Here is a 46,722-nt window from a genome sequence, read left to right as displayed (position 1 = left end):
GCTTTTATTGCGCAAACCCCCGCAGGTATCCCCTGCGGGGTTTTGTCTTTAGTGAGAGACCAGGCCGTTGCGCTGGAGGTTGATTGCGCGATTGGCGCAAACCTTTCCGCGGCTGTAATCGCCAGGTCCCATTGCAGTGCCCCGTAGTGCCCATCAGTGCCAAAGCGGCACTTAAGTAAGACCCAAGATTCGAACGATTGACCCTGGTGTCAATTGCTCAAGCAGCTACGCTTGACGACCATAGCAAGGTGGTACCACTCCTTCCCATCCCGAACAGGACAGTGAAACGCCTTTACGCCGATGATAGTGGACGGACGTCTGTGAAAGTAGGTCATCGTCAAGCTCTTATTCTCAAAGCCCCACCGGTACCCGGTGGGGCTTTGTCTTTGGTGCGCCACGGGCCTGCAAGCCGCGCCAATGCTGAATGTGCCCAAATAACAACGCGCGTGGGCGGGGTGGCTTTGTGCGGTAAGATTGTTCGAGTCAATTCGTTGGAGCGTTATCGTGAGTGATCCCCAGACCCCCGTGCCCGGTACGACATTGGACCTTCGCACGTTGACCCACGTGGCTTATGGCTTGTATGCCTTGGGCTTTCTGACGAGTGGATTTCTGGGCATTGCCACGATCGCGGCTGTTGTGCTCATGTACCTCAAGCGGTCTGACGCGGCCGGCACCGTCTACGCCGGCCATTTCGACTGGCTGCTGCGTACGTTCTGGTGGGCGTTGCTGTGGCTTGCCATCAGTGGGATCGCGACGCTCATCTTCATCGGCTGGATCGGCGTGGCGGCAACCATTGTGTGGGTGCTGTATCGCCTGATACGCGGTTGGCTGTCGCTGCTGGAAGGCACTGCGCCCACGTCTTACGCCTGAGTCCAGGCTGTACCCTCGGAAAGGCCGGCATTGATGCCGGCCTTTTTGCATGCGCCTCGTGTGACGCGCGAGAACATGCGCGCGGTGGTTCTTGGCTCGCATGTGCACTCAATGGAATCGGAAAGGACGCGGGCGGGCGCCTTGTTTAGGAGCGGGGCGCTGAGCTTCGATTTAGTTGAGTGCGACGCGCAGGACGCATTCAGAGGCGGCGCGTGCGCCTATCGACGTCGCGTGTGCCGGAGGGGCCATTGAAGTGCGTGAGCATGCAGCTTGTCGGCTTGCAAAGGCGCACCAGTGCTGACGATCAGGCGATAGCGTCGCTATTGAAGTCGGGCGGGGATGTCCACGGACGTGGCAATGGGGAACTGCGAGGAGGGGGCTTGCTTGGTGGCGTCGAGCTCGCCCGGCCGTAAGCCAGGGCGTCGCGACAATCCAAAGGCAGGGACGTACGCCGTACGCCCTTTGCCTGCTTACTTCAGATGTGCGTTGACCAGTTTGGTCAGTTCGAACATCGTGACCTGATCCTTGCCGAAGATCGGGCGCAGCTTGGCATCGGCGTTGATGTTGCGCTTGTTGCTGGCATCTTGCAGGTTGTGCTTCTTGATGTATTCCCAGATCTTCTTGGTGACCTCGGTACGCGGCACGGCTTCCGAGCCGATGACAGCGGCCAATTCGGCGCTGGGGGTCAGCGGCTTCATGAATGCAGCGTTCGGCTTGCGCGCGGTCGCGGGTTTGGAGGTTGTGGCCATAATGCGGCGCTCCTTCTCTGGCTGTTGGAAAAATTGTCCTGCGGCCGGAGCATAACGTGTCTCTACAGTAAAGACAAAGGCATTTATCCTCTGTAGCAACTAAAATGCATCGACTGTCCCCTCTCTCACGTCATTCTGTAACGTCCTATGTACGCACGTTCTCCGTTGGAATCGATTCGGCTTTTTCATGACGAATTGACGGCGCTCCGGCGCGATTTGCATGCCCATCCAGAACTCGGTTTTGAAGAGGTCAGAACGTCCGGCATCGTCGCGGGTGCGCTGGAAGCGTTGGGCATCGAAGTGCACCGCGGTATCGGTAAAACGGGCGTGGTGGGCGTGATCCGCGGCAAGCGCTGCGACAGCGGCCGCATGATTGGATTGCGGGCCGACATGGACGCGCTGCCCATGACGGAAGACAACACGTTCGGCCACAAGTCGACCAAGCCGGGCCTGATGCACGGATGCGGGCACGATGGTCATACCGCAGTGCTGATCGGCGCGGCGAAGTACCTGGCGCAGACCCGCAACTTTGATGGCACGGCAGTGTTGATTTTCCAGCCGGCCGAAGAAGGACGCGGCGGTGCGCGCGCCATGCTGGAAGACGGTTTGTTCGACACGTTCCCTTGCGATGCGATCTATGCCTTGCACAACTGGCCGGGCCTCAAACCTGGCACGATCGGCATCAACCCCGGACCGATGATGGCGGCGGCCGATCGCTTCGAGATCCTGATCACGGGGCGGGGCGGTCACGGTGCGCATCCCTATCAGACGATCGACCCGGTGACGATCGCGGGTCAGATCATCACCGCGTTGCAGACCATCGTGTCGCGCAATGTGAATCCGCTGGATTCGGCGGTGCTGTCGATCGGGTCGGTGCAGGCCGGGCATCCGGGCGCGATGAGCGTGATTCCGCGCGAGGCGCGCATGGTGGGCACGGTGCGCACGTTTCGCAAGTCCGTGCAGGAGATGGTCGAGACGCGCATGCGCGAGCTGGTGAGTGCCATTGCCGGCGCTTTTGGCGGCACCGCCGAAGTGGTGTACGAGCGCATCTACCCTGCGACGCTGAATACGCCGCAGCACGCCAACCTGGTGGCCGACATCGCGACCGAGATGATCGGCAAGGAAAACGTGGTGCGCGACCTGGTACCCTCGATGGGTTCTGAAGACTTTTCATTCATGTTGCAGGCCAAGCCGGGCGCCTACTTCCGTCTTGGGCAAGGCGGCGCCGATTCCGGTTGCCTGCTGCACAACCCGCATTTCGATTTCAACGATGCCGTCATTCCCCTGGGCAGTGCGATGTTCTGCGCGCTTGCTGAACGGGGCATGCCGCTGGCAGATTAAGAAGCCTTCCATGTCTACTCAAAGCACGACTCAACTCACCATCACCCGCCCCGACGACTGGCATCTGCATTTGCGCGATGGCGCGGCGCTTGAAGCCGTGGTCGGCGATACGGCGCGCCAGTTCGCGCGCGCAATCATCATGCCGAACCTGAAGCCGCCGGTCACGACGACGGAACAGGCGTTGGCCTATCGAGGCCGCATCCTGGAAGCGCTTGGCAAGTCGGGCGTCAATCCGGCTTCGTTCACGCCCCTGATGACGCTGTACCTGACCGACAACACGCCCGCTGAAGAGATCCTGCGCGCGCATGAGTCGGGCCATGTCTACGCCGTCAAGCTGTATCCCGCCGGCGCCACGACCAACTCGGACGCGGGCGTGACCGATCTGCTGGGCAAATGCACGAAGGCGCTTGAAGCCCTGCAGAAATGCGGTATGCCGCTGTTGGTGCATGGCGAAGTGACGGATCCGTCGATTGACGTGTTCGATCGCGAAGCCATTTTCGTGGAGCGTGTGATGAAGCCGTTGCGGCGCGCCTTCCCCGCCCTGAAGGTCGTGTTCGAACACATCACGACCAAGGAAGGCGCGGAGTACGTTCGCGATGCGGAAGGTCCGATTGCCGCGACGATCACGCCGCAGCACATGCTCTACAACCGCAATGCCATCTTCCAGGGCGGCGTGCGGCCCCACTGGTATTGCCTGCCGATTTTGAAGCGCGAGACGCACCGTCTTGCGCTGGTCGAGGCGGCGACCAGCGGCAGCCCGCGTTTTTTCCTGGGCACGGATAGCGCGCCGCACGCGCGCGGTCTGAAGGAACACGCCTGCGGCTGTGCTGGCTGCTACACCGCATTGCATGCCATGGAGCTTTATGCGACCGCGTTCGAGGCCGCCGGCAAGCTCGACAAGCTGGAAGGGTTTGCCAGCTTCCATGGCCCCGACTTCTACGGTCTGCCTCGCAATACCGGCACGTTGACGCTGTCGCGCGAGACCTATCAGGTGCCGGAAGAGTTGGCGTTCGGCAACACGACGCTGGTCCCACTGGCTGCCGGCGAGGCGCTAGAGTGGCGCGCTCACGTCTGAGGACGATCGCGGCTGGCGCCGAATGCAAATGAAAAAGGGGTGAGCGGCTGTGCCGTTCACCCCTTTTTCCGCCGAGCGGACTATCTATATATAGCAGTCACGTCAAAGCGCGCCATCGCGCCGCGCTTCCAGCAGTTCCCAGCGCGCAAACTTCTCTTCGAGTTCAGTTTCGAGCTTGGCCAGTTCGCCGTTGATGCGGTCGACCTCGGCCGGCGCATCGCGGTAGAGGCTGCCGTCAGCAAGTTGGCCGGCCAATTCAGCTTGCTTCGCTTCGAGCGCGGCAATCGCATCGGGCAGGCCTTCGAGTTCGCGCAGGTCCCAGGCGTTGATCTTGCCAGCCTTCGCAGGCTTGGGCCGCGCCGCCTTTGCTCGTGCCGCGCCGTCGTCGGCGGGTTTCGCGACCTTGTCGGCCTCGGCCTGCGGAGCGACAGGCGCCGGGCGCTGTGCGACCCATTCGTCGTAGCCGCCCACGTAATCGCGCCAGTGGCCGTCGCCTTCGTAGGCGATCGTCTGCGTGACCACGTTGTTGAGAAACGCGCGATCGTGGCTGACGAGCAGCACGGTGCCTGCGTATTCCTGCAGCAGTTCTTCCAGCAACTCCAGCGTTTCGATGTCCAGATCGTTGGTGGGCTCGTCCAGCACCAGCACGTTGGCCGGCCGGGCAAAGAGCCGCGCCAGCAGCAGGCGCGCGCGTTCGCCGCCGGACAGGCTGCGCACCGGTGATCCGGCGCGCGCCGGCGAGAAGAGAAAATCGCCCAGGTAGGTCATCACATGCTTGCGCACGCCGCCGATCTCGACCCATTCGCTCCCCGGACTGATGATGTCGACGAGCGAAGCGTTTTCGTCGAGCTGCGCGCGCATCTGGTCGAAGTAGGCGACGGCGACGTTGGTGCCCAGGCGCGTCGCGCCGCTATCGGGCTGCAGTTCACCCAGGATGAGCTTGAGCAGTGTGGTCTTGCCTGCGCCGTTGGGGCCGATGATGCCGATGCGGTCGCCGCGCAGAAGGGTTGTGGAATAGTCGTCGACCACGATCTTGTCGCCGAAGCGCTTGCTGACGTGTTCGAGTTCGGCCACGAGTTTGCCGGAGCGTTGGCCCTCGGCCAGCGCCAGCGACACGTTGCCCACGCGCTCGCGGCGTTCGGCGCGCTGCACGCGCAGGCTTTCCAGGCGACGCACGCGGCCTTCATTGCGTGTGCGGCGGGCTTCCACGCCCTTGCGGATCCAGACTTCTTCCTGTGCCAGCAGTTTGTCGAAACGCGCCTGCTCGAGCCTTTCGGACTCGAGCCATTGGGCCTTGCGTTCCTGCCACTGCGAGAAGTTGCCCGGGAAGCTCAGGAGGCGTCCGCGATCGAGTTCGACGATGCGAGTGGTGACGGCGTCCAGGAACCGGCGATCGTGGGTAATGATGACTGCGGCGCCTTTCCAGGCGCGCAGCATGTCTTCCAGCCAGGCGATGCCTTCGAAGTCCAGATGGTTGGTGGGCTCGTCGAGCAGCAACAGATCCGGCTCGTCGATCAGGGCGCGGGCAAGCGCGACGCGCTTGCGCGTGCCGCCGGACAGGCCGGCGATCTGCACGTCGGCGGGCAGGCCCAGCTTTTCGATGACGGCGCGCGCGCGCGAGGGGCGCTGCCAGTCTTCGTGGTCGCCATCCGCATTGCATACGACGTCAAAGACAGTGGCATTGTCGTCGAGCTCGGGTTCCTGTTCGACGGTGGCCACTCGCAGACTCGAGCTGCGCGCGATTGCGCCGTCGTCGGGCTGCGTGCGGCCGTCGAGCAGTCTGAGGAGCGAGGACTTCCCTGCGCCGTTGCGGCCGATGAGGCCGATGCGCTCGCCGGACTGGATGGCGAAGTCGGCATGGTCCAGCAGTGGATGGTGCCCATATGCGAGCTGGACGTCGGTCAGGGTGATGAGAGTTTCGAGGGCCATGTAGTGTTGGGTGTCTGCGGCATCTAAGCGGATCAGCGCGTATTGTCGCAGGAACCCGCCCCGAGGTTCTTGCGGGCGCCCTGGGGACAGAGCACACGGCTGTAATAGAATACGCACTGCAAGATGGGTCGGACGATCGCGGTGGGTGCAAGCCCATCGAGGAAGGTCCGGACTCCACAGGGCAGGGTAACGGCTAACGGCCGTCCGGTCGTGTCTTCGGGCATGGCTGAGGAATAGGACCACAGAGACGAGACTGCGGCGCGGGCGCGCTATGCGCGCACTGATACGGCCATCTCCGTATTGCGCCGTCCGGCAACGGGCGGCGGCATCGCAGGGTGAAACGCGGCAACCTCTATCCGGAGCAACATCAAATAGGCATGCGTGCGGCCTCACGGCCGTGAAGGGCGGCTCCGTCCGAGCATGCGGGTAGATGGCTAGAGCGGCTCAGCAATGATCCGCGCAGAGGAATGATCGTCCGCCAGGGCAACCTGGTGTACAGAATCCGGCCTATAGACCCGTCTTGCACTGATTTTTCCCGGCGCGCGCGGATCTGGACGAGGCCGCGCGGCCGTCTGGCGACCACCGCGCCAGTTCATTGCCTCATCCAGTGTCGCCCATCTGGCGGGAAGCCTCGCCAACCGGAAGGATCGACCCAGCCCCAGGCGGTAAACCGCAATCGTTAGGCGCTACTTCTTAAGTAGGACTTTTAGAGTATGTCGCAACCTCCTGATTTATTGGGAGGTTTTTCTTTTTGCGAATTTACAAGTTGATCTAAGTCCTTGTTGTGATTGAAAAAATTGCAACCGCTCGCTTGACCGCCCCTTTCCCATACCGTAGAGTGGGAAATAGTAGGAAATTGTGCAATTAAGTGGGGTAAATGTGGTGTTTCAGGGAAGCAGCGCGCTCACGCTGGATGCCAAGGGACGGATCTCCATTCCGACCCGGCATCGTGACGCGCTCATGTCGCAGGCCGAAGGCCGGCTGACCCTGACCCGCCATCCCGACGGCTGCCTGCTGGTGTATCCGCGACCGGAGTGGGAAAAGAAGCGCGAGCAGATCGCCGCTTTTCCGATGACGGCCCGCGCGCTGCAGCGGCTGTTGCTGGGCAACGCTCAGGACGTGGAACTGGACGGCTCCGGCCGGGTCCTGATCGCTCCTGAACTGCGCAACGCTTCCGGTATGACGCGCGATGTGATGCTGCTCGGTCTGGGCTCTCACTTCGAGCTGTGGGACGCCGCTACCCTGGCCAGCCGAGAGGCTGAAGACTTGGCCAAGGGTATGCCGGACGTGTTGAACCAGTTTTCGTTCTGAAAGAGTTATGGAATTCGAACATCGGCCCGTCCTCCTGGCGCCGACGGTGGACGCGCTTTTGCTGCCCGGTTTCGGCGGCAAGGGCGCGGCACGGTCGCAGCCGCAGGATGGGCAGGATGTGGCTACGCGAATCGAAAGCGGCGTCTTCGTAGACGGCACTTTCGGCCGGGGCGGCCACAGCCGCGAGTTGCTTGGCCGGTTGGGCAAGCACGCCCGGCTGGTCGTGTTTGACAAGGACCCGCAAGCCATTGCGGTCGCCAACGCGCTGGCGGCCGAGGATGCGCGGGTCACTGTGGTGCATGGGGGCTTTGCCACCATGGCCGAAGAATTGGAGCAGCGCGGCATCGGCAAGGTCGATGGCGTGATGTTGGATCTGGGCGTTTCGTCGCCTCAGATCGACGATGCCGAGCGCGGTTTCTCGTTCATGCGAGACGGCCCGCTCGATATGCGGATGGACACCACTCGTGGTCCCACGGTGGCGGATTGGCTGGCGCAAGCCAGTGTGGATGAGATGCGGGAGGTCATAGCGGATTATGGCGAAGAACGGTTTGCTTTTCAGGTTGCAAAGGCGATTGCTGCTCGCCGCGCAACAAGGCCGCTGCGCACCACGCTCGAGCTTGCCGAGTGCGTCGCCAGCGCCGTCCGCACGCGCGAAAAGGGGCAACATCCGGCCACACGCACCTTTCAAGCTTTACGGATTTACATCAATCGGGAACTCGAAGAGCTCGCGCGCACCCTCGCGTCAGCTTTAGACCTGCTTGCCCCGGGGGGGAGGTTGGCGGTGATCAGCTTTCATTCACTTGAAGACCGCATGGTCAAGCAGTGCATCGCGGCGGCGGCCAGGCCGGCTGCTGCGCATGCACGCCTGCCCCTGCGCGAAAGCGAAATGCCCCAACCCGTTGTGCGATCCCTTGGCAAAGTCGTGGCCGAGGACGACGAAGTCTCGACCAACGCCCGTGCCCGTTCCGCCATCCTGCGCGCGGCTGAACGTACGGAAACGCCGCTGCCTGCCGAGGGCGGCTTCGCATTTGTGAAGATCGGTTCGCTGCCCGGCAGCGACCTCGCCCCGCCGCCCCGGCGTGGCGGCAAGGGAGGGCGCCGCTGATGGGTCGCGTCAACCTGATCGTTGCGGCTTTGCTGATGCTGTCGGCCATTTCCCTGGTCACCAGCCGGTATCAGTCGCGCCAGCTCTTCGTGGAGCTGGGCCGCGATCAGGCGCATGCGCGCGACCTCGAAACCAACTGGCGGCGCCTGCAGCTTGAGCGCGCCGAGCTGGCCCGCAATGCGCGGGTCGACGCCATTGCGCGCGACGGTCTGAAGATGATTCCCATCGTCCCCGACCGTACGCTCTATATGAATCAGGCGCCCGTGCCCGCGGCCGCCGGAGGCACGCAATGAAGCGCGTGCCCTTCTTCGACAATCCCGTGCTGCGCGGAAGCTTGCCTACGTGGCGCGCCCGCCTGGTGCTGATCCTGCTGTTTGGCGGGTTTACCGTGCTGGCCGGCCGCGCGCTGTTCCTGCAAGGATTGTCGACGGAATTCCTGCAGCAGCAGGGCGAGCGCCGCTACGAGCGCACGCTGACGCTGGCCGCCACGCGCGGCAAGATCATGGACCGTAATGGTGCGGTGCTGGCATCGAGTGTGCCGGCGCGCGCCATCTGGGCGATCCCCGAAGACGTGAAGCAGGCCACGCCCGCGCAGCTGGATTCGCTGGCCAAGCTGCTGGACACGCCGGCGGGCGATCTGCGCCGCCGCCTCGTCGACGAGGACAAGAACTTCGTGTACCTGAAGCGCCAGGTCTCGATGGACGTGGCCGACAAGATCAAGCAGCTGGGCTTGCCGGGCGTGCACCAGCAGCCCGAAACCCGCCGCTACTACCCGGACGGCGACGTGATGGCCCACGTGGTCGGCTTCAATAGTGTCGAGGACCAGGGGCAGGAAGGCGTCGAGCTGACGTTCAACCAGCAGCTGTCGGGCCGACCGGGAAGCCGCCGTGTCATCAAGGATCGGCTGGGCCGCGTCATCGAAGACGTGCAGGCCGTCACGTTGCCGGTTGATGGCCGGGACTTGCGCCTGTCCATTGACACGCGCCTGCAGTACCTGGTTTTCAAGGAACTGAAGGACGCCATGGACAAGCACCGCGCCAAGGGTGCGACGGCCGTGGTGGTGGATGTGCACACGGGCGAGATCCTGGCGCTGGCCAACGTGCCGACCTTCGATCCGAACAACCGCGAAACCTTCCATGGCGCCAACCTGCGCAACCAGGCGATCACGGATACGTTCGAGCCGGGCTCGATCATGAAGCCCTTTACCGCAGCGCTGGCGCTGGACCTGGGCCGCATCAGCACGTCGACGCAGTTCGAGACGGGCAACGGCCGGTTCACGTATCAGGGCAGCACGATCAGCGACGTGAGCCGCAACGGCACGCTGGATGTGGCGGGCGTGCTGCGCAAGTCCAGCAACATTGGCATGACGATGATCTCCGAGAAGCTGGAATCCCGTGAAATGTGGGACCGCTTCACCGAATTGGGTCTCGGCCAGGCGCCGCAAGTGGGATTCCCCGGCGCCGCGCCCGGCCGTCTGCGTCCGTGGGAACGTTGGCGCCTGATTGAAAAGGCCACGATGGCCTACGGCTACGGCCTGTCCGTGTCGCTGCTGCAAGTGGCGCGCGCCTATACCGTCTTTGCACGTAACGGCGACATGGTGTCGCTGACGCTGGTCAAGCGCGATAGCGATCCGACCAGCGTCAAGATCTACACGCCCAAGACGACCGCGCTGGTGCGCGCCATGCTGGAGGCCGCCACCGGCCCCGATGGCACGAAGGCCGCGCAGGTGCAGGGCTACCGCGTGGCGGGCAAGAGCGGCACCGCGCGCAAGATCGTGGACGGCAAGTACAGCACGCAACGTTACCGCAGCTCGTATGTGGGTTTTGCCCCGGTGTCGGATCCGAAGATCGTGGTGGCCGTGTCCATCGACGAACCGACGATCGGCGGCTATTACGGCGGCGCCATTGCCGCGCCCGTGTTCTCCCATATCGTGGGGGGGAGCCTGAGGCTGATGGGGGTGCGGCCCGACGCACCGTTTGAATCCACGATTGTTGCTGGTATCAAGGAGCCAGGCAGATGAGCGCCAACGGCTTCCACTCTTCCCCTGCCGCCACGGTTGTCGAGACCGTGGCGTGGTTGCATGAGCGCGTGTCGTTGACCGCGCATCTCAAGCTGGACTCGCGCGACATCGAGCCGGGCGACGTGTTCGTTGCTTGCCCGGGACTGTCGAGCGACGGCCGTCTCTATATAGATAAGGCGTTGGCGCTGGGCGCCAGCGCCGTGCTGTTCGAAGCGCCTGCCACCGATGCCGTACAAGCCGCGTCGGCCGGCACGCCCATGCTTGCGGTGACCGGCCTGCGCTCGCTGCTAGGCGAACTGGGCGACACCTGGTATGGCCGTCCGTCGGCGGCGCTGGCCGTGGTTGCGGTGACCGGCACTAACGGCAAGACGTCGTCGGTGCAATGGATTGCCCACGCGCTGAGCCGGAACGACAAGGCTTGCGGCACCATCGGCACGCTGGGCGCCGTGCTGCCCGATGGCCAGACGCTGGGCGGCAGCCTGACGACGCCGGATGTGCTGACTGTGCACCGCACGCTGGCCGCGATGCGCGACGCCGGCGCGAAGGCCGTGGCCATGGAGGCCTCGTCGATCGGCATCGAGCAGGGCCGCATGGACGGCGTGCGCGTGGCGCTGGCCGCCTTCACAAATCTGACGCGCGACCATCTGGACTATCACGTCACGATGGAGCGCTACGAAGCGGCCAAGGCGCGCCTCTTCCGCTGGCCCGGCCTGACCGCCGCGGTGATCAACGCCGACGATGAAGCCGGGCGGCGGATGCTGGCCAGCCTGCCGGACGGCGTGACGCCGATGGGTTACAGCCTGAGCGACGATCCTGAAATTCCGGCCGCCATGCGTGCGCGGGACTTGCAGGCAACGTCGCAAGGCCAGATCTTTACGCTGGTGTCGCCGCATGGCGAAGCCCAGATCGTGACGCGCCTCTTGGGCGCGCACAACGTTTCGAACCTGCTGCTGGTGGCGGGCGTGCTGTACAAGCTGGGCCTGCCGTTTGCGCAGATTGCGCGTGAACTGGCGGCGACGGATCCCGTCGATGGCCGTTTGCAGACCGTGGAACCGGCAGTGAACTTGCCAGCCCATACGGCACGCGGTCCGCTGGTGGTGGTGGACTACGCCCACACGCCGGACGCGTTGTCCCGTGCGCTGCTGGCGCTGCGTGCCGTGGCCACGGCACGTTCCGGCCGCCTGATCTGCCTGTTCGGCTGCGGCGGTGAGCGCGATCCGGGCAAGCGTCCGGTGATGGGCGCCATTGCCGCGGAGCTGGCTGACCACGTGGTGGTGTCCAGCGACAACCCGCGCACCGAATCGCCCGAGGCGATCGTCCAGCAGATCCTGGCCGGCGTGCCCGAAGCGGCGCATGCCGACGTGCAGGTCGATCGCGCGCGCGCCATCCTGCAGACCATCTGGGCGGCGTCGCCGGAAGACGTGGTGCTGCTGGCCGGCAAGGGTCACGAAACCTATCAGGACATCGGTGGCGAGAAGCTGCCTTTCGACGATCGCGAATGGGCGCGCGTGGCGCTGCTGTTGCAGCAGACGCCCGGCGTGTCCACCGATACGCGCCGCATTGGCGAAGGCGAACTCTTCGTCGCGCTGGTGGGCGAAAATTTCGACGCGCACGACTACCTGGATCAGGCAGCTTCGCGCGGCGCTTGCGCGGCGCTCGTCGCGCACCATGTTGCCGATGCCGGACTGCCGCAGCTTGTCGTGGGCGATACGCGCGTGGCGCTGACGCGCATCGGCGCCGCCTGGCGTGCCCGGTTCGTGCTGCCCGTGGTGGCGGTGACCGGCAGCAACGGCAAGACGACCACCAAGGAAATGATCTCCGCGATGCTCGCCGAATGGCAGGGCGACGCGGGGCGCCTGGCCACGGCCGGCAACCTGAACAACGACATCGGCGTGCCGCTGACCTTGCTGCGCCTGCGCGCGGGTCATCGCGCCGCCGTGTTCGAGCTGGGCATGAACCACCCCGGTGAAATCGCGCAGCTTGCCGCCATTGCCGCGCCTACCGTGGCGCTGGTCACGAACGCGCAGCGCGAGCACCAGGAATTCATGCACACCGTTGAAGCGGTCGCGCATGAGAACGGCGCCGCGATTGCCGCATTGCCGGCCGATGGCGTCGCCGTGTATCCCGGAGACGAGCCCTACGCAGCCATCTGGGATGCGCTGGCCGCGCCGCGCCGCGTGCTGCGGTTCGGTCTGCAGCCCGGCCTGGACGTCTATGCGGAACAGATCATCGCGGAAGTCGACGCCACGCGCTGCCGTGTCGTGACGCCGGTCGGCGTTGCCGATCTGACGCTGCCGGTGGCGGGATTGCACAACCTGCGCAACGCGCTGGCCGCCATCGCCAGCGCCATTGCAGCGGGCGCGCCGCTCGAGATCGCGGTGCGTGCGCTGGCGGGATTCAGCCCGGTGGCCGGCCGCATGCAGCACAAGCGAATGGGTGACGGAACGTTGCTCATCGATGACACCTACAATGCCAACCCCGATTCGGTCCGCGCAGCCATCGACGTGCTTGCGCGCATCGGCGGCACGCGCGTCCTGGTCTTGGGCGACATGGGCGAAGTCGGGGACAACGGCCCCGCCATGCACGTCGAGGTGGGCAATTACGCGCGCGAGCATGGGCTCGACGCATTCATCACGCTAGGCGAAGCCAGCCGGGCGGCAGCTGCCGCATTCGGCGCTGGCGCGCACGCCTGCGCATCGGTAGACGAAGTCGTTGCCGCCTTGCGCGGCTTGCGCCCGTCCTGCGTATTGGTAAAAGGATCGCGCTTTATGCGCATGGAGCGGGTAGTGACGGCTTTTTCTTTGAATGACGGTACGGCAGCCGCAGGGCAGGGAGAGCAGCATGCTGCTTGAGATCGCCCGCCTGCTTTCCGACGATGTGCGCGCGCTGGGCGTGTTCGAATACATCACCCTGCGCGCCGTCTTGGCGTGCGCGACGGCGCTGGTGATCGGCCTGGTGGCCGGTCCGCGCGTCATCCGCAAGCTGACCGAAATGAAGATCGGCCAGGCTGTGCGCACGTACGGTCCCGAATCGCATCTGGTCAAGACCGGCACGCCGACCATGGGCGGCGTGTTGATCCTGATCTCCATCGCCATCAGCACCTTGCTGTGGGCGGATTGGACTAATCGCTTCGTGTGGGTTGTGCTGCTGGTGACCTTCGGATTTGGCTGGATCGGCTGGCGTGACGACTACCGCAAGGTGGTCTATCGCGATCCCGAAGGCATGCCGGCGCGTCAAAAATTCTTCTGGCAAGCCACCATCGGCATGGTGGCTGCGGTGTATCTGGCGTTCGCGGTGTCCGCGCCCGCCAACACCGAACTCTGGCCCCTGTTCAAGGCCTGGGTGGGCAGCGGCTTCACGATGGCGCTGCCGACGCGTGCCGACCTGATCGTCCCGTTTTTCAAGACCGTGAGCTATCCGCTGGGCGTGCTGGGTTTCGTGGCGCTGACCTGGGCTGTGATCGTCGGCACCAGCAACGCCGTGAATCTGACCGATGGCCTGGATGGCCTGGCCATCATGCCCACCGTGATGGTCGGCAGCGCGCTGGGCATCTTCGCCTACGTGGTCGGTCGCGTGGACTATTCGAAGTACCTGCTGTTTCCGTACATCCCCGGCGCATCGGAATTGATGGTGCTGTGCGCGGCGATCGGGGGCGCGGGGCTCGCATTTTTATGGTTCAACGCGTATCCGGCGCAAGTGTTCATGGGCGACGTCGGCGCGCTTGCGTTGGGCGGTGCGTTGGGCACGATTGCGGTCATCGTGCGCCAGGAAATCGTGCTGTTCATCATGGGTGGCGTGTTCGTCGTCGAGACGCTTTCGGTGATGATCCAGGTGACCTGGTTCAAGTACACGAAGCGACGTTATGGAACAGGTCGACGCATTTTCCGAATGGCCCCGTTGCATCATCACTTTGAAGTGGGCGGCTGGAAGGAAACCCAGGTGGTCGTGCGTTTCTGGATCATCAGCATGATGCTGGTGCTGATTGGCCTCTCTACGCTGAAGTTGCGATGAACATGATGGAATCCTCCCGCGCTGACGCGCCGCTCGTGCTGATCCTCGGATTGGGCGAGACGGGCGTCGCCGCCGCACGCTGGTGCGCCCGCCTGGGCGCCCGCTTGCGCGTGGCCGACACGCGCTCGGAACCGGGAGGCCTGGCCGCGCTGCGCGAAGCGTTGGCGCAAAACGAAGTGGAATACCGGCTGGGCTGCGACGAGTCGTTTGCCACCGATCTGCTGGATGGCGTATCGCAGGTCGTGTTGAGCCCGGGTCTGGCGCCCACGCAGGCGCCCGCCGCCGACGTGCTGCGCGAGGCCGAGGCCCGCGGCATTGAAATCGTCGGCGAGATCGAACTGTTTGCCCGCGCGCTGGCGGATCTGGCCGCCGATCGCGAGTATCGCCCGCGTCTGCTGGCCGTGACCGGCACCAATGGCAAGACCACCGTCACCGCGCTGACGCGGCAACTGGTCGAAGCCAGCGGGCTGACGGTCATCGCTGCCGGCAACATCAGCCCCGCGGCGCTGTCCGCGCTGATGGACGCGCTGGACACGGACGCGCTGCCGCAGGTGTGGGTGCTTGAACTGTCCAGCTTCCAGCTTGAAACGACGCGCACGCTGATGGCCGATGCGGCCGTCGTGCTGAACGTGACCCAGGATCACCTGGACTGGCACGGCGGCATGCAGGCCTATGCCGATGCGAAGGGCCGTCTGTTGAAGATGGCGCGCATCGCCATCGTCAATCGCGACGATCCGCTGACCGTTGATATGGTGTCGTCGCTGAACGCCATGAACGTGCGCAGCTTTGGCCGCGATGTGCCTGAGCTGGTGGGCGACATGGGCCTTGAACTGGGACAGGGCGTAGCGTGGCTGACGGCCTGCGAGTCCAACGATTTCGATGAGCCGGCACCGCCCACGCGGCGCAAGAAGGACGCGCCCGAACCGGTGCGCGCCAAGGGCCGTATGAGCCGCCTCATGCCCGTGGACGCACTGCGCATCCGCGGCATCCACAATGCGCTGAACGCGCTGGCCGCGTTACAGCTTGCCCGCTGCCTGGATCTGGGCTGGGGCGCCATGCTGCGCGCGCTGCGCGACTATGCGGGCGAGCCGCATCGCGCCGCCTTCGTGCGCACCATCGGCGGCGTGGACTACATCAATGACAGCAAGGGCACCAACGTGGGCGCCACCGTGGCCGCGCTGGAAGGCCTGGGCCAGCCCGTGGTGCTGATCGCCGGCGGCCAGGGCAAGGGCCAGGATTTTTCGCCGTTGATTCCCGTCGTCTCGCGCCATGCGCGCGCGGTGATGCTGATCGGCCTGGATGGCCCGGAGATCGGCCGCGTGCTGGAGCCGACCGGCGTCAAGTGCCTGATTGTCGAGACCTTGCGCGACGCCGTGCGCGGTGCGGCCGAACTGGCGCAGCCGGGCGACGCCGTGCTGTTGTCGCCGGCGTGCGCCAGCCTGGACATGTTCCGCAATTACCCGCATCGCGGGCAGGTGTTCGTGGAAGAGGTCGAAGACCTGGCCCGCGACCGTGGAGAGGTGGCATGAACCGCAACGCCGCCTCCTGGGCGAATTCCGTGGCGCGTGGCGCCGAGGCCGCACAATGAGCCTGATCGCCGACCTGACCGCCAGCGTCAATGCCGTACGGCCCGGCCGTACCCGCATGCGCAACTTCGACATGCCGCTCGTGATCGCGGCGTCGACGTTGCTGCTGCTCGGCCTGCTGATGGTGTATTCGGCATCGATCGCGCTGGCCGACGGCCCGCGCTATGCGTCCTATGGCCGCTATTACTTCGTGATCCGCCACGGCCTGTTCGTCAGCGCGGGCCTGGTCGGCGCCGCCATCGTGCTGTCGATCCCCATCCGGGTCTGGCAGCGTCTGGCCGTGCCGCTTTTCGTGGTGACGATGGTGTTGCTGGTTGCGGTGCTGATTCCGGGCATCGGCCGCGAAGTCAACGGCGCGCACCGCTGGATCCCGTTGGGTCCGCTGAATTTCCAGCCGTCCGAGCTGATGAAGCTTGCCGCCTTGCTTTACGCGGCCGACTACACCGTGCGCAAGCAGGAGCACATGCAGGCCTTTGCCCGCGGCTTCCTGCCGATGGCGTTCGCGCTGGCCGGCGTCGGCATGCTGCTGCTCCTCGAGCCCGACCTGGGCGCGTTCATGGTGATCGTGGCCATTGCCATCGGCATCCTGTTTCTGGGCGGCATCAACGGCAAGTATTTCAGCAGCCTGCTCGCCGTGCTGGTGGGCACGTTCCTGATGCTGATCTGGCTATCGCCATGGCGTCGTGCGCGGCTGTTCGCCTACCTGGACCCCTGGAACGAAGACAACGCCTACGGCAGCGCGTACCAGCTGTCGCACTCGCTGATTGCGCTGGGTCGCGGTGAATGGTTCGGCGTGGGCCTGGGCGCCAGCGTGGAAAAACTGCATTACCTGCCCGAGGCGCACACCGACTTCCTGATGGCGGTGGTGGGCGAGGAACTGGGCTTTGCCGGCGTCATGCTGGTGATCACGCTGTTCGCCATCATCGTGTACCGCGGATTCGACATCGGCCGTCAGGCCATCGCCATGGAACGCACGTTCGCCGGCCTGGTCGCGCACGGCGTGGCCATGTGGTTCGGCGTGCAGTCGTTCATCAACATGGGCGTGTGCCTGGGCCTGCTGCCCACCAAGGGCCTGACGCTGCCCCTGATGAGCTACGGCGGTTCGGGCGTGGTGATGAACCTGTGCGCGCTGGCGATGCTGATCCGGGTCGACGTGGAAAACCGCATCATGATGCGCGGGGGACGGGTATGACCGCCGCTCGCACGATCCTGATCATGGCCGGTGGCACCGGCGGTCATATCATGCCGGGTCTCGCCGTGGCCGACGTGCTGCGCGAGCGCGGCTGGCGCGTGCTGTGGCTGGGCAATCCCGAAAAGATGGAAGGCCGCCTCGTGCCGCCGCGCGGCATCGAACTGGTGCCGCTGCGCTTCCAAGGCGTGCGCGGCAAGGGCGCGTCCGCGTTGCTGAAGCTGCCGTTCCTGCTGCTGCGCGCGTTCGCGCAAGCGTGGTCGCGGCTGTCCGACGTGCGTCCCGACGTGGTGTTGGGCATGGGCGGTTACGTGGCATTTCCGGGCGGCGTGATCGCGGCGCTGCGCGGCACGCCGCTGGTCGTGCACGAACAGAATGCCGTCGCCGGCACCGCCAACAAGTGCCTGGCGAAGATGTCGCGCCGTGTGCTGAGCGGATTTCCCGGCGTGCTGCCCAAGGGCGAAGCGATGGGCAACCCGGTGCGCGCCGATTTGTGCGCCTTGCCGGATCCCGCCGAACGCTATGCCGGCCGCACCGGGCCGCTGCGCGTGCTGGTGGTGGGCGGCAGCCTGGGGGCGCAAGCCTTGAACACCACCGTGCCGCAGGCGCTGGCGCGTCTGCCGCTCGAGAACCGGCCGACGGTCGTCCACCAGGCCGGTGAACAACATTTGCCGGCGCTGCAACAGGCCTACGCCCAGGCGGGCGTGCAGGCCGATTGCCGCGCTTTCATCGACGACATGGCGGGCGCCATGGCCGACGCCGATCTGCTGATCTGCCGCGCAGGCGCCATGACGGTGTCCGAAGTGGCGGCCGCCGGCGTCGCGGCGCTGTTCGTGCCGTTCCCCCACGCCATCGATGACCACCAAACTGCCAACGCGCGCTTCCTGAGCGACGCGCAGGCCGCCTGGCTGCAGCCGCAGACCGCCCTGACGCCTGAGTGGCTGGCGGACTGGCTGAGCCAGCGCACCCGACAAGAACTCGAGGCTGTCGCCGTCCGGGCCCGCGCGCATGCGCGTCCCGACGCGGCCGCCCATATCGCCGACGTCTGTGAACAAGCAGCGGGGCGTTCATCATGAAACACAGAATTCAACATATCCATTTTGTAGGCATCGGCGGTTCGGGTATGAGCGGCATTGCCGAAGTGCTGCTGAACCTGGGCTACGACATCAGCGGTTCCGACCTGAACGAGTCGGCGGTGACGCGCCGCCTGGCCGGCCTGGGCGTGAAGATCGCGATCGGCCATGCCGCCAGCAACGTCACGGGCGCCAGCGCCATCGTCACGTCCACCGCGGTGGCGGGCGACAACCCCGAAGTGATCGCCGCGCGCTCTGCGCGTATTCCGGTGGTGCCGCGCGCCATCATGCTGGCCGAGCTGATGCGCTTGAAGCGCGGCATCGCCGTGGCCGGCACGCACGGCAAGACCACCACGACCAGCCTGGTCGCCAGCGTGCTGGCGGCGGGCGACCTGGACCCCACGTTCGTGATCGGCGGCCGCCTGAATTCGGCGGGCGCCAATGCGCGGCTGGGGCAGGGCGACTACATCGTGGTCGAGGCCGACGAGTCGGACGCCTCGTTCCTGAACCTGCTGCCCGTGATGGCCATCGTGACCAATATCGATGCCGATCACATGGACACCTACGGGCACGACGTGGCGCGGCTCAAGAGCGCGTTCATCGAATTCACGCAGCGCCTGCCGTTCTACGGCAGCGCCGTGCTGTGCTCGGACGACGCGAACGTGCGCGAGATCATGCCGTTCGTGTCGCGTCCCATCACGACCTACGGCCTGAACGAAGAAGCGCAGGTGCGTGCCTATGAGGTGCAGCCCGACGGCACGCGCATGCGCTTCAACGTGCAGCGCACTCACCGCGACACGCTGTTGCCGCCCCTGAACGTCGAACTGAATCTGCCCGGCCTGCACAACGTGCGCAACGCGCTGGCCGCGATCGCCGTGGCGACCGAGCTGGGCGTGTCCGACGCCGCCATCTGCGAGGCGCTGCGCGCGTTCAAGGGCGTGGGCCGCCGCTTCACGCAGACGGGCGAATTCCCGGTGCCGGCCAACCACGGCGGCGGCACGTTCACGGTGATCGACGATTACGGCCACCATCCGGTCGAAATGTCGGCAACGCTGGCTGCGGCGCGCGGCGCCTGGCCCGATCGTCGCATCGTGCTGGCCTTCCAGCCGCACCGCTACACGCGGACGCGCGATTGCTTCGAGGATTTCGTGCGGGTGTTGGGCACGGCTGACGCCGTCCTGCTGACCGAGGTCTATGCCGCTGGCGAACCGCCGCTGGTCGCCGCTGACGGACGTGCCCTGTCGCGCGCGTTGCGCGTGGCCGGCAAGGTCGAGCCGGTATTCGTGGAAGACGTGGCGGAGCTGCCGCAGACGGTTGTGGATTTCGTGCGCGATGGCGACGTCGTCATCGTGATGGGGGCGGGTTCGATCAGCAAGGTCCCCGCCCAGGTGGGAGAGCTGGCATGAGCAAGCAATTCGGCAAGGTGGGTGTGTTGTACGGCGGCCGGTCCGCCGAACGTGAAGTTTCGCTCATGTCCGGCAAGGGCGTTCACGAGGCGCTGACCAGCGCCGGCGTGGACGCGCACCTGTTCGACACCGGCGAGCGCAGTCTTGCCGAACTGGCCGATCAAGGTTTTGACCGCGTGTTCATCGCGCTGCACGGCCGTTACGGCGAAGACGGCACCCTGCAGGGCGCGCTGGAACTGTTGGGCATTCCTTACACGGGCAGCGGCCCGATGGCCTCGGCACTGGCCATGGACAAGACCATGACCAAGCGCATCTGGCTGCAGCATGGCCTGCCCACGCCCGACTTTGAAGTGCTGGATGCCGATACCGAACTGCGCCTGGTCCCCGACCGCCTGCAACTGCCGCTGATCATCAAGCCGCCGCACGAGGGCTCGACCGTGGGCATCACCAAGGTCGTCGGCTACTCAGACATGAAGGAAGCCTACGCCGCAGCCGCGCAGTACGACAGCGAGGTCCTGGCCGAGCAGTTCATCACTGGGCGCGAGCTGACCGTGGCCGTGCTGGGCTCGGGCAAGGCGGCGCGCGCGCTGCCGGTGATCGAGATCGCGGCGCCGGGCGGCAACTACGACTACGAACACAAGTATTTCTCCGACGACACGCAGTATTTCTGCCCGGCCGCCTTGCCCGCGGACGTCGCTGAAGAAGTCGCGCGGATTGCCGTCAAGGCCTATCAGACGCTGGGCTGCGAAGGCTGGGGCCGCGCCGATTTCATCCTCGATGCCGACAACCGGCCCTGGCTGCTTGAAATGAATACTTCGCCCGGCATGACCGGCCACTCCCTGGTGCCCATGGCCGCGAAGGCCGTGGGGATCGGCTATGCAGAATTGTGCGTGGCCATCCTGTCCGAGGCCTCGTGCAAGGTGCACGGCCACGCCCGCAACGCTTGACCTGGATACTCCGTGTGGAACGACGCTCGTACTACCAACCTGATCGCCAACACGCTCGCCGTGCTGGCGGTTGCCGCCATGCTCATCGCGGGCGTGGTGTGGGTAGCGCAACGTCCGTATTTCACGCTGTCGGCGATCGAGCTGGAATCGATGCCGGACACCGAGCTTCACTATGTGTCGACGGGCGCCGTGCGTTCGGCGATCGCGGGCCGCGTGAAGGGCAACTTCTTCACGGTGGACCTGGACGACGCGCGCGAGATCTTCGAATCGGTGCCCTGGGTCCGGCATGCCACGGTGCGGCGGATCTGGCCGAACGTGCTGCGTGTGCGCATCGAGGAACAGCAGCCCCTGGCGCTGTGGAACGAGAACCAGATGATCAACACCTGGGGCGAGGCGTTCACGGCCAACACGGGCGAGGTGGACGACGACACGGTGCTGCCGCAGTTCTCCGGACCCGACGGCACGGAAGCGCTGGTCGTGCAGCGCTACGCCGAGCTGGCGCGCTGGTTCGCACCGCTGGACATGCATGTGGAACAGTTGGAACTGAGCCCGCGCTACGCCTGGCGCGTCGTGCTTTCCAACGGCATGCTGCTGGACCTGGGCCGCGATCCGGGCGCCGATGCGCCGGACCCGCACGGCCTGCCCGGCGCCTTGCCGTTCGCGGCTCGTATTCAACGCTTTGTGCAGGCGTGGCCCACCGTGTCGGGGCGCCTGGTAGGGCGCACCGTCACGCAGGCCGACCTGCGCTATCCGAATGGTTTCGCCCTGGCGCTGGCCCCGTTGCCCGCGTCGGAAACCAAATCCAAATCCACACCGAAACCTCCCAAGAAACGCTAACGCCATGACCCGTGACATCAAGGACCTTATCGTCGCCCTCGATATCGGCACCAGCAAGGTGGTGGCTGTGGTGGCTGAAATCCTGCCTGAAGGCCGCTTCGAGGTGCTTGGCCTGGGCCAGCACGAATCGCGCGGCATGCGCAAGGGCGTGGTCGTCAACATCGAGACCACTGTGAATTCCATTCAGCGCGCGCTTGAAGAAGCCGAGCTGATGGCAGATTGCAAGATTCGAGACGTCTACACCGGCATCGCCGGCAGCCATATCCGCAGCTTCAATTCCAGCGGCATGGTCGCCGTGAAGGACAAGGAAGTCACCGCCACCGACGTCGCCCGCGTCATCGAGACCGCCAAGGCGGTGAACATCCCGACGGACCAGCAGGTGCTGCACGTGCTGACGCAGGAGTTCATCGTCGACGGCCAGGAAGACATCCGCGAGCCCATCGGGATGAGCGGCCTGCGCCTGGAAGTACGCGTGCACATCGTGACCGGCGCCGTCAGCGCTGCGCAGAACATCGTCAAGTGCGTCCGCCGCTGCGGCCTGGAAGTGCAGGACCTGATCCTGCAGCCGCTCGCCTCCAGCCTGGCCGTGCTGACCGCCGACGAAAAGGAACTGGGCGTGGTTCTCGTCGACATCGGCGGGGGCACGACCGACGTTGCCATCTTCACCGGCGGCGCGATCCGCCACACCGCCGTGCTGCCCATCGCCGGCGATCAGATCACCAACGACATCGCGGCGATGCTGCGCACGCCCACGCCCGATGCCGAAGAAATCAAGCTGCGCTACGGCGTCGCCAAGCAGGTGCTGGCCAGCCCGGACGAGTCCGTGGAAGTGCCGGGCCTGGGCGACCGCGGCCCGCGTCAGGTCAAGCGCCAGGCGCTGGGCGCGGTGATCGAGCCACGCGTCGAAGAACTGTTCACGCTGGTGCAGCAGGTGGTGCGCGATTCCGGCTACGAGGACCTGCTGGCTTCCGGCGTGGTCCTGACCGGCGGATCCGCGCAGCTGCCCGGCATGATCGAACTGGCCGAGGACGTGTTTCTCAAGCCGGTTCGCGTGGCGGTGCCCGAGTATGAAGGCAGCCTTGCCGACGTGATGCGCAATCCGCGTTTCTCGACGGTGATGGGGCTGCTGCAGGAAGCGCGCATGCAGCGTGTGCGTGGCCGCAAGGTGGCTGCGCAGACGGGCAACTTCAAGAGCCTGCTTGCGCGCATGAAAGAGTGGTTCATGAATTAAAGGGTGCAGGTTGGGGCCTGCTCCTTGGTGCGAACCGCGGCTGTCTAGCGGGGAGCGCCAGAAAGAGGAGGCGTCTCAAACCCGTAGCGGGCCTATGTAGCCGGCGTCGGCTTTGAGGCGATTCACAAAAGATAGGTTGTCGGGGAATTTTTGTGATTTGCAAATTCGGACTTGTGAGGGAGTCATCATGATGAACTTTGAGATGCTTGAGAACAACACCAAAGGGACCGTAATCAAGGTCGTTGGTGTGGGTGGTGCGGGCGGCAATGCCGTGGCGCACATGATTCGCAGCGGTGTGCACGGCGTGGATTTCATCTGCGCCAATACCGATGCGCAAGCGCTGGCGGCAACCAATGCGCCGGTGCAGATCCGCCTGGGCCGTACCGGTCTGGGCGCGGGCGCCAAGCCCGAGCAGGGACGCGCGTCGGCGGAAACCGCGCGTGAGGAAATCCGTGCCGCGCTGAACGGCGCGCACATGGTCTTCATCACCGCGGGCATGGGCGGCGGCACCGGTACCGGTGCGGGTCCGGTCGTGGCCGAAGTGGCGAAGGAACTGGGCATCCTGACCGTGGGCGTGGTCACCAAGCCCTTCACCTTTGAAGGCAATAAGCGCCTGAAGATGGCCGAGGACGGTATCTCGGAACTGGCCAAGCACGTGCATTCGCTCATCGTGGTGCTCAATGAGAACCTCTATGAACTGATGGACGAGGACGCGACGCAGGAAGACTGCTTCCGTTCGGCCGACGACATCCTGCACAACGCGTGCGCGGGTATCGCCGAAATCATCAACGTCGAAGGCAACGTCAACGTCGACTTCGAAGACGTGAAGACGATCATGGGTGAGCAGGGCCAGGCCATGATGGGCACGGCGTCGGCATCGGGCGCGGATCGCGCACGTGTTGCCGCCGAGCACGCCATTGCTTGCCCGCTGCTGGAAGGTGTGGATCTGAACGGCGCGCGTGGCGTGCTGGTCAACATCACCGCCAGCCGCTCGCTGAAGATGCGCGAAACGCGCGAAATCATGGAAACGATCCGCAGCTACGCTTCGGATGACGCGACCGTGATCTTCGGCACCGCCTACGACGAGTCCATGGGCGAAAACCTGCGTGTCACGGTGGTTGCAACCGGCCTTGGCCGTGCGCAAGCCCGTCCGCAACTGGTGCAGAACACCGCTGAAGTGCTGCGCACCGGCACCGACAACATGCCCATGGGCACGATGCCGGCCGGCCAAGGCGGCGACTACCGCAATCTGGACATGCCGTCTGTCATGCGCAATCCGCGCAGCCAGGCGTCGGCCCAGGTGCGGGCGCTGGAAAGCTCGGGAATGGATCATTTCGACATCCCGGCCTTCCTGCGTAAGCAGGCGGACTGAACCTAGAGCCGGTCAACGGCTCTAACTGCACTCCCTCACTCCGGCTCGCCTGTCCCCACGGGCGAGCCGGAGGCAGAGCGGTCCGTGTTTCCCTTGCACGTTAAATAAGGGACGGAGGTTTCGGCCGATCTGAACGCCAGTTTGAATGGCGGCATGGATCGGACAGCGTTACAATACTTCGGTTACGCCGGCAATCCGTACTTATCTTGCCGGCTTCCGGGTTCAAAATTCCAAGTCTCATGTTCCGACAGCGCAGCATCCAGAATCTCGTCCGCACGACAGGCGTCGGCGTCCACTCAGGACGGCGGGTGGAGCTCACCCTGCGTCCGGCACAGCCCAATACCGGCATCGTCTTTCACCGGGTGGATCTGCCGCAGGTCGTCGACCTGCCCGCGCAAGCCACCGGCGTGGGCGACACCCGTATGGCGTCCGTGCTGCAACAGGGCAATGTTCGCGTGTCGACCGTGGAACATCTCATGTCGGCGTTGGCCGGCCTGGGTATCGACAACCTGCACGTCGACCTCACTGCCGAAGAAGTCCCCATCATGGACGGCAGCGCGGCGACGTTTGTTTATCTGTTGCGCTCGGCGGGCATCGTCGAGCAGAACGCGCCCAAGCAGTTCATCCGTGTGTTGAAGCCGGTGGAAGTGCGTGAAGGCGAAGGCCGCAACGAAAAATGGGCCCGGCTCGAACCCCATGAAGGGTACGCGCTGGCTTTCTCGATCGACTTTCGTCACCCCGCCATCGATTCCACGGCAAATTTCGCCGAAATCGATTTCGCCACGCATTCGTACGTTCGCGAAATCGCGCGGGCGCGCACCTTTGGTTTCGTGAATGAAGTCGAGGCCCTGCGGTCGATGGGCCTGGCCCGTGGCGGCAGCCTGGACAACGCCATCGTCATGGACGAGTACCGCGTGCTGAACAGCGACGGGCTGCGTTACGACGATGAATTCGTCAAGCACAAGATCCTGGACGCCATCGGCGACCTGTATCTGCTGGGCAAGCCGCTGGTGGCACGTTATGTGGCGTGCAAATCGGGCCACGGCCTGAACAACCAGCTTGCCCGCGCGCTGCTCGAGCAGCGCGACGCCTGGGAAATCGTCACGTACGAATCGCAGGCAGAAGCGCCCCAGGCGTTTCGCCATGAATGGAAACTGGCCTGACGCCAGGCTTCCGCTGAACCCGCGCACGGGGGCCACCCCTGGCCCAGCGCGGGTTTCTGCTTAGATACCCGCTTGGGTTTCTCCTTAGGGACGACGCTGGCCGTCATCCCCTCGCGCGATAGTCGCAATCCGGTAGCCAACCATCCGGCCATCGGTCTGAAAAGTTGGTTTCGCGACGTTTCCGGCCCTTTGAGTTGCCGGACAAAGCCGGGTTGCTCAGCTACTCTTGTGATGCTTCAAGAGCTTGGCGACGGCATCGGCCAACGGACCTGGCCGCAGATTGCCGTGCAGCGTTTCGAACGCACCTAGAGCCTTGTCGTTCAGCGGCTGCGCCTCTGTGGGAGGGCGCGGCTGACGGGCGCCGGGCTTGGGTAACCCCGCTTGTACCTTGATGGCAATTTCGTTAAGGTTCCAGCCCTGGTCCGCCAGAGACCGCGCGATGCGCGGCGCCAATTGACGCATCTTGGCCGCATGCGCGGCGGTCGGCACCACCAGGTGCAGACACAGGTTTTCCAGCTTGGCGACCTGGCACACAGCACCCAGCGGGGCGGGCAACACCGCCGCCACCGCGTATTGAATTTGCAGATGCTTGCGGGCAGTCGCCAATACACCGGCGCCCCGCATGTCATGACCCAGCCATCCCAGGGCGGTATTTTCTACGCGCCGGCTGGTACTGGAACGTTGACGGTATGAAGCGGGTCTATTCATGCCGGCTTTAAAAGAATTAGGAAGCAAACCTTGAAGATCGTGATTATGCACGCCCGCGACGGGCAGGACGGGCATTTCACCCTGGGCGGCGCGCGACTGGCGTTGTTCCTGGGGGGCGCCTTGATTACCGCGGCCATTTTTGGCGCAGCGCTTCAACGATACATCACTCCGATCCTTCCCGCCGTCCACACGATGGGATGGCCGCTCTCTGAGCAGCCTGGGCGCGACGCCGATTTCCTGCGTGAAAATATGAACCTGCTGGCTTCGAAGGTCGGCGCGCTGCAGGCCAAGCTGGTCAGCATCGACGGCTTGGGCCAGCGCGTGGCCAAGGTGGCGGGCGTGGCCTACACCGACCCGGAACTGGCCCAGCAGCTGGCGTCGGCGCAGCCCGAGGCACCGGCGCATCCCGAGGCCACGCAGGTCATGGACGACCTATTTACCGACCATCCGCCGCCCAGCGCGGCGTCGGCCGAGGCGCTGGGCCGGCAGCTCGACGAGATCCAGGCACGGCTGTCGCAGCAGACTGACAACCTGAAGTTGCTGGACGCGGCGCTCACCAAGCGTTCGGCGGATCAGGCGCGCATGCCGACCGCCATGCCGATCACCGATTACCCCTATCTGTCGTCCTCGTATGGCTGGCGCCGCAACCCGGTGACGGGCCGTTCGGCCATGCACGAAGGGCTGGATTTCGCGGCGCCCTCCGGCACGCCGATTCTGGCCGCGTCCGGCGGCGTGGTGCTCGAGGCCAAGTGGGCGCCCGGCTTTGGCAACATGGTCGAGATCGACCACGGCGACGGCCTGATCACTCGCTACGCCCATGCGTCTTCGTTGCTGGTCAAGCAGGGCGATTTGGTCGAGCGCGGCCAGCAGGTCGCGCGCGTCGGCAGCTCTGGCCGATCCACCGGCCCGCACCTGCATTTCGAGGTCCGCCTTGCCGGGCAACCGCTGGATCCGCGCCTCTTCCTGGGGCCGCAGCCTCAGCACGCGCCGCCCGCCGTCGCGCAGGCTGCCGCGCCTTGAACCCTTCGCGGGTTGGCCGGTCAAACCGGCCGACAGTGCTACCCTGGTCATAGGTCCAGGCTATTACGCTCCAGGTGCGTTAAACTGGTTCGTTTCCCGGCGGACCCCCGCTCAACCAATAACATCAAGTCACGGGTGACGCTGCCCCAAGCGCTTCGGGTGTGGTGTGGCTCGTGCGGCCGACATACGCATGGTTTCTCTGCTCAAAAAACTCATAGGTAGCCGCAACGACCGGCTGCTTAAGCAGTATCGCAAGCTGGTAACCCAGATCAATGGGCTCGAACCCAAGATCTCCGCGCTCTCCGACGCGGAACTGGCGGCCAAGACCGACGAATTCCGCTCCCGCCACGCCCAGGGCACGTCCCTGGACGATCTGCTTCCCGAAGCTTTCGCCGTTGTGCGCGAAGCCGGCAAGCGGGTGTTCGGCATGCGGCATTTCGACGTGCAGATGCTGGGCGGCATCGCCCTGCATAACGGCAAGATCGCCGAAATGCGCACGGGTGAAGGCAAGACGCTCATGGCGACGCTGCCCGTCTACCTAAACGCCATCGCCGGCAAGGGCGTGCACGTGGTCACGGTGAACGACTACCTGGCCCGCCGCGACGCCGAATGGATGGGCCGCCTGTACCGGTTCCTGGGCATGTCCACCGGCGTGGTGGTGCCGCAGCAGCCGAACGACGAAAAGAAGGCCGCGTACGCTGCCGACATCACGTACGGCACCAACAACGAATTCGGTTTCGACTACCTGCGCGACAACATGGAATTCCGTGTTGAAGACCGCCGCCAGCGCGTGCTGTTCTACGCCATCGTCGACGAAGTGGACTCGATCCTGATCGACGAGGCCCGCACGCCGCTGATCATCTCCGGCCAGGCCGAAGACCACACCGAACTCTACGTCCGCATGAACGCGGTGCCGCCGCTGCTGACGCGCATGGCGCACGAGCCCAAGCCGCAGGAGCCGGAACCCGAAGGCGATTACTGGGTCGACGAAAAGAGCCAGCAGGTCTACCTGTCGGAAGCCGGCCACGAACACGCCGAAGGCATTCTTGCCCGACTGGGCATCCTGCCCGAAGGCGAATCGCTGTACGACCCGCGCCACATTGCGCTGATGCACCACCTGATGGTGGCGCTGCGCGCCAACACCCTGTTCTTCCGCGACCAGCAGTACGTCGTGCAAGACGGCGAAGTGGTGATCGTTGACGAATTCACGGGCCGCCTGATGGTGGGCCGCCGTTGGTCCGATGGCCTGCACCAGGCCGTCGAAGCCAAGGAAGGCGTGAAGATCCAGCACGAAAACCAGACGCTGGCATCGATCACGTTCCAGAACTACTTCCGCATGTACGAAAAGCTGTCCGGCATGACCGGTACGGCAGACACGGAAGCGTACGAATTCCAGGAAATCTACGGGCTCGAGACGGTCATCATCCCGACCAACAAGCCCATGGTCCGTAAAGACCAGAACGACCAGGTCTTCAAGACCGACGGCGAAAAGTACAACGCCATCCTCGAAGACATCCGTGATTGCCACCAGCGCGGCCAGCCCGTGCTGGTGGGCACCACCAGCATCGAGAACTCCGAGCTGCTGTCGGGCCTGCTGAAGAAGGCCAAGCTGCCGCACGAGGTCCTGAACGCCAAGCAGCACGCCCGCGAAGCCGAGATCGTGGCCGAAGCCGGCAAGCCGGGCCACATCACGATCGCCACCAACATGGCCGGTCGCGGTACCGACATCGTGCTGGGCGGCAGTGTCGACAAGCAGGTCGACCTGATCCGCGCCGACGAATCGCTGTCCGAAGCCGAGAAGACCGCGCGCATCGAAAAGATCCGCGCCGAATGGAAGCCGCTGAACGATCAGGTCAAGGCTGCGGGCGGCCTGCGCATCATCGGCACCGAGCGCCATGAATCGCGCCGTATCGACAACCAGCTGCGCGGCCGTGCCGGCCGTCAGGGCGATCCGGGCTCGTCCCGCTTCTACCTGTCGCTGGAAGATTCGCTGATGCGCATCTTCGCGGGCGACCGCGTGCGCGCCATCATGGAACGCCTGAAGCTGCCCGAGGGCGAGCCCATCGAGGCCGGCATGGTCACGCGCTCGATCGAGACTGCGCAGCGCAAGGTCGAAGGCCGCAACTTCGACATCCGCAAGCAATTGCTGGAATACGACGACGTTTCCAACGACCAGCGCAAGGTGCTGTACTCGCAGCGCAACGACGTGCTGGAAGCCGCCAGCGTCAGCGCAACCGTGCAGAACCTGCGCGACGCCGCGGTGACCGATCTGTTCAACACGTACGTGCCGCCGGAATCGGTGGAAGAACAGTGGGACATCCCCGCGCTGCAGAAGGCGCTGGAAGCCGACTGGCACCTGCATCTGCCGCTGACCGAGATGCTGGAAAAAGAACCCAACCTGAACGACGAAGAACTGCGCGAACGCGTGGTGGCCGCGGCGCGCGATGCGTACCAGGCCAAGGTCGACCAGGTGGGCGAGGAATCGTGGTCGCAGTTCGAACGTTCGATCATGCTGCAGGCGATCGACACACACTGGCGCGAGCACCTGTCGGCGCTGGATTACCTGCGTCAGGGCATCCATCTGCGCGGCTATGCGCAGAAGAATCCCAAGCAGGAATACAAGCGCGAAGCCTTCGAACTGTTCTCGGGCATGCTGGAACGCGTGCGCGACGACGTGGTGAAGGTGCTGATGACGGTGCGCGTGCAGTCGTCGGAACAGGTCGAGCAGGCCGAAGCCGAAGCGGCGCAGTCGCATGTGCAGAACGTGCAGTATCACCACTCCGACTACGACGAGGCGCTGGCTTCCGATGCGCAGGAAACGGGTGCGCAACCCGCGCGCAACGCACTGCCCAAGGTCGGCCGCAACGATCCGTGCCCGTGCGGCAGCGGCAAGAAGTACAAGCAGTGCCACGGTAAGCTGGTCTGATAAAAGGGGTTAGCCTTCATGCTGCATTCTGTCGGCCGCACTGAATTCGACCACGCCGTCGTCATGGTGCGAGACCGGCTGGATGCGCTGGCGCCCCATTACGAACGGCAGGGGTTTCACCTCAGCGACAAGGCTGTGCACAACCTGGGGTCGTGCAATCGCCTGATCGTGCTGGAAGGCACGTACGTCGAATTGCTGGGTTGGCCGCCGGGCGCGCCGCCCGCGCGCAAGGAAATTGCCGATTCGCCGTTTGGTCTGGAAGCGCTGGTGTTCCGGACCTATGACGCCGAGGCCACCTACAAACGGCTGCAGGACGCCGGCTTTGCCGTCAATCCCGTCCAGGAACTGACCCGTCCGGCCATGCTGGACGGTCAGGAAGTCCAGGCCCGTTTCCATACCGTGCGATTTGCCGAGCAGCCCTTGCCCGGCATTCGCATGTATTTCTGCCGACACCTGACGCCCGAGTGCGTCTGGTCGCCCGAGCTGATGGCGCATCCCAATGGCGCTCGCAGCCTGCATCGTATCGATGCGCGCGCGGCGGACGCCCGCGGCGTGGCCGAGCGTCTGGCGCTGGTGGCCGGGGTGACTGCCGAAGCCGCCAACGGCGGCTGGGACGTGCCGCTGGCGAACCTGCGCATTCACGTCCAGCAGGATGACACCGCGCAGACGCCTGTCCTGTCCACGCTGACCCTCGAAAATCGCGATGGCGCGCACTACACGCTGGATACCGGACTGTAGCCTTCCACGTACCGACTGCTTGCCGATAGCCCGCCGCCTGGCGGGCTTTTTCATGCCTGCCCGTCCCCGCCACGAGGCGGCCGTGGGCGACGACCGTGAAAAGGGTGCCCGCCTGGGGCAAACCCGGGTTGTCCGTCAAAGTGTATGCACTTTAGTATGCACTTCATCCCGACTGGAGCATTGCCACAGGCGATCCGGTATGACGCTCTCCCAATCTGCAGCCACCCCTGTTGCCCGCGCGGCCCGCACCTCGGCCGGGCAGGCCGAGTTGTATGGCGCCGTCAAGGCCATGGCGGTGCGCTTTGAATTCAAGCCGGGTGAACGCATCAACGAGGTTGAGCTTGCGCGCCGGCTGCACGTCAGCCGCACGCCGCTGCGCGAGGTGCTGAACCAGTTGATGGTCGAAGGATTTCTGACGCGCGCGGTCAATCGCGGCTTTATTGCCCGCCTGCTGGACGCCAAGCAGATCCACAGTCTTTATGAATACCGCGCGGTGCTGGAAGCCGGCATCGTGCGTGCAGCCTGCGAGCGCGCGACCGACGAGGAGCTTGCCAGCCTGCGCGCCTTCGTCGAACGCTCGCGCGACGAGCCCGATGACAGCGACGCCGCCCGGCTGCTGGAACTGGACGAAGCCTTTCACCTGGCGCTGGCGCGTTACTCGCGCAACGAAGAATTCGTGCGGGCGCTGGAAAGCGTCAACGCGCGCATTCATTTCGTGCGCTGGATCGACATGCAGCAAGGACGCCGCAGCCATACGCAAGGCGAGCACCTGCGCATCGTGGACGCGCTGCAAAAGCGCGACATCGAGGCGTTGCCCGGCCTCATCAGTGCGCATATCGGCCGCCGGCTGGACCAGATCACCGACGTCATCCGCACGGGCTTTTCAACGATTTACATGCGGGACCAGGCCGAACCCGCCACGGTAGTGCCGGCCAACACCACAACAGCAGGGGAAAACTGATGAATAGAACGATCAAGCGGGCGCTGGCGGCGGTATGCACGCTGGCCGCGGCCGGGGGCGCCTTTATCGCCGCGCCGGCGATGGCCGAGGAACGGCCGCTGATTCTCGTCGTGCCGTATCCGCCGGGCGGCAGCACCGATATCCTGGCGCGGATCCTGCAGCCGCGCCTGTCGCAGCAGATGGGCGGCCGCGCGGTGGTGGTCGAGAACCGCCCGGGCGCCGCCAGCCAGATCGCCACGGCGTTCGTGGCGCGCGCCGAACCGGACGGCAACACGCTGCTGGTCAGCTTCGACAATCACGGCATCAATCCGGCCGTGAAGCCCAAGCTGCCGTACGACACGTTCAAGGATTTTGTCGCCATCGGGCAGACGGTGCGCTTTCCGTTGGTGATCGGCGCGAATCCGAGCGTGCCTGGGGACAACCTGAAGGAGTTCCTGGCGGCAGCCGCCAAGCAGCCGCCCAACAAGTTCAACTATGCGTCGACGGGCGTGGGCTCGCTGAACCATCTGGCGCCGGAAGAGCTCAAGCGGCTGTCGAAGGTTGAGCTGCTGCACGTGCCGTATGGCGGCGGCGGACCGGCCATTCAGGCGGTCGTCGGCGGGCAGGCCAACATGACGTGGCTGAGCTTTGCCGCGCTGCGTGGCCAGATCCAGGCCGGCAAGATCAAGCCGCTGGCCGTCGCCGGTGAAAAGCGCCTGCCCGAACTGCCCAACGTGCCCACCGTGGCCGAATCGGGCTTCCCCGGCTTTGTCGCTTATTCGTGGAGCGGCATGTTCGCCCCGAAGGGCACGCCGGAAGCCACCGTCAAGAAACTGACGGCTGATTTCCAGGCGGTGCTGGCCGATCCCGAGATCAAGAAGAAGATCACGGAAGCGGGCTTTGAGATCGTTGCGTCTGATGGTCCTGCGCTGGATGCGTACGTGAAGTCGGAGTACGACCGCTGGAGCGCCTTCATCAAGAGCAGCAACATCAATCTGGACAACTGAACGGCGTCGTGCCGGGGCGGCTGACAGCCGCCCCGGCCCGGCTCCCGAATTACGTGGAGATGACATGGAACACATGAACGGCGCCGAAGCGATGGTGCGGATGCTGCAACACAACGGCGTCAAACATATCTTTGGCCTGTGCGGCGACACCACGCTGCCGCTTTATGACGCGCTGTACCGCCTGGACCACGGCATGCAGCACATCCTGACGCGTGACGAGCGCAGCGCGGCCTACATGGCCGACGCCTATGCACGCGTGACCGGCAAGGTCGGCGTTTGCGAAGGCCCGAGCGGCGGCGGCGCGACCTATCTGCTGCCTGGCCTGGTCGAAGCCAACGAGTCGTCGATTCCCGTACTGGGCATCACGTCGGACGTGGCCGTCGGCTCGCGCGGCAAGTATCCGCTGACCGAGCTGGACCAGGAGGCGCTCTACCGCCCGCTGACCAAGTGGAACCGCACGATCGACCGCGCGGACCAGATTCCGGGCATGGTGCGGGCGGCCTTCCGCGCCATGACGACCGGCAAGCCCGGCTCGGCGCACCTGTGCTTTCCCTATGACGTGATGAAGCAGGAAGTGGATGCGTCCGACGTGTGGGCGCAGCCCGAGCACGGCAGTTTCCCCGCCATGCGCTTCGCACCGGATCCCGCCGACGTGGCGCGCGCCGCGCAACGCCTGGTGGCGGCGCGCTCGCCGGTGATCATCTGCGGCGGCGGCGTGGTCATCGCCGGCGCCTGCGGCGCGCTGCAGGAAGTTGCCGAGGCCTTGAAGGCGGCGGTGTGCGTGACGGTGAGCGGGCAGGGCAGCCTGGCCGACACCCATCCGCTGAATGCCGGCGTGGTGGGATCGAACGGCGGCGTGATGGCGACGCGCGATGTGGTGGCGGCTGCCGACGTGGTGCTCTTCGTGGGCTGCCGCGCCGGGTCGACCTCGACCGAGCACTGGCGCTTCCCGAACCGCAACGTGCCGATCCTGCACATCGACATCGACCCGATGGTGATCGGCGCCAACTACCTGACCGAAGTCGGTCTGGTGGGCGATGCCAAGCTGGCCCTCGAAGCGCTGTCCGCCGAAGTGCAGGCGCGCATCAAGCACCGGCCATCCGATGCGACCGACGGCGCGGTGCTGGCCGGGCGCGCCAAGGAAGCGCGTCGCGCGCAGCTTGAGCCGCTGGCCGCCAGCCTGGACGCGCCGATCCGCCCCGAGCGCGTGGTGCAGTCGCTGAACCGCCTGCTGCCCGACGACGCGGTAGTCTGCGCGGACCCCGGCACGCCGTGCCCGTATTTTTCGGCCTATTACGACGTCTCGCGTCCCGGCCGCCACTTCATCACCAACCGCGCCCACGGCGCGTTGGGCTTTTCGATGTCGGCGGCGCTGGGCGCCTGGGTCGGCCGTCCGCAATCGAAGTGCGTGTCGGTGATGGGCGACGGCAGCTTCGGCTTCACGGTGGGTGAATTGGAAACCATCGTGCGCCACAAGGCGCCGCTGCTGATGGTGGTGTTCTCGAACTCGGTCTACGGTTGGATCAAGGCCAGCCAGAAGGCCGGCTACGACAAGCGCTACTACAGCGTGGACTTCAATCGCACCGATCATGCGCGTATCGCCGAGGCCTATGGCGTGAAGGCGTGGCGTGTTGAGGACCCGTCCAAGCTGGACGCCGCGATCAAGGCCGCCATGGAGCACGACGGCCCTGCGCTGATCGACGTGATCGCGCAGCCGCTGCAAGATACCGCGGCGCCCGTGAGCCAATGGATGGGTTGATGCAATAAGCGCAGCGCGCTGCATTGCCGATGGGGCCCTTCGCGGGGCCCCATTTTTCTTGGCCGGTCCAATTAGAAAAAAATTCCCTGCCGGCGGGCGCGCTCCTATACTGGACCGCTTCGGAGCGGCGGGCCGCGGAGGTCCGGCGCCGTCAACGCGACAGCAGAGAGGGCAGGCATGGACCTGGGGATCAGCGGCAAAAAAGCACTGGTGTTTGGCGGCAGCCGCGGCATGGGGCGCGCCTGCGCCCTGCAGTTGGCGCGCGAAGGCGTGGCCGTGACCATCGCGGCGCGCAATCCGCAGACGCTTGAACAGGCCGCCGCCGACATATCGCGCGAAACCGGCATCGGCGTGGGGTGGGTGTCGGCCGACCTGACGCTTGCCGAGGGGCGCGACGCGGCAATCGCCGCCTGTCCGCATCCCGACATCCTCATCAACAACGCCGACGGCCCGCTGCCGGGCGACTTCCGCGACTGGTCGCGTGACGACTGGATCGCCGCGCTCGACGCCATGATGCTGGGACCGATCGACATGATCCGCCGCGTGGTGGACGGCATGGTCGAGCGCCGGTTCGGCCGTATCGTCAATATCGTGTCGCGCAGCGTGAAGGCGCCGCATGCCGAGCTGGGGCTGTCCAACGGTGCGCGTTCGGGCCTGATCGGCTTCGTGGGCGGCCTGGCGCGCCAGACGGTCCGGCACAACGTCACCATCAACAATCTGCTGCCTGGCGCCTTCGCCACCGATGCGCAGACCCGGCACATCCAGGGCATGGTGGAGCAGGGCGGCAAGACGTTCGAGCAGTTGTGGGACGAGCGGGCGCGCAGCAACCCCGCCGGCCGGTATGGCCAGCCCGAGGAACTGGGCGCGTTGTGCGCGTATGTCTGCTCGGCGCACTCGGGTTACATGACCGGGCAGAGCCTGCTGATCGACGGGGGCGGCTACCCCGGAACCTACTGATGGCGTCAAGACATCCCATGGACCAGACGGACCTGAAGATACTCGCGCTGCTGCAGAAGGACGCCACCTGCTCGGTAGCGGAAGTGGCCGAACAGGTGAACCTTTCCGTGACGCCGTGCTGGCGCCGGATCCAGAAGCTGAAGGACGACGGCGTCATTGCGCGCAACGCCATCCTGCTGGATCCCCGCGCGCTGGGCCTGAACCTGACGGTGTTCGTGTCCATTCGCACCAGCCAGCACAACGAGAAATGGACGCAAAGCCTGATCAATGCCGTGATGGCCTTGCCCAACGTGGTCGAGTTCCACCGGATGGCCGGCGACGTCGACTATCTGCTGAAGGTGGTGGTCGAGGACATGGCGGCGTATGACCGCTTCTACCGCCGGCTGATCGGCGCGGTGGATCTGCTGGACGTCAGCGCCAGCTTCTCGATGGAAGTCATCAAAAGCACGACGGAATTGCCGCTGGGCGCCGTGTAGCCGCCGGGCGCGCAAATTTTTTCCTGAGTCCCCCGCCGCCGCGGATGCAAATTTCTTTCTGCGTGTTGCGCGGGCCCAATCTGGCAATGCTTTTGCGCGGGGCGCGGCGTAGGATATCGCTCACTCCAGTCTTGGAGTGAATTGGGATATCAGAGGACCCTATGTCGTTGGCAGTGCCCGCCGGCTGCGCCGGATTGCAAGAATCGCGGCAAGCAGCATCGGTGGATGACCTCCTGGCCGGCTGGAATGGCGTCGACGACCTGTGGGTGTTTGCCTACGGTTCCCTGATCTGGCATCCCGGGTTTGCCTGGCGCGAACGGCGCCTGGCCACCGTGCGGGGCTATCACCGTTCGCTGTGCCTGTGGTCGCATGACCACCGCGGGTCGCCGGACAATCCTGGTCTCGTGTTCGGACTGGATCGCGGCGGTTGCTGCCGCGGTGTCGCCTTCCAGATCGCGGCCAGCGACGTGTCGCAGGTCTTTGAAGCCTTATGGCGCCGGGAGATGGTCACGGGCGCCTACCGTCCGCGCTGGCTGACCTGTCACACCGAGGCCGCGCCGGTGCGTGGACTGGTGTTCCTCCTGAATCGCACCTGCCGTGAGTATGCCGCCGATCTCTGCGACGACCGCCTGCTGACGTCCGTGCGCAATGCAGTCGGACATTCCGGACCGTGCCTGGACTACGTGGTGGAAACGGCGCGCGCGCTGCGTGCGCATGGGATCGACGACTGGCGGCTGGGCGATCTGGTGCGCAAGCTGGGTCACGCGTTCTGACGCGTTTCAGAACTGCCAGCGGCCGAACACGAACAGCACATTGCCCGCGCCGCTTGAGCCCGGGATGTACGTCGCGTAAAGCATGGCGTCCTTGTAGCCCGCGCTGACCAGCGGCAGGATGCCGGGAAACGGCACGTAGCTCATGATGTCGTGGCGCGCGGTGAGGAACACGGTGTAGCCCGCGCCGAGCCGGAAGTTGTCGCTGACCTGGCCGATCTTCAGAAAGCCATAGCCGGCGATGGGCTGCACCTTGGAGTGCGAGTCCAGAAACGCCATGGCGTATAGACCTTGCCAATCGCCGTCCTCGTCATAAATGCTGCGGCCGTAGCCGCCGCCCCAGGCAAGTTCGCGGAAGCTGTCGATCTTGTCGGCGCTGTACTTGGCGCGGTTGTGCCAGGCCCAGCCGCTGACATAGAGGTCGTTGCCGCCTTCGGACCAGATCTGGTCGATACGATTGCACGCCGACTGGGCCCACGAGGGCATGCCGTCGCAGGCGTGTGCGGAAACGGTGAAAACGGACAACAGCACGCAGAGCAGCGCGGCGCGGAATCTGGCGGTCATCGCAGGACCCAGGTAAAGATGACAGTTCCGTTACTGTAACGGAGCGCGTGTCATCTTCCCTGTCAGCGGGCTGTCACCGGGGGGCGGCAGGGGCTGCGGCCATCCGATGCGGCGCACGGATGTGGCGGCAGCGCTACAGAAGAAAGATCGTGGCCAGGCCCAGGAAAATGAAGAAGCCGAGCGAATCGGTGGCGAACGTGAGCAGCACCGACGAGCCCATTGCCGGGTCCTTGCCGAAGCGCGCCCGCACCATGGGCACCAGCACGCCGACCGAGGCGCCGACCAGCATGTTGCAGATCATGGCGGCCATCATCACCAGCGCGATGGACAGCGAGCGCGAGATCACCCATGCGAACAGGGCGGCCACGAGGCTGCCGCACAATCCCACCAGCAAGGTCACGAACAGCTCGCGCTTGACGAGCTGCCACAGGTTGCGCCCGGTGATCCGGCCCATGGCCAGCGCCCGGATGATGAGCGTCATGGTCTGGTTGCCCGAGTTGCCGCCGATGCCGGCCACGATCGACATCAGGAACGCCAGGATGACGATTTGGCTGACCGTGCCCTCGAACTGCGACGCCACGAACGAGGCCGTGGCGGCGGTACAGAGGTTGAACAGCAGCCACGGCGCGCGGTTGCGCAGCGCGGTGCTGACGGGGGCAAAGATGTCTTCTTCCTGCAGACCGGCGCGCGACAGCGCCTGTTCCTGCGAGTCTTCGCGCATCACGTCCACGACGTCGGCGATGGTGACGCGGCCGATCAGCCGGCCCTGGTCGTCCATCACGGGGGCGGAAACCAGGTCGTAGCGCTCGAAGGCGCCGGCGGCGTCCGCGTCGGAATCCAGCGGGTTCAGCGTCAGGAAGTCGGAATTCATGACCGCCCGCACTTCGGTTTCGGGCTCGCTGACCAACAGGCGCGACAAGGGCAGGATGCCCTGCAGCTTGTCCTGGCGGTCCACGACGAAGATCTGGTCGGTGTGATCGGGCAGTTCGTGCAGCCGGCGCAGGTAGCGCAGCACGACCTCGAGCGTGACGTCCTCGCGCACACGCACCATCTCGAAGTCCATGATGGCGCCGACGCTGTCTTCCGGATAGCCCATGGCTTCCAGCAGCTGCGCGCGTTCTTCCTCGGTCAGACCCTTCTGGACTTCGGCCACCACATCGGGCGGCAGGTCGGGCGCCAGGTCGGCGAGCTCGTCCGCGTCCATGCTTTCGGTCGCGGCGACGAGATCCTGGCGGTCCATCGCTTCGATCAGCGATTCACGGACCCAGTCTTCGACTTCGAGCAGGACGTCCGCGTCGTGTTCGGGGCTGACCAGCTTCCAGATCGCCTGGCGCTCGTCCTTGGGCAGCGATTCGAGGATGAAGGCGATATCGGCCGGGTGCAGGTTGTCGACCAGCGTCTTGAGCTCGGCCTCGTGCTGGCGGTGCACCAGGTCTTCGACGAGGGGCGCCTTGGCGTCGCCTTCTTCCTGGCGGTGAACCAGGTCTTCGACAAGCTGCTGGCGCCGCAGGCGCTCCTGGACTTCAGCCAGGGCGGTCTGGGCGTCTTCCGGGTCGAGGCGGCGTGGCGTCGCGGGCGGTTTCTGCGCGGCGGCGGACTGCGTCATGCGTTACGGCTCAAAGTGTGGGAAGAGGGCGGCTGCGCCGCGCTTCGTCGGTGGCGACATACGTCAGCGTGGCCTCGGTGACCTTGACGACTTCGGCGTCCAGCCGCTGGCGTTCCGCGTAGACCTCGACGGAGACCGTGATCGACGTTGTGCCGGTCTTGACGATGGCGGCGTAGAAGCTGAGCAGGTCGCCCACGAACACGGGCTCTTTGAACTGGAAGGCATTGACCGCCACGGTGGCGACACGGCCAGCGGCGCGGCGGGCGGCGGGGATGGACCCGGCGATGTCGACCTGAGCCATGATCCAGCCGCCAAAAACGTCCCCGTGGATGTTCGCATCGGCCGGCATCGGCATGACGCGCAACACCGCGTCGCGATGGGCAGGCAGAGTCGTAAACGGGGTTTTGGTGCTGGAGGTCATGCGGCCGACTCCAATGCTAGAGAACCAGCCGATTATGCAGGAAAAACGAGACGGCGGCGTGCGCGTCGGCGCCCGCCGCCCGGCCCGGCGCGGCCATCAGGTGGCCAGCTTGACGATCCCGTAGCCGCCAACCAACAGCCAGACGTAAAGGATGAAGCCCAGGGCCATTACGCGCGGGCCGGCCTTGCGGATCTGGGCGAAGCGCGTTTCGATGCCCAGCGCGGTCATGGCCATGGTCAGGGCGAAGACGTCGAGCCGGCGGATGGCCGCGACGACATCGGCGGGAATGATGTCGAGCGAATTGATGATGGCCAGCACCAGGAACCCGACGGCGAACCAGGGGATCGGAAGCTTGGCGCTCTTGCCCTGGCCGCCCGCATGGGAGGCGGCGCTGCGCAGGTACATGCCCAGCACCAGCAGCACGGGCACCAGCAGCGCCACGCGGGTCATCTTGACGATGGTGGCGACCTCGGTGGTGGCGGGGTCGATGTTGCTGGCGGCGCCCACGACCTGCGCCACTTCGTGAACCGTGCCGCCGATGTAGATGCCAAGCGCCTGCGTATCGAAGTTCAGCCAGCCGGCGTGATAGAAGACCGGATACAGGAACATCGACAGCGTGCCGAACAGCACCACGGTCGCGACAGCCACCGCGCTCTTGTGAGGGGCGGCGCGCAGCGTGGGTTCGAACGCCAGCACCGCGGCGGCGCCGCAGATGGCGCTGCCCGCGGCGGTCAGCATGGCGGTGTCGCGATCCAGTCCGAGCAGGCGCTGGCCGACGACGGTGCCGATCAGCAGCGTGCCCACCACCACCGCCACCGAAACGGCCAGCCCCGGCATGCCGACGGCGGCGATCTGCTGGATGCTGATGTTCAATCCGTAGAAGGCGACCGCGATGCGCAGCAGGCGGCGAGCGGTGAAGTTGACGCCGACGCCCCAGTCCGCGGGCATGGTGCCGCGCAGGAAGTTGCCATACAGCATGCCGACGACGATACCCACGACCAGCGGCGAAAAACCGAGCTGCCGGATGAAGGGCAGATCGGCCAGTTGCATCACCGCGCCGGCCATCAGGCCCACGAACAGCACGCCGTTGAGCTTGTCGCGCCAAGGCGTGGCCGCGGCAGCGGGGGCTGCGGCAGCAGGGGCCGCTGGGCTGGCGGGAAGGGGGACGGCGGTCGTGGTGGAGGTGTTCATTACTGGCCCTTTGGGCATAACTACATAACTAGACGAAATATTAGATCCAGCCGTATTATTTGAAAAATCTTCAATCTGAATATTGAATATCAGAAATTCTGATATCGAGCCCATGACGCCGGATCAATTGCTCACATTTGCCGCAGTCGCCGATACCGGCAACATCAGCCGCACCGCCCAGGCGCTGCATCTGTCGCAACCGGCGGTGTCCGGCCAGCTGCGCGCCTTGCAGGAATGGTTTGGCGAACCGCTGTACCGCCGCAGCGGCCACGGCATCGCGCTGACCGAAGCCGGCGAGCGCTTGGCCGAGCAGGCGCGGCAGCTGCGCCAGGTGTACCGGCAGGCGCAGGCCGTGCGGGAATCCTGGCGAGGCCTGGAAACCGGTGCATTGCGATTGGGCGCCAGCACCACGCCGGCCAGCTACCTGCTGCCCCGCCTGGTGGCGGACTTTCGCCACGCGTTTCCGGCCGTCAGCCTGCATCTGTCGGACGGCAATACGCGCGAGATCGTGGATCGCCTGCCGGCGCTGGACCTGGCGTTCATCGAAGGCGACGTGCCCGCCGGACTGCCCGCCGACACGGCGGTGCACGCATGGCGGCAGGACGAAGTAGTGGCGATCGTGCGGGCGGATCACGCCCTGGCGGGCGAGGGCGCCGTGACGCTACGGGATCTGGCGGGGTCGCCGCTGGTGATGCGCGAACCCGGTTCCGGCGTGCGCCGGCTGGTGGAACGGGCGTTCAGCGATGGCGGTCTGGCGCCGTCGGTGGGCCTGGAGCTGGCGGGGGTGGAAGGGGTGAAGCAGGCCGTGCGTGCGGGGTTGGGCGTGGGCTTCGTGTCCGTGATGTCGATGCGTCACGAAGACGGGGCGCTGGCGGCCCTGCGCCTGTTGCCCAAGCCGCTGACGCGAACGCTGAGCATCCTGGTGCCGCATGCCGATGCGGCTGCCCGCGCCGCCGAACGCTTTCTGGCGATGTGCCTGGCGGTCGGCGGGCAGGACGTCGGGTAACTAAGCAGCCGGGCCGTTCAGGCCTTGGCCAGGCGCTTGAGCGCGAGCTGCACCCAGTAGGTGCCGCCCAGCGGCAGCAGATCGTCGTTGAAGTCGTAGCTGCCGTTGTGCAGCATGCAGGGACCCAGTCCGTGGCCGCTGTCGCGGTGCTCGCCAGTGCCGTTGCCGATCCACACGTAACAGCCCGGCAGTTCCTGCAGCATGAAGGCGAAATCTTCCGCGCCCATGGTCGGCTGCACGTTGGCGTTGACGTTGTCCGCGCCGACGATGTCGCGCAGCACGTCGGCGCAGAAAGCGGCTTCGTCGGCGTGATTGATGGTGGGCGGATAGTTGCGCTGGAACGTGAATTCGACTTCGCAGTCCATCGCCGCGCTGGTATGCCGGGCGATCTCTTCCATACGGCGTTCGATCAGGTCCAGCACGTCCAGCGTGAACGTGCGCACCGTGCCGCGCAATTCGGCGTGGTTGGGCACGACGTTGTCGGCGCTGCCCGCGTGGATCTGCGTGATGCTGAGCACCGCCGCATCCAGCGGATTGCGGTTGCGCGTGACGATGGTCTGCAGCGATTGCGCCATCTGCACCGCGGCCATGACGGGATCGATGCCAAGGTGAGGCATGCCGGCGTGCGTGCCCTTGCCCTTGATGACGATCGAGAATTCGTTGCTGGAGGCCATGATGGGGCCGGGCGTCAGACCGAACTGGCCGGGCTTCATGCCGGGCCAGTTGTGCATGCCGAATACTGCTTCCATCGGGAATTGCGTGAAGAGGCCGTCGTCGATCATGCGCTTGGCGCCGCCGCCGCCTTCCTCGGCGGGCTGGAAGATGACATAAACCGTGCCCGCGAAATCGCGGTTCGCGGCCAGGTATTGGGACGCGGCCAGCAGCATGGCGGTATGGCCATCGTGACCGCAGGCGTGCATCTTGCCTTCGTTCTGGCTGGCATGCGCGAAGGTGTTGACCTCTTGCATCGGCAGCGCGTCCATGTCGGCGCGCAGACCCACGGCGCGATCGCCGGGCTGGTTGCCGCGGATGATGCCGACGACGCCAGTTCCGCCCAATCCGCGATGGATCTCGATGCCCCATTCCTCGAGCTTGGCCGCCACCACGTCGGCGGTGCGGAACTCTTCGAAGGCCAGTTCGGGATGCGCGTGGATATCGCGTCGGATCTTGGAAATATCCTGGTGCCAGGCAACGATGGGTTCAAGGAGTTTCATGAGCGAACTCGGGCGGAATATGGGGAACGGACAAAGGGTATCATCATTCAAAAATCAATTTAATGGAGACAAATACCATGACGCGTCCGTGGCTTGCTCAGTATCCCCAAGGCGTTCCTGCGGAGATCTCCACCGAGGATTATTCCTCGCTCACCGACTTGCTGGACCGGGCCTGCAAGCGTTACGCATCACGCATCGCCTGCACGGCGATGGGCAGCAACATCACCTATGCGCAGCTGGACGGGCAGGCACGCGCGTTTGCAGCATGGCTGCAAGGCCTGAACCTCGAAAAGGGCGCGCGCGTGGCGCTGATGATGCCCAACGTGCCGGCGTATCTGGTGTGCATGCTGGGATCGCTGCGCGCGGGCATGACCGTGGTGAACGTCAACCCGCTCTATACCGCCGACGAATTGCAGCGCCAATTGCTGGACAGCGGCGCGTCCGTCATCGTCATCCTGGAAAACTTCGCGCATACCTTGCAGCAGGTCTCCAACCGCGGCGACCTCAAGCACATCGTCGTGACCGGCCCGGGCGATCTGCTCGGCGGCCTGAAAGCGCCGCTGGTCAACCTGGCCGCGCGCTACATCAAGAAGATCGTGCCTGCGTGGCACATCGACGGCGCGCACGCGCTGCCCAAGCTGCTCCACGAAGGCGCGCACCTGCCGTTCAATCCGCCGTCCATTTCCATGGACGACGTGGCGGTGCTGCAATACACGGGTGGCACCACGGGTGTGCCCAAGGGCGCGATGCTGTCGCACCGCAATCTGGTGGCCAACGTGCTGCAGACCGAAGCGGTGGCGCAGCCGGTCGTGCATGACCTGGCGGACCAGCAGCTCACCATCATCAGCGCGCTGCCGCTGTATCACGTGTTCGCCATGACGGTCTGCGGACTGTATGCCCTGCATGCGGGCATGCGCAACGTGCTCATCATCAATCCGCGCGATCAGCCGTCGCTGATCAACGCATGGCGCAAGACGCCGGTGAATCTGTTTCCGGGCGTCAATACGTTGTTCAACGCGCTGGCGCACAACGAAGACTTTGCGAAGCTGGATTTTTCCGGCCTGCGGCTGACGCTGGGCGGCGGGATGGCCGTGCAGCAGCAGGTGGCCGAACGCTGGCTGAAGATTACCGGGCGGCCGCTGATCGAAGGCTACGGCCTGTCCGAGACGTCGCCGGTGGCGACTGTCAATCCGACCAATGCGACGGCGTATTCCGGTTCGATCGGGCTGCCGTTGCCGTCGACGGATGTGGCGATTCTGGACGATGCCGGCAACGAGGTGCCGCTTGGCGAACGCGGCGAAGTCGGCATCCGCGGGCCGCAGGTCATGCTGGGGTACTGGCGCAAGCCTGATGAAACGCGCGATTCGATGACGGCCGACGGCTACTTCCGTACGGGCGACATCGGCATCATGGACGAACAGGGCTACACGCGCATCGTGGACCGCAAGAAGGACATGATTGCGGTGTCCGGATTCAAGGTCTATCCGAACGAAGTGGAGGCGGCGGTCGCGCAGCATCCCGGCGTGCTGGAATGCGCGGCGATCGGGGTGCCCGATGAGCACTCCGGCGAGGCGGTCAAGGTGTTCGTCGTGAAGAAGGACCCGGCGCTGACCGAAGAACAGGTGCAGCAGTGGTGCAAGGACAAGCTGACGGGCTACAAGCGCCCGCGCTTCGTGGAGTTCCGCGACGAACTGCCCAAGAGTAACGTGGGCAAGATCCTGCGCCGCGAGCTGCGGCCGGACGCGCAGGCCGCTGCGGCATCCGCCAAGACGTCCGTGTAAAGCGCCAGAGGCCGCGCAAGGCGGCCTCTGGTGTCCAGGCCGCCGCTTGGCTGCCTGCGGTTTGCGTTTCAGCCCTGCTTGTTCAGATGCGGGGCAATCATTTCATGCAGCGCGCGTTCGATGGCGGGATTGCCCGCCACGACGCGCCCGCCGATCGGCCAGGGATCCTGCTTGTGCATGTCGGTGCAGACACCGCCCGCTTCGCGCAGGATCAGTGTGCCTGCAGCCACGTCCCAGGGCGCCAGGCCCATTTCCCAGTAGCCGTCGTATCGGCCGCAGGCGGTCCAGGCCAGGTCCAGCGCGGCGGCGCCCATGCGGCGCACGCCACGAGACCGGTTGATGGCGTCATGCAACATTGGCATGTACTGCGCGGCAAATGAGAAGTCGCGGAACGGGAAGCCCGTGGCCAGCACGGCGTCTTCGATCGTCTGCGTGCGCGAGCATGAGATCCGCCGGCCATTCAGCCATGCGCCCACGCCGTACACGCCCGTGAACAGCTCTTCGCGGCAGGGGTCGTAGACCACGCCGATGACCGGCGTGTCCACGGCCAGTGTTTCGTTGGCCGACATCGACGTGCCCGCGTGCGCGATCAGGGCGATGGACACGGCGTAGTGCGGGATGTCGTGCAGGAAGTTGGTCGTGCCATCGAGCGGGTCGATGTACCAGGTGGCCGCGCCTTGCGCCTTGCCGCCCGTTTCTTCGGCGACGATGCCGAACCTGGGCGTGCGGGCCTTCAATTCCTGGATGATCGCGGCCTCCGCCTCGCGGTCCGCCTGCGATACGAGATCGTTGCGGGCCTTGCGATCGATCACGAGATCGGCGCGGTGGTGCGCGTAGGATTGCAGGATGGCTGCGCCGGCATGGGCGGCCGTGACCGCCGCGTCGATCGCGGCGCACAGGTCGATGGGCGAAGCCAGCGATTGGGGCTGATCGTAGGTATCCATTGGCCCAGTGTAAGCCCGTCCATGCGCCAAACCCGTGGCAAACGGACTAATCCATTGGGCCGCGTGGTGCGCATCCAACGCGAATCGGCCGGTGGCCCGATAATTCGCGCTTCATCGTGTTTGTATTTATTGGGCTGGATGTCTGTGACTTACGTTCCGCTGGTTCCCGCAAAGGTTGATGTCGATGCCGACGGCAGGCTGGTCAGTTCCGTCTATGGCGATGTCTATCACTCGCCGTCGGGGGCGCTGGGCCAGGCCGAACACGTCTTCCTGCGCGGCAACGGACTGCCGGAGCGCTGGCGGGGGCGCGCCTCGTTCACCGTCTGCGAGACGGGCTTTGGATTGGGGCTGAACTTCCTGGCGCTGTGGAAAGCGTGGCGGGACGATCCGCAACGGTCTGCGGCTTTGCACGTCGTCTCGATGGAAGCGCACCCATTTTCCCGGGACGACCTGGCCGCACTGCTGATGCGCCATGCGCCCGAGCCGCTGGCGGGGCTGGCTCGTGCGCTGGCTGCGCAGTGGCCCGCGCTGTTGCCGGGGCTGCATCGGCTGGAATTCGAGAACGGCGCCGTCACGCTGACGCTGGGCTTTGGCGATGCGCAGGTGCTGGCGCCGCGCCTGGGCGCGCGGGTGGACGCGTTTTTCCTGGACGGCTTCGCGCCCGAGCGCAACCCCGAGATGTGGGCGCCGCCGCTGTTGCGCGCGCTGGCCAGCCTGGCGGCGCCGGACGCCACGGTCGCCACGTGGGCCTGCACCGGCGAACTGCGCCGCAATCTGGCCGATGCCGGCTTCGATGTGCGGCGGGCGCCCGGATATGGGGGCAAATGGCACATGACGGTGGGGCGGGTCTTCCAGGCCGGAAGTGCGGCGCTGCCGGCGGCGGTCTCATCGGAACGGCATGCGGTGGTCGTGGGCGCGGGGCTGGCCGGTGCGGGCATTGCTCACGCGCTGGCAGGCCGAGGCTGGCGCGTTACGGTATTGGACGCCGCCCGGTCGCTGGGCGCGCCGGCGCATGCCGGCCACTTGGCCGCGGCGCTTACTCCGGTGGTCGCGCGGGATGACAACGCACGGGCGCGGCTGTCGCGGGCGGGCAGCGAACGGGCGCTGGCGCGCTGGCAGGGTCTACCGGGCGGCGCGGCGCCACGGGTGTGCGGCACCGTCCAGGTCGAGCGGGACGCGGGCCGGTCGGCGACGCTGGCCGGCACCCTGGAAGCGCTGGCGTTTCCGTCGGATTGGGTGCGCCAGGTGTCGCGCGAAGAAGCCAGCGCACTGGCCGGACTGCCGGTCGCGCGGGGCGGCGTGTTCTTTTCGCAAGGGATGCTGGTGCAGCCGGGGCTGCTGATCGACGCGTTGCTGTCCGCGTCCGGCGCGGTAGTGATCCCCGGCCGCGCCGACCGAGTGTCGTCTGCGGGCCAGGCTTGGCGCGTGCTGGACGCGTCCGGTGCGGAGCTGGCCCGGGCCGACACGGTGATCCTGGCC

Annotated in this window: 39 protein-coding genes, 1 rRNA gene and 1 other RNA gene (1 of these 41 cut by a window edge); 32 read left to right on the top strand and 9 right to left on the bottom strand. The window is 65.4% G+C overall.

Annotation, left to right across the window (positions count from 1 at the left end):
• Positions 1 to 230: 230 nt before the first annotated feature.
• A 5S ribosomal RNA gene (rrf, locus tag B2W22_RS24230) occupies positions 231 to 343 on the top strand.
• Positions 344 to 504: 161 nt separating this feature from the next.
• The gene (locus tag B2W22_RS24225) at positions 505 to 870 is read left to right on the top strand and encodes a DUF4870 family protein (RefSeq protein WP_056569333.1); all 366 of its coding nucleotides are present in this window, start codon (positions 505 to 507) and stop codon (positions 868 to 870) included.
• Between the two features lie 470 nt (positions 871 to 1,340).
• On the opposite strand, the gene B2W22_RS24220 is transcribed toward B2W22_RS24225, so the two are convergent.
• Complete coding sequence (locus B2W22_RS24220; protein ID WP_006217453.1) at positions 1,341 to 1,619, bottom strand: SWIB/MDM2 domain-containing protein; 279 nt, start codon at positions 1,617 to 1,619, stop codon at positions 1,341 to 1,343.
• A gap of 147 nt (positions 1,620 to 1,766) precedes the next feature.
• On the opposite strand from B2W22_RS24220, the gene B2W22_RS24215 reads away from it, so the two are divergent.
• Positions 1,767 to 2,960 (top strand): M20 aminoacylase family protein, encoded by a 1,194-nt coding sequence (locus B2W22_RS24215; protein ID WP_056569330.1) that lies wholly within the window; start codon positions 1,767 to 1,769, stop codon positions 2,958 to 2,960.
• Positions 2,956 to 4,035 (top strand): dihydroorotase, encoded by a 1,080-nt coding sequence (pyrC, locus tag B2W22_RS24210; protein ID WP_286939818.1) that lies wholly within the window; start codon positions 2,956 to 2,958, stop codon positions 4,033 to 4,035. The genes B2W22_RS24215 and pyrC overlap by 5 nt, the downstream gene beginning before the upstream one ends.
• 102 nt (positions 4,036 to 4,137) lie before the next feature.
• On the opposite strand, the gene B2W22_RS24205 is transcribed toward pyrC, so the two are convergent.
• Positions 4,138 to 5,964, bottom strand: coding sequence for an ATP-binding cassette domain-containing protein (locus B2W22_RS24205; RefSeq protein ID WP_286939814.1), 1,827 nt, complete (start codon positions 5,962 to 5,964; stop codon positions 4,138 to 4,140).
• A gap of 120 nt (positions 5,965 to 6,084) precedes the next feature.
• Between B2W22_RS24205 and rnpB the strand changes: the two genes are divergently transcribed.
• The 16 genes from rnpB to lpxC all read left to right on the top strand — a co-directional run bounded on the left by rnpB (position 6,085) and on the right by lpxC (position 25,215).
• Positions 6,085 to 6,490: RNase P RNA component class A (rnpB, locus tag B2W22_RS24200), an RNA gene on the top strand.
• Between the two features lie 356 nt (positions 6,491 to 6,846).
• Positions 6,847 to 7,275: a division/cell wall cluster transcriptional repressor MraZ gene (gene mraZ, locus B2W22_RS24195; protein ID WP_056322651.1), complete on the top strand. Its 429-nt coding sequence runs from the start codon at positions 6,847 to 6,849 to the stop codon at positions 7,273 to 7,275.
• A gap of 7 nt (positions 7,276 to 7,282) precedes the next feature.
• Positions 7,283 to 8,380 (top strand): 16S rRNA (cytosine(1402)-N(4))-methyltransferase RsmH, encoded by a 1,098-nt coding sequence (rsmH, locus tag B2W22_RS24190; protein WP_286939812.1) that lies wholly within the window; start codon positions 7,283 to 7,285, stop codon positions 8,378 to 8,380.
• Positions 8,380 to 8,673 (top strand): cell division protein FtsL, encoded by a 294-nt coding sequence (gene ftsL, locus B2W22_RS24185; RefSeq protein ID WP_056569320.1) that lies wholly within the window; start codon positions 8,380 to 8,382, stop codon positions 8,671 to 8,673. Before rsmH ends, ftsL begins: the two co-directional genes overlap by 1 nt.
• Positions 8,670 to 10,400, top strand: coding sequence for a peptidoglycan D,D-transpeptidase FtsI family protein (locus B2W22_RS24180; RefSeq protein ID WP_175125648.1), 1,731 nt, complete (start codon positions 8,670 to 8,672; stop codon positions 10,398 to 10,400). The genes ftsL and B2W22_RS24180 overlap by 4 nt, the downstream gene beginning before the upstream one ends.
• Positions 10,397 to 13,252: a bifunctional UDP-N-acetylmuramoyl-L-alanyl-D-glutamate--2,6-diaminopimelate ligase MurE/UDP-N-acetylmuramoyl-tripeptide--D-alanyl-D-alanine ligase MurF gene (gene murF, locus B2W22_RS24175; RefSeq protein WP_286939809.1), complete on the top strand. Its 2,856-nt coding sequence runs from the start codon at positions 10,397 to 10,399 to the stop codon at positions 13,250 to 13,252. The genes B2W22_RS24180 and murF overlap by 4 nt, the downstream gene beginning before the upstream one ends.
• Complete coding sequence (mraY, locus tag B2W22_RS24170) at positions 13,242 to 14,411, top strand: phospho-N-acetylmuramoyl-pentapeptide-transferase (RefSeq protein WP_105237357.1); 1,170 nt, start codon at positions 13,242 to 13,244, stop codon at positions 14,409 to 14,411. Before murF ends, mraY begins: the two co-directional genes overlap by 11 nt.
• Positions 14,408 to 15,940: a UDP-N-acetylmuramoyl-L-alanine--D-glutamate ligase gene (gene murD / locus B2W22_RS24165; RefSeq protein WP_286939807.1), complete on the top strand. Its 1,533-nt coding sequence runs from the start codon at positions 14,408 to 14,410 to the stop codon at positions 15,938 to 15,940. The genes mraY and murD overlap by 4 nt, the downstream gene beginning before the upstream one ends.
• A gap of 55 nt (positions 15,941 to 15,995) precedes the next feature.
• Positions 15,996 to 17,189, top strand: a complete 1,194-nt coding sequence (ftsW, locus tag B2W22_RS24160) for a putative lipid II flippase FtsW (RefSeq protein WP_175139416.1) — start codon at positions 15,996 to 15,998, stop codon at positions 17,187 to 17,189.
• On the top strand, positions 17,186 to 18,262 hold the full coding sequence (murG, locus tag B2W22_RS24155; RefSeq protein ID WP_218345029.1) for an undecaprenyldiphospho-muramoylpentapeptide beta-N-acetylglucosaminyltransferase: 1,077 nt from the start codon (positions 17,186 to 17,188) through the stop codon (positions 18,260 to 18,262). The genes ftsW and murG overlap by 4 nt, the downstream gene beginning before the upstream one ends.
• Positions 18,259 to 19,665 carry a UDP-N-acetylmuramate--L-alanine ligase gene (murC, locus tag B2W22_RS24150; protein ID WP_175125638.1) on the top strand — a complete coding sequence of 469 codons (1,407 nt, stop codon included), beginning with the start codon at positions 18,259 to 18,261 and terminating at the stop codon, positions 19,663 to 19,665. Before murG ends, murC begins: the two co-directional genes overlap by 4 nt.
• A complete protein-coding gene (locus B2W22_RS24145) occupies positions 19,662 to 20,612 on the top strand; it encodes a D-alanine--D-alanine ligase (RefSeq protein ID WP_175125636.1) in 951 nt (316 codons plus the stop codon). Before murC ends, B2W22_RS24145 begins: the two co-directional genes overlap by 4 nt.
• Before the next feature lie 12 nt (positions 20,613 to 20,624).
• On the top strand, positions 20,625 to 21,449 hold the full coding sequence (locus B2W22_RS24140; protein ID WP_175125634.1) for a cell division protein FtsQ/DivIB: 825 nt from the start codon (positions 20,625 to 20,627) through the stop codon (positions 21,447 to 21,449).
• A gap of 4 nt (positions 21,450 to 21,453) precedes the next feature.
• Positions 21,454 to 22,680, top strand: coding sequence for a cell division protein FtsA (gene ftsA / locus B2W22_RS24135; RefSeq protein WP_006217473.1), 1,227 nt, complete (start codon positions 21,454 to 21,456; stop codon positions 22,678 to 22,680).
• A 187-nt stretch (positions 22,681 to 22,867) separates the two neighbouring features.
• Positions 22,868 to 24,052, top strand: a complete 1,185-nt coding sequence (ftsZ, locus tag B2W22_RS24130) for a cell division protein FtsZ (protein WP_175185988.1) — start codon at positions 22,868 to 22,870, stop codon at positions 24,050 to 24,052.
• A 239-nt stretch (positions 24,053 to 24,291) separates the two neighbouring features.
• Positions 24,292 to 25,215 carry a UDP-3-O-acyl-N-acetylglucosamine deacetylase gene (lpxC, locus tag B2W22_RS24125; protein WP_056320776.1) on the top strand — a complete coding sequence of 308 codons (924 nt, stop codon included), beginning with the start codon at positions 24,292 to 24,294 and terminating at the stop codon, positions 25,213 to 25,215.
• Positions 25,216 to 25,431: 216 nt separating this feature from the next.
• On the opposite strand, the gene B2W22_RS24120 is transcribed toward lpxC, so the two are convergent.
• Complete coding sequence (locus B2W22_RS24120) at positions 25,432 to 25,839, bottom strand: DciA family protein (protein WP_175125683.1); 408 nt, start codon at positions 25,837 to 25,839, stop codon at positions 25,432 to 25,434.
• Between the two features lie 129 nt (positions 25,840 to 25,968).
• On the opposite strand from B2W22_RS24120, the gene B2W22_RS24115 reads away from it, so the two are divergent.
• The 9 genes from B2W22_RS24115 (at position 25,969) to B2W22_RS24075 (ending at position 36,519) form a co-directional block, all read left to right on the top strand.
• Positions 25,969 to 26,943 (top strand): M23 family metallopeptidase, encoded by a 975-nt coding sequence (locus tag B2W22_RS24115; protein ID WP_175125681.1) that lies wholly within the window; start codon positions 25,969 to 25,971, stop codon positions 26,941 to 26,943.
• A 190-nt stretch (positions 26,944 to 27,133) separates the two neighbouring features.
• The gene (secA, locus tag B2W22_RS24110; RefSeq protein ID WP_175125631.1) at positions 27,134 to 29,869 is read left to right on the top strand and encodes a preprotein translocase subunit SecA; all 2,736 of its coding nucleotides are present in this window, start codon (positions 27,134 to 27,136) and stop codon (positions 29,867 to 29,869) included.
• Positions 29,870 to 29,887: 18 nt separating this feature from the next.
• The gene (locus B2W22_RS24105; protein WP_175139413.1) at positions 29,888 to 30,607 is read left to right on the top strand and encodes a VOC family protein; all 720 of its coding nucleotides are present in this window, start codon (positions 29,888 to 29,890) and stop codon (positions 30,605 to 30,607) included.
• Positions 30,608 to 30,806: 199 nt separating this feature from the next.
• A complete protein-coding gene (locus B2W22_RS24100) occupies positions 30,807 to 31,568 on the top strand; it encodes a GntR family transcriptional regulator (RefSeq protein ID WP_286939803.1) in 762 nt (253 codons plus the stop codon).
• Positions 31,568 to 32,554, top strand: coding sequence for a tripartite tricarboxylate transporter substrate binding protein (locus tag B2W22_RS24095; RefSeq protein WP_175125625.1), 987 nt, complete (start codon positions 31,568 to 31,570; stop codon positions 32,552 to 32,554). The genes B2W22_RS24100 and B2W22_RS24095 overlap by 1 nt, the downstream gene beginning before the upstream one ends.
• A 64-nt stretch (positions 32,555 to 32,618) precedes the next feature.
• Positions 32,619 to 34,313 (top strand): thiamine pyrophosphate-binding protein, encoded by a 1,695-nt coding sequence (locus B2W22_RS24090; protein WP_175125624.1) that lies wholly within the window; start codon positions 32,619 to 32,621, stop codon positions 34,311 to 34,313.
• A gap of 177 nt (positions 34,314 to 34,490) precedes the next feature.
• Positions 34,491 to 35,270 (top strand): SDR family oxidoreductase, encoded by a 780-nt coding sequence (locus B2W22_RS24085; RefSeq protein WP_175139410.1) that lies wholly within the window; start codon positions 34,491 to 34,493, stop codon positions 35,268 to 35,270.
• A gap of 17 nt (positions 35,271 to 35,287) precedes the next feature.
• On the top strand, positions 35,288 to 35,746 hold the full coding sequence (locus tag B2W22_RS24080) for an Lrp/AsnC family transcriptional regulator (protein ID WP_056569264.1): 459 nt from the start codon (positions 35,288 to 35,290) through the stop codon (positions 35,744 to 35,746).
• A gap of 161 nt (positions 35,747 to 35,907) precedes the next feature.
• Positions 35,908 to 36,519, top strand: a complete 612-nt coding sequence (locus B2W22_RS24075) for a gamma-glutamylcyclotransferase (protein ID WP_286939802.1) — start codon at positions 35,908 to 35,910, stop codon at positions 36,517 to 36,519.
• A gap of 6 nt (positions 36,520 to 36,525) precedes the next feature.
• Here B2W22_RS24075 and pagP read toward each other — a convergent pair whose 3' ends face one another.
• The 4 genes from pagP to B2W22_RS24055 form a co-directional block, all read right to left on the bottom strand.
• A complete protein-coding gene (pagP, locus tag B2W22_RS24070) occupies positions 36,526 to 37,080 on the bottom strand; it encodes a lipid IV(A) palmitoyltransferase PagP (protein WP_175139409.1) in 555 nt (184 codons plus the stop codon).
• A gap of 133 nt (positions 37,081 to 37,213) precedes the next feature.
• Positions 37,214 to 38,686 carry a magnesium transporter gene (gene mgtE / locus B2W22_RS24065; RefSeq protein WP_175125612.1) on the bottom strand — a complete coding sequence of 491 codons (1,473 nt, stop codon included), beginning with the start codon at positions 38,684 to 38,686 and terminating at the stop codon, positions 37,214 to 37,216.
• A 10-nt stretch (positions 38,687 to 38,696) separates the two neighbouring features.
• A complete protein-coding gene (locus tag B2W22_RS24060; RefSeq protein ID WP_056569253.1) occupies positions 38,697 to 39,107 on the bottom strand; it encodes an acyl-CoA thioesterase in 411 nt (136 codons plus the stop codon).
• Positions 39,108 to 39,203: 96 nt separating this feature from the next.
• Complete coding sequence (locus tag B2W22_RS24055; protein WP_286939801.1) at positions 39,204 to 40,298, bottom strand: YeiH family protein; 1,095 nt, start codon at positions 40,296 to 40,298, stop codon at positions 39,204 to 39,206.
• Positions 40,299 to 40,410: 112 nt separating this feature from the next.
• Here B2W22_RS24055 and B2W22_RS24050 point away from each other — a divergent pair, with 112 nt between their 5' ends.
• Positions 40,411 to 41,304: a LysR family transcriptional regulator gene (locus B2W22_RS24050; RefSeq protein WP_286939800.1), complete on the top strand. Its 894-nt coding sequence runs from the start codon at positions 40,411 to 40,413 to the stop codon at positions 41,302 to 41,304.
• A gap of 17 nt (positions 41,305 to 41,321) precedes the next feature.
• On the opposite strand, the gene B2W22_RS24045 is transcribed toward B2W22_RS24050, so the two are convergent.
• Positions 41,322 to 42,518, bottom strand: a complete 1,197-nt coding sequence (locus B2W22_RS24045; protein ID WP_175125608.1) for a M20 aminoacylase family protein — start codon at positions 42,516 to 42,518, stop codon at positions 41,322 to 41,324.
• A gap of 77 nt (positions 42,519 to 42,595) precedes the next feature.
• Here B2W22_RS24045 and B2W22_RS24040 point away from each other — a divergent pair, with 77 nt between their 5' ends.
• Positions 42,596 to 44,299 carry an AMP-binding protein gene (locus B2W22_RS24040; protein WP_286939799.1) on the top strand — a complete coding sequence of 568 codons (1,704 nt, stop codon included), beginning with the start codon at positions 42,596 to 42,598 and terminating at the stop codon, positions 44,297 to 44,299.
• Positions 44,300 to 44,367: 68 nt separating this feature from the next.
• Here the strand turns inward: B2W22_RS24040 and B2W22_RS24035 are convergent, their stop codons facing one another.
• Positions 44,368 to 45,243 (bottom strand): inositol monophosphatase family protein, encoded by an 876-nt coding sequence (locus tag B2W22_RS24035; protein ID WP_175139407.1) that lies wholly within the window; start codon positions 45,241 to 45,243, stop codon positions 44,368 to 44,370.
• A gap of 138 nt (positions 45,244 to 45,381) precedes the next feature.
• On the opposite strand from B2W22_RS24035, the gene mnmD reads away from it, so the two are divergent.
• Positions 45,382 to 46,722, top strand: partial view of a tRNA (5-methylaminomethyl-2-thiouridine)(34)-methyltransferase MnmD gene (gene mnmD / locus B2W22_RS24030; RefSeq protein ID WP_286939797.1) — the 5' portion only. Its footprint extends 531 nt past the window's final position; the window shows 1,341 of its 1,872 coding nt (coding positions 1-1,341); the start codon lies at positions 45,382 to 45,384; its stop codon lies off the right edge, out of view.

The sequence above is a fragment of the Achromobacter sp. UBA4530 genome, assembly GCF_002388205.1.
In the GTDB taxonomy this organism is placed as follows: domain Bacteria; phylum Pseudomonadota; class Gammaproteobacteria; order Burkholderiales; family Burkholderiaceae_B; genus Achromobacter; species Achromobacter animicus.
Note: the sequence above shows the minus strand (reverse complement) of the source record. Positions and strands in the feature narration are given on the sequence as shown.

Coding starts and splice junctions, on each gene's coding strand:
- B2W22_RS24220 (WP_006217453.1), bottom strand. CDS start 1,619: ATGGCCACAACCTCCAAACCCGCGACCGCGCGCAAGCCGAACGCTGCA.
- B2W22_RS24215 (WP_056569330.1), top strand. CDS start 1,767: ATGTACGCACGTTCTCCGTTGGAATCGATTCGGCTTTTTCATGACGAA.
- B2W22_RS24205 (WP_286939814.1), bottom strand. CDS start 5,964: ATGGCCCTCGAAACTCTCATCACCCTGACCGACGTCCAGCTCGCATAT.
- rsmH (WP_286939812.1), top strand. CDS start 7,283: ATGGAATTCGAACATCGGCCCGTCCTCCTGGCGCCGACGGTGGACGCG.
- ftsL (WP_056569320.1), top strand. CDS start 8,380: ATGGGTCGCGTCAACCTGATCGTTGCGGCTTTGCTGATGCTGTCGGCC.
- B2W22_RS24180 (WP_175125648.1), top strand. CDS start 8,670: ATGAAGCGCGTGCCCTTCTTCGACAATCCCGTGCTGCGCGGAAGCTTG.
- murF (WP_286939809.1), top strand. CDS start 10,397: ATGAGCGCCAACGGCTTCCACTCTTCCCCTGCCGCCACGGTTGTCGAG.
- mraY (WP_105237357.1), top strand. CDS start 13,242: ATGCTGCTTGAGATCGCCCGCCTGCTTTCCGACGATGTGCGCGCGCTG.
- murD (WP_286939807.1), top strand. CDS start 14,408: ATGAACATGATGGAATCCTCCCGCGCTGACGCGCCGCTCGTGCTGATC.
- ftsW (WP_175139416.1), top strand. CDS start 15,996: ATGAGCCTGATCGCCGACCTGACCGCCAGCGTCAATGCCGTACGGCCC.
- murG (WP_218345029.1), top strand. CDS start 17,186: ATGACCGCCGCTCGCACGATCCTGATCATGGCCGGTGGCACCGGCGGT.
- murC (WP_175125638.1), top strand. CDS start 18,259: ATGAAACACAGAATTCAACATATCCATTTTGTAGGCATCGGCGGTTCG.
- B2W22_RS24145 (WP_175125636.1), top strand. CDS start 19,662: ATGAGCAAGCAATTCGGCAAGGTGGGTGTGTTGTACGGCGGCCGGTCC.
- ftsA (WP_006217473.1), top strand. CDS start 21,454: ATGACCCGTGACATCAAGGACCTTATCGTCGCCCTCGATATCGGCACC.
- ftsZ (WP_175185988.1), top strand. CDS start 22,868: ATGATGAACTTTGAGATGCTTGAGAACAACACCAAAGGGACCGTAATC.
- lpxC (WP_056320776.1), top strand. CDS start 24,292: ATGTTCCGACAGCGCAGCATCCAGAATCTCGTCCGCACGACAGGCGTC.
- B2W22_RS24120 (WP_175125683.1), bottom strand. CDS start 25,839: ATGCGGGGCGCCGGTGTATTGGCGACTGCCCGCAAGCATCTGCAAATT.
- B2W22_RS24115 (WP_175125681.1), top strand. CDS start 25,969: ATGCACGCCCGCGACGGGCAGGACGGGCATTTCACCCTGGGCGGCGCG.
- secA (WP_175125631.1), top strand. CDS start 27,134: ATGGTTTCTCTGCTCAAAAAACTCATAGGTAGCCGCAACGACCGGCTG.
- B2W22_RS24105 (WP_175139413.1), top strand. CDS start 29,888: ATGCTGCATTCTGTCGGCCGCACTGAATTCGACCACGCCGTCGTCATG.
- B2W22_RS24100 (WP_286939803.1), top strand. CDS start 30,807: ATGACGCTCTCCCAATCTGCAGCCACCCCTGTTGCCCGCGCGGCCCGC.
- B2W22_RS24095 (WP_175125625.1), top strand. CDS start 31,568: ATGAATAGAACGATCAAGCGGGCGCTGGCGGCGGTATGCACGCTGGCC.
- B2W22_RS24090 (WP_175125624.1), top strand. CDS start 32,619: ATGGAACACATGAACGGCGCCGAAGCGATGGTGCGGATGCTGCAACAC.
- B2W22_RS24085 (WP_175139410.1), top strand. CDS start 34,491: ATGGACCTGGGGATCAGCGGCAAAAAAGCACTGGTGTTTGGCGGCAGC.
- B2W22_RS24080 (WP_056569264.1), top strand. CDS start 35,288: ATGGACCAGACGGACCTGAAGATACTCGCGCTGCTGCAGAAGGACGCC.
- B2W22_RS24075 (WP_286939802.1), top strand. CDS start 35,908: ATGTCGTTGGCAGTGCCCGCCGGCTGCGCCGGATTGCAAGAATCGCGG.
- pagP (WP_175139409.1), bottom strand. CDS start 37,080: ATGACCGCCAGATTCCGCGCCGCGCTGCTCTGCGTGCTGTTGTCCGTT.
- mgtE (WP_175125612.1), bottom strand. CDS start 38,686: ATGACGCAGTCCGCCGCCGCGCAGAAACCGCCCGCGACGCCACGCCGC.
- B2W22_RS24060 (WP_056569253.1), bottom strand. CDS start 39,107: ATGACCTCCAGCACCAAAACCCCGTTTACGACTCTGCCTGCCCATCGC.
- B2W22_RS24055 (WP_286939801.1), bottom strand. CDS start 40,298: ATGAACACCTCCACCACGACCGCCGTCCCCCTTCCCGCCAGCCCAGCG.
- B2W22_RS24050 (WP_286939800.1), top strand. CDS start 40,411: ATGACGCCGGATCAATTGCTCACATTTGCCGCAGTCGCCGATACCGGC.
- B2W22_RS24045 (WP_175125608.1), bottom strand. CDS start 42,518: ATGAAACTCCTTGAACCCATCGTTGCCTGGCACCAGGATATTTCCAAG.
- B2W22_RS24040 (WP_286939799.1), top strand. CDS start 42,596: ATGACGCGTCCGTGGCTTGCTCAGTATCCCCAAGGCGTTCCTGCGGAG.
- B2W22_RS24035 (WP_175139407.1), bottom strand. CDS start 45,243: ATGGATACCTACGATCAGCCCCAATCGCTGGCTTCGCCCATCGACCTG.